General features: G+C 57.7%; 54 protein-coding genes (1 of these 54 cut by a window edge). 25 read left to right on the forward strand and 29 right to left on the reverse strand.

Features of this window, described 5'->3' with window-relative positions; genetic code table 11:
* Positions 1-75: 75 nt before the first annotated feature.
* From rho to hemE, 3 genes are all read right to left on the reverse strand, one after another.
* Positions 76-1,341, reverse strand: coding sequence for a transcription termination factor Rho (gene rho, locus RQI55_RS15355; protein WP_155398682.1), 1,266 nt, complete (start codon positions 1,339-1,341; stop codon positions 76-78).
* A 185-nt stretch (positions 1,342-1,526) separates the two neighbouring features.
* A complete protein-coding gene (gene hemJ, locus RQI55_RS15360) occupies positions 1,527-2,072 on the reverse strand; it encodes a protoporphyrinogen oxidase HemJ (protein WP_243258153.1) in 546 nt (181 codons plus the stop codon).
* Complete coding sequence (gene hemE, locus RQI55_RS15365) at positions 2,072-3,103, reverse strand: uroporphyrinogen decarboxylase (protein ID WP_243258154.1); 1,032 nt, start codon at positions 3,101-3,103, stop codon at positions 2,072-2,074. The genes hemJ and hemE overlap by 1 nt, the downstream gene beginning before the upstream one ends.
* A gap of 406 nt (positions 3,104-3,509) precedes the next feature.
* Between hemE and RQI55_RS15370 the strand changes: the two genes are divergently transcribed.
* From RQI55_RS15370 to dnaQ, 5 genes are read left to right on the forward strand one after another with little or no spacing between them, the layout of a single operon-like run.
* Positions 3,510-4,331: a pyruvate, water dikinase regulatory protein gene (locus RQI55_RS15370; RefSeq protein ID WP_042615708.1), complete on the forward strand. Its 822-nt coding sequence runs from the start codon at positions 3,510-3,512 to the stop codon at positions 4,329-4,331.
* A gap of 34 nt (positions 4,332-4,365) precedes the next feature.
* On the forward strand, positions 4,366-4,965 hold the full coding sequence (locus RQI55_RS15375) for a Maf-like protein (RefSeq protein ID WP_311273138.1): 600 nt from the start codon (positions 4,366-4,368) through the stop codon (positions 4,963-4,965).
* On the forward strand, positions 4,958-5,818 hold the full coding sequence (locus RQI55_RS15380) for a shikimate dehydrogenase (RefSeq protein ID WP_311273139.1): 861 nt from the start codon (positions 4,958-4,960) through the stop codon (positions 5,816-5,818). Before RQI55_RS15375 ends, RQI55_RS15380 begins: the two co-directional genes overlap by 8 nt.
* Positions 5,818-6,426: a dephospho-CoA kinase gene (coaE, locus tag RQI55_RS15385; protein WP_243258156.1), complete on the forward strand. Its 609-nt coding sequence runs from the start codon at positions 5,818-5,820 to the stop codon at positions 6,424-6,426. Before RQI55_RS15380 ends, coaE begins: the two co-directional genes overlap by 1 nt.
* Positions 6,419-7,117, forward strand: a complete 699-nt coding sequence (gene dnaQ / locus RQI55_RS15390; protein WP_243258157.1) for a DNA polymerase III subunit epsilon — start codon at positions 6,419-6,421, stop codon at positions 7,115-7,117. Before coaE ends, dnaQ begins: the two co-directional genes overlap by 8 nt.
* Positions 7,118-7,168: 51 nt before the next feature.
* On the opposite strand, the gene secB is transcribed toward dnaQ, so the two are convergent.
* Positions 7,169-7,651 carry a protein-export chaperone SecB gene (gene secB / locus RQI55_RS15395; protein ID WP_042615668.1) on the reverse strand — a complete coding sequence of 161 codons (483 nt, stop codon included), beginning with the start codon at positions 7,649-7,651 and terminating at the stop codon, positions 7,169-7,171.
* A gap of 80 nt (positions 7,652-7,731) precedes the next feature.
* Positions 7,732-8,280, reverse strand: coding sequence for an FxsA family protein (locus RQI55_RS15400; RefSeq protein ID WP_243258158.1), 549 nt, complete (start codon positions 8,278-8,280; stop codon positions 7,732-7,734).
* A gap of 253 nt (positions 8,281-8,533) precedes the next feature.
* On the opposite strand from RQI55_RS15400, the gene RQI55_RS15405 reads away from it, so the two are divergent.
* From RQI55_RS15405 to gyrB, 5 genes are all read left to right on the forward strand, one after another.
* Positions 8,534-9,229 carry a Tim44/TimA family putative adaptor protein gene (locus RQI55_RS15405; protein WP_243258159.1) on the forward strand — a complete coding sequence of 232 codons (696 nt, stop codon included), beginning with the start codon at positions 8,534-8,536 and terminating at the stop codon, positions 9,227-9,229.
* Positions 9,226-10,347, forward strand: a complete 1,122-nt coding sequence (locus tag RQI55_RS15410) for a murein transglycosylase A (RefSeq protein ID WP_243258160.1) — start codon at positions 9,226-9,228, stop codon at positions 10,345-10,347. Before RQI55_RS15405 ends, RQI55_RS15410 begins: the two co-directional genes overlap by 4 nt.
* On the forward strand, positions 10,344-10,928 hold the full coding sequence (locus tag RQI55_RS15415) for a Smr/MutS family protein (protein ID WP_243258161.1): 585 nt from the start codon (positions 10,344-10,346) through the stop codon (positions 10,926-10,928). Before RQI55_RS15410 ends, RQI55_RS15415 begins: the two co-directional genes overlap by 4 nt.
* Complete coding sequence (locus RQI55_RS15420; RefSeq protein WP_243258162.1) at positions 10,925-11,290, forward strand: helix-turn-helix domain-containing protein; 366 nt, start codon at positions 10,925-10,927, stop codon at positions 11,288-11,290. Before RQI55_RS15415 ends, RQI55_RS15420 begins: the two co-directional genes overlap by 4 nt.
* Positions 11,291-11,450: 160 nt before the next feature.
* A complete protein-coding gene (gene gyrB, locus RQI55_RS15425; protein ID WP_042615674.1) occupies positions 11,451-13,886 on the forward strand; it encodes a DNA topoisomerase (ATP-hydrolyzing) subunit B in 2,436 nt (811 codons plus the stop codon).
* A gap of 114 nt (positions 13,887-14,000) precedes the next feature.
* Here the strand turns inward: gyrB and RQI55_RS15430 are convergent, their stop codons facing one another.
* Positions 14,001-14,603, reverse strand: a complete 603-nt coding sequence (locus RQI55_RS15430) for a nitroreductase family protein (protein ID WP_311273140.1) — start codon at positions 14,601-14,603, stop codon at positions 14,001-14,003.
* A 196-nt stretch (positions 14,604-14,799) separates the two neighbouring features.
* Here RQI55_RS15430 and RQI55_RS15435 point away from each other — a divergent pair, with 196 nt between their 5' ends.
* The 8 genes from RQI55_RS15435 (at position 14,800) to RQI55_RS15470 (ending at position 22,958) form a co-directional block, all read left to right on the forward strand.
* The gene (locus tag RQI55_RS15435; protein ID WP_243258164.1) at positions 14,800-15,642 is read left to right on the forward strand and encodes a fumarylacetoacetate hydrolase family protein; all 843 of its coding nucleotides are present in this window, start codon (positions 14,800-14,802) and stop codon (positions 15,640-15,642) included.
* 130 nt (positions 15,643-15,772) lie between these two features.
* Complete coding sequence (locus RQI55_RS15440; protein ID WP_311273141.1) at positions 15,773-17,008, forward strand: polyhydroxyalkanoate depolymerase; 1,236 nt, start codon at positions 15,773-15,775, stop codon at positions 17,006-17,008.
* A 45-nt stretch (positions 17,009-17,053) separates the two neighbouring features.
* Positions 17,054-17,821 (forward strand): M48 family metallopeptidase, encoded by a 768-nt coding sequence (locus tag RQI55_RS15445; protein WP_243258166.1) that lies wholly within the window; start codon positions 17,054-17,056, stop codon positions 17,819-17,821.
* Between the two features lie 103 nt (positions 17,822-17,924).
* Positions 17,925-18,581 carry a phosphoribosylanthranilate isomerase gene (locus RQI55_RS15450; RefSeq protein WP_243258167.1) on the forward strand — a complete coding sequence of 219 codons (657 nt, stop codon included), beginning with the start codon at positions 17,925-17,927 and terminating at the stop codon, positions 18,579-18,581.
* 2 nt (positions 18,582-18,583) lie between these two features.
* Positions 18,584-19,804: a tryptophan synthase subunit beta gene (gene trpB / locus RQI55_RS15455; RefSeq protein ID WP_243258168.1), complete on the forward strand. Its 1,221-nt coding sequence runs from the start codon at positions 18,584-18,586 to the stop codon at positions 19,802-19,804.
* A 2-nt stretch (positions 19,805-19,806) separates the two neighbouring features.
* Positions 19,807-20,646, forward strand: coding sequence for a tryptophan synthase subunit alpha (trpA, locus tag RQI55_RS15460; RefSeq protein ID WP_243258169.1), 840 nt, complete (start codon positions 19,807-19,809; stop codon positions 20,644-20,646).
* 34 nt (positions 20,647-20,680) lie between these two features.
* Complete coding sequence (gene accD, locus RQI55_RS15465; RefSeq protein ID WP_192065089.1) at positions 20,681-21,574, forward strand: acetyl-CoA carboxylase, carboxyltransferase subunit beta; 894 nt, start codon at positions 20,681-20,683, stop codon at positions 21,572-21,574.
* A gap of 40 nt (positions 21,575-21,614) precedes the next feature.
* Positions 21,615-22,958 (forward strand): folylpolyglutamate synthase/dihydrofolate synthase family protein, encoded by a 1,344-nt coding sequence (locus RQI55_RS15470; protein WP_243258200.1) that lies wholly within the window; start codon positions 21,615-21,617, stop codon positions 22,956-22,958.
* A 204-nt stretch (positions 22,959-23,162) separates the two neighbouring features.
* On the opposite strand, the gene trxA is transcribed toward RQI55_RS15470, so the two are convergent.
* The 12 genes from trxA to chvI all read right to left on the reverse strand — a co-directional run bounded on the left by trxA (position 23,163) and on the right by chvI (position 40,698).
* The gene (gene trxA / locus RQI55_RS15475) at positions 23,163-23,483 is read right to left on the reverse strand and encodes a thioredoxin (RefSeq protein ID WP_243258170.1); all 321 of its coding nucleotides are present in this window, start codon (positions 23,481-23,483) and stop codon (positions 23,163-23,165) included.
* Positions 23,484-23,573: 90 nt separating this feature from the next.
* On the reverse strand, positions 23,574-27,131 hold the full coding sequence (gene addA, locus RQI55_RS15480; protein WP_243258171.1) for a double-strand break repair helicase AddA: 3,558 nt from the start codon (positions 27,129-27,131) through the stop codon (positions 23,574-23,576).
* Complete coding sequence (addB, locus tag RQI55_RS15485; RefSeq protein WP_311273142.1) at positions 27,121-30,297, reverse strand: double-strand break repair protein AddB; 3,177 nt, start codon at positions 30,295-30,297, stop codon at positions 27,121-27,123. Before addB ends, addA begins: the two co-directional genes overlap by 11 nt.
* A 9-nt stretch (positions 30,298-30,306) precedes the next feature.
* The gene (locus RQI55_RS15490) at positions 30,307-31,032 is read right to left on the reverse strand and encodes a nucleotidyltransferase family protein (RefSeq protein ID WP_243258173.1); all 726 of its coding nucleotides are present in this window, start codon (positions 31,030-31,032) and stop codon (positions 30,307-30,309) included.
* A 9-nt stretch (positions 31,033-31,041) separates the two neighbouring features.
* The gene (gene tsaE / locus RQI55_RS15495; RefSeq protein ID WP_311273143.1) at positions 31,042-32,556 is read right to left on the reverse strand and encodes a tRNA (adenosine(37)-N6)-threonylcarbamoyltransferase complex ATPase subunit type 1 TsaE; all 1,515 of its coding nucleotides are present in this window, start codon (positions 32,554-32,556) and stop codon (positions 31,042-31,044) included.
* Positions 32,553-34,988, reverse strand: a complete 2,436-nt coding sequence (locus tag RQI55_RS15500; RefSeq protein ID WP_243258201.1) for a PAS domain-containing sensor histidine kinase — start codon at positions 34,986-34,988, stop codon at positions 32,553-32,555. Before RQI55_RS15500 ends, tsaE begins: the two co-directional genes overlap by 4 nt.
* A 343-nt stretch (positions 34,989-35,331) precedes the next feature.
* Positions 35,332-36,732 (reverse strand): adenosylhomocysteinase, encoded by a 1,401-nt coding sequence (ahcY, locus tag RQI55_RS15505; RefSeq protein WP_192065077.1) that lies wholly within the window; start codon positions 36,730-36,732, stop codon positions 35,332-35,334.
* 130 nt (positions 36,733-36,862) lie between these two features.
* Positions 36,863-37,138, reverse strand: coding sequence for an HPr family phosphocarrier protein (locus RQI55_RS15510; protein ID WP_042619213.1), 276 nt, complete (start codon positions 37,136-37,138; stop codon positions 36,863-36,865).
* Between the two features lie 15 nt (positions 37,139-37,153).
* Positions 37,154-37,555: a PTS sugar transporter subunit IIA gene (locus RQI55_RS15515; RefSeq protein ID WP_042619214.1), complete on the reverse strand. Its 402-nt coding sequence runs from the start codon at positions 37,553-37,555 to the stop codon at positions 37,154-37,156.
* Positions 37,556-37,680: 125 nt separating this feature from the next.
* Entirely contained in the window at positions 37,681-38,145 is a 465-nt protein-coding gene (locus tag RQI55_RS15520) for an HPr kinase/phosphorylase (protein WP_243258175.1), read from the reverse strand.
* Positions 38,135-39,910, reverse strand: a complete 1,776-nt coding sequence (locus tag RQI55_RS15525; RefSeq protein WP_192065480.1) for a sensor histidine kinase — start codon at positions 39,908-39,910, stop codon at positions 38,135-38,137. The genes RQI55_RS15520 and RQI55_RS15525 overlap by 11 nt, the downstream gene beginning before the upstream one ends.
* A gap of 62 nt (positions 39,911-39,972) precedes the next feature.
* Complete coding sequence (gene chvI, locus RQI55_RS15530; RefSeq protein WP_108722659.1) at positions 39,973-40,698, reverse strand: two-component system response regulator ChvI; 726 nt, start codon at positions 40,696-40,698, stop codon at positions 39,973-39,975.
* A gap of 341 nt (positions 40,699-41,039) precedes the next feature.
* On the opposite strand from chvI, the gene RQI55_RS15535 reads away from it, so the two are divergent.
* Positions 41,040-42,650, forward strand: a complete 1,611-nt coding sequence (locus RQI55_RS15535; protein WP_243258176.1) for a phosphoenolpyruvate carboxykinase — start codon at positions 41,040-41,042, stop codon at positions 42,648-42,650.
* Positions 42,651-42,892: 242 nt separating this feature from the next.
* Complete coding sequence (gene arfB / locus RQI55_RS15540) at positions 42,893-43,327, forward strand: alternative ribosome rescue aminoacyl-tRNA hydrolase ArfB (RefSeq protein WP_042619218.1); 435 nt, start codon at positions 42,893-42,895, stop codon at positions 43,325-43,327.
* Between the two features lie 24 nt (positions 43,328-43,351).
* Here the strand turns inward: arfB and coaA are convergent, their stop codons facing one another.
* From coaA to hisB, 7 genes are all read right to left on the reverse strand, one after another.
* Positions 43,352-44,335: a type I pantothenate kinase gene (gene coaA / locus RQI55_RS15545; RefSeq protein WP_192065479.1), complete on the reverse strand. Its 984-nt coding sequence runs from the start codon at positions 44,333-44,335 to the stop codon at positions 43,352-43,354.
* A gap of 14 nt (positions 44,336-44,349) precedes the next feature.
* A complete protein-coding gene (locus RQI55_RS15550) occupies positions 44,350-44,673 on the reverse strand; it encodes a phosphoribosyl-ATP diphosphatase (protein WP_042619220.1) in 324 nt (107 codons plus the stop codon).
* A gap of 16 nt (positions 44,674-44,689) precedes the next feature.
* Positions 44,690-45,466, reverse strand: coding sequence for an imidazole glycerol phosphate synthase subunit HisF (gene hisF, locus RQI55_RS15555; RefSeq protein WP_042619221.1), 777 nt, complete (start codon positions 45,464-45,466; stop codon positions 44,690-44,692).
* A complete protein-coding gene (hisA, locus tag RQI55_RS15560; protein ID WP_192065065.1) occupies positions 45,463-46,197 on the reverse strand; it encodes a 1-(5-phosphoribosyl)-5-[(5-phosphoribosylamino)methylideneamino]imidazole-4-carboxamide isomerase in 735 nt (244 codons plus the stop codon). Before hisA ends, hisF begins: the two co-directional genes overlap by 4 nt.
* Before the next feature lies 1 nt (position 46,198).
* On the reverse strand, positions 46,199-46,849 hold the full coding sequence (hisH, locus tag RQI55_RS15565) for an imidazole glycerol phosphate synthase subunit HisH (protein WP_243258177.1): 651 nt from the start codon (positions 46,847-46,849) through the stop codon (positions 46,199-46,201).
* A gap of 1 nt (position 46,850) precedes the next feature.
* Positions 46,851-47,342 (reverse strand): DUF2628 domain-containing protein, encoded by a 492-nt coding sequence (locus tag RQI55_RS15570; protein WP_243258178.1) that lies wholly within the window; start codon positions 47,340-47,342, stop codon positions 46,851-46,853.
* Between the two features lie 76 nt (positions 47,343-47,418).
* Positions 47,419-48,015, reverse strand: coding sequence for an imidazoleglycerol-phosphate dehydratase HisB (gene hisB, locus RQI55_RS15575; RefSeq protein WP_042619224.1), 597 nt, complete (start codon positions 48,013-48,015; stop codon positions 47,419-47,421).
* Between the two features lie 199 nt (positions 48,016-48,214).
* Between hisB and hslV the strand changes: the two genes are divergently transcribed.
* The 4 genes from hslV to RQI55_RS15595 all read left to right on the forward strand — a co-directional run bounded on the left by hslV (position 48,215) and on the right by RQI55_RS15595 (position 53,533).
* Positions 48,215-48,742, forward strand: a complete 528-nt coding sequence (gene hslV / locus RQI55_RS15580) for an ATP-dependent protease subunit HslV (protein ID WP_042619225.1) — start codon at positions 48,215-48,217, stop codon at positions 48,740-48,742.
* A 78-nt stretch (positions 48,743-48,820) separates the two neighbouring features.
* The gene (gene hslU, locus RQI55_RS15585; RefSeq protein WP_192065055.1) at positions 48,821-50,128 is read left to right on the forward strand and encodes an ATP-dependent protease ATPase subunit HslU; all 1,308 of its coding nucleotides are present in this window, start codon (positions 48,821-48,823) and stop codon (positions 50,126-50,128) included.
* A gap of 147 nt (positions 50,129-50,275) precedes the next feature.
* Positions 50,276-51,241 carry a DUF1402 family protein gene (locus RQI55_RS15590; RefSeq protein ID WP_243258179.1) on the forward strand — a complete coding sequence of 322 codons (966 nt, stop codon included), beginning with the start codon at positions 50,276-50,278 and terminating at the stop codon, positions 51,239-51,241.
* A gap of 123 nt (positions 51,242-51,364) precedes the next feature.
* A complete protein-coding gene (locus tag RQI55_RS15595) occupies positions 51,365-53,533 on the forward strand; it encodes a malate synthase G (protein ID WP_243258180.1) in 2,169 nt (722 codons plus the stop codon).
* 72 nt (positions 53,534-53,605) lie between these two features.
* On the opposite strand, the gene RQI55_RS15600 is transcribed toward RQI55_RS15595, so the two are convergent.
* Positions 53,606-54,295 carry a L,D-transpeptidase gene (locus tag RQI55_RS15600; RefSeq protein ID WP_042619237.1) on the reverse strand — a complete coding sequence of 230 codons (690 nt, stop codon included), beginning with the start codon at positions 54,293-54,295 and terminating at the stop codon, positions 53,606-53,608.
* A gap of 185 nt (positions 54,296-54,480) precedes the next feature.
* Here RQI55_RS15600 and RQI55_RS15605 point away from each other — a divergent pair, with 185 nt between their 5' ends.
* Positions 54,481-54,966: an MmcB family DNA repair protein gene (locus tag RQI55_RS15605; RefSeq protein ID WP_042619227.1), complete on the forward strand. Its 486-nt coding sequence runs from the start codon at positions 54,481-54,483 to the stop codon at positions 54,964-54,966.
* A 3-nt stretch (positions 54,967-54,969) separates the two neighbouring features.
* On the opposite strand, the gene RQI55_RS15610 is transcribed toward RQI55_RS15605, so the two are convergent.
* The 3 genes from RQI55_RS15610 to hrpB all read right to left on the reverse strand — a co-directional run.
* The gene (locus RQI55_RS15610; RefSeq protein WP_243258181.1) at positions 54,970-55,560 is read right to left on the reverse strand and encodes an ActR/PrrA/RegA family redox response regulator transcription factor; all 591 of its coding nucleotides are present in this window, start codon (positions 55,558-55,560) and stop codon (positions 54,970-54,972) included.
* Between the two features lie 83 nt (positions 55,561-55,643).
* Positions 55,644-56,951: an ActS/PrrB/RegB family redox-sensitive histidine kinase gene (locus tag RQI55_RS15615; protein WP_243258182.1), complete on the reverse strand. Its 1,308-nt coding sequence runs from the start codon at positions 56,949-56,951 to the stop codon at positions 55,644-55,646.
* 75 nt (positions 56,952-57,026) lie between these two features.
* Positions 57,027-57,317, reverse strand: partial view of an ATP-dependent helicase HrpB gene (gene hrpB, locus RQI55_RS15620; RefSeq protein WP_409233741.1) — the end only. Its footprint extends 2,181 nt past the window's final position; only the last 291 of its 2,472 coding nucleotides appear in the window; the start codon falls outside the window, past its right edge; the stop codon is at positions 57,027-57,029.

Genomic DNA, 57,317 nt, shown 5'->3' on the forward strand with positions numbered 1-57,317 from the left:
ACCTCTCAAACAATTGGCCGCGTCCGTTTTCCAGACGCGGCCTTATCACTCATTGCTACAAGACAGGCCGATGAATCAGGTGTTCATCGATTCGAAGAAATCGCCATTTGTCTTTGTCTGCTTCAGCTTGTCGATCAGGAACTCGATGGCATCCGTTGTTCCCATTGGCGCGAGAATCCGGCGAAGAACAAAGATTTTCTGAAGATCCTGGCGCGGCACGAGGAGGTCTTCCTTACGCGTACCGGATTTGAGAATATCCATAGATGGGAAGATGCGCTTATCGGCCACCTTGCGATCCAGAACGATTTCCGAGTTACCAGTACCCTTGAACTCTTCAAAGATGACTTCATCCATACGGCTGCCAGTATCGATCAGGGCCGTCGCGATGATGGTCAGCGAGCCGCCTTCTTCGATGTTACGAGCCGCACCGAAGAAACGCTTAGGCCTCTGAAGGGCGTTCGCATCCACACCACCGGTCAAGACCTTGCCGGAAGAGGGAACAACGGTGTTGTAGGCGCGTCCGAGACGTGTGATCGAATCCAGCAGGATAACGACGTCACGGCCATGTTCGACAAGGCGCTTGGCCTTTTCAATGACCATCTCCGCGACCTGAACGTGGCGAACGGCTGGCTCATCGAAAGTGGAGGAAACAACTTCGCCCTTAACGGAGCGCTGCATGTCCGTCACTTCTTCCGGCCGCTCATCGATGAGAAGCACGATCAGATAGCATTCTGGATGGTTCGCGGTGATCGAGTGCGCGATATTCTGCAACAGAACTGTCTTACCAGTGCGCGGTGGCGCGACGATCAATCCACGCTGGCCCTTGCCGAGCGGCGTGACGAGATCCATCACGCGGGCGGACAGATCCTTGGATGTCGGAATTTCCAGTTCCAGTTTGAACCGCTCATTCGGGTAAAGCGGCGTCAAATTGTCGAAGTGGACCTTATGACGGATCTTCTCCGGGTCATCGAAATTGATCGTGTTGACTTTCAGAAGGGCGAAATAACGCTCACCTTCCTTGGGCCCACGGATCGGGCCTTCCACCGTATCGCCTGTTTTCAGCGAGAAACGGCGGATCTGCGATGGCGAAATATAGATATCGTCGGGGCCGGGGAGGTAGTTGGCATTCGCGGAACGCAAGAAGCCGAAACCGTCCTGAAGAACTTCAACGACACCTTCACCAATGATCTCGACGTCCTGGCTCGCCAGAACCTTGAGGATAGCAAACATGAGCTCCTGCTTGCGCATCGTGCTCGCGTTTTCGACTTCCAGGGATTCGGCAAAAGTCAGCAAATCAGTCGGAGATTTGCTCTTAAGTTCCTGAAGCTTCATTTCAGCCATGAAGAGAAAGACCGTTTTAAATATGTGTGTGGGGGAAGGCTTGATCGCGAATCAGGTACTGAGGGTGTCCCGCAGACGGCTGAATAATTCACATGCCATTGAGATGAGTGTGCGGAAAATAGCGGCTCAACCCGAAACCCGCAAGAGGAAAGCACCAATTCCGAGAAAATTATCGTGATGAGCCGTTATGCGAAGGGTTTCACAACCACAAGTATGACGATTGCGATCATCAGAAGGGTTGGAACTTCATTCATCAACCGCCAGTGACGGGCATTGCAGGTGTTTTCGTCCCGTGCAAAGCGGCGAACACTGCGGCTGAAATACACATGCGTCACAGTCATGGCAACGACGAGTGCGATTTTGGCATGAAGCCACCCACCCGAAAAGCCATAGACCGACCAGGCGAGATAGAGCCCGAGCACCCAGGAAATCATCATGGCAGGGTTCATGATGACCTTCATCAGTCTCTGTTCCATGATCTTGAAGGTCTCGGACTTATCAGAGCCCGGCGCAGCATCCGTGTGGTAGATGAACAGCCGGGGCAAATAGAACAGACCTGCCATCCATGAGATGACCGCGATGATGTGAAGGGCCTTGATCCACAGATAGGCATCAGCCGGATCGACATGCAGCACCACAGCCACCATGCCAACGAAGACAGCCAGTGCTGCTCCTGCCCGCAACCGGGTCTTTCGGCCTGCTGTGGCTGATGTCTGGGCGTTGTCGCTCATCATCTGGCTCCATAGGAGCGAACACGCGATACAAGTCTGGCGACATTCTCAGGATCCGCTTGCGGCGTGATGCCATGACCGAGATTGAAGATCAGCGGGCCGTTGCCCAGGACCTGAAGGATGGCGTCGATGCCCTCATCGAGGGACTTGCCGCCGGAAACCATCCGCATCGGATCAAGGTTGCCCTGAACCGCGCCATCCTTTTGAAGCTCCTGGGCGAAGGAGAGGGGAACACTCCAGTCGAGACCAATGGCATTCGCTCCCGTCTTCTGGCGATAATCCTTCAAGAGAATACCGGCACCCTTGGCGAATGCGATGATCTTGGCACCGGGACGGCGGGCACGAACGGAGGCGATGATGCGCGCAACAGGCTTCACCGCGTAGTCCTCGAATTCCTTCTCGCCCAGCACGCCCGCCCAGGAATCGAAAATCTGAACGGCATCGGCACCGGCATCAATCTGTGAAACGAGATAATCGGCAGACATCTCAGCCAGAAACGCCAGCAGCTTTTCCATCGCTTCGGGGTGTTGATAACCGAAAAGGCGGGCCGGCGCCTGATCGGGTGTTCCGTGGCCAGCAATCATGTAGGTCGCCACAGTCCAGGGCGCACCGCAGAAACCAAGAAGGGTGGTCTTTTCGGGGAGCTCATGTCTCAGGCGCTTCACCGTCTCAAAGACCGGGGCCAGATGCGCCAGAACGCCATCACCCTTCAGTGCGGAAATCTCTTCCGGATTGATCGGGTCCATGGCCGGACCCCTGCCTTCCGTGAAGGTGACATTGCGGTTCAGGGCATCCGGGATCACGAGAATATCTGAAAACAGAATTGCAGCATCGAGATCGAAGCGACGGATGGGCTGGAGCGTCACTTCTGTCGCAAGCTCTGGATTATAACAGAGATCGAGAAAACTCCCTGCTGTCTTCCTCGTCTCGCGGTACTCCGGCAGATATCGTCCTGCCTGTCTCATAAGCCAGATCGGAGGTGGGGAGAGTGTCTCACCGTTGAGAACCCGGATTACGCTTCGCTCAGCCATGCACACATCTTCTCTAAAAATAAAATCTAATAGATCTAAATGATTTTCTATTTCTTAGAGTCTGTGAGTAGCAAGGATTAAAATTCATCCAGTCTAAATGCCGCATCTGTGGGAAAGGCTGATCCAATCGGATAGCGGACTGGGCAAATGGGAAAACTGTGCGGATCAATGGAAATTTATTAGCAGATTCAATGATTTGGGAGAGAGCGCGTGATAGCCAGCCCTGTGGATAAGCTCTGGATGAAATTTAATCGCCTTTATCTCTCCCCATAATCCACAATCACCGATTTGCTGGCTACACCGGAAAGCCAATTGTGGATAAAACGGAAGTTATACGCTCGGTGACCCGGCGATGGCTTCCAGCCCTCATGTTGTGCACCTCTATCAACAGGGAGAGAAAAACAACGTGGAGAACCCAAAAAGTTTCTTCCATCTGCACCTGATTTCTGACTCAACCGGCGAGACTCTGATGTCCGCGGGCAGGGCGGTTTCTGCGCAGTTTCACTCTGCCATGCCGCTTGAGCATGTTTATCCGATGATCCGAAACCAGAAACAGCTGCAAAAGGTCATCGACAGCATCGATAAGGAACCGGGCATCGTGCTCTACACCATTGTCGATGAGCAGCTGGCCGAGTTCCTCGACCTTCAATGCCATGCAATCGGTGTGCCCTGCGTCAATGTTCTGGAGCCGGTCATCGGCATTTTCCAGACCTATCTGGGTGCGGTCTCGCGGCGAAGGGTCGGTGCGCAGCATGCCCTCAACGCGGATTATTTTGCCCGCATCGAAGCGCTGAACTATGCCATGGACCATGATGATGGGCAGATGCCGGAACATTATGATGAAGCGGATGTCGTTATCATCGGCATCAGCCGAACGTCAAAAACGCCAACCAGCATCTATCTAGCCAATCGCGGCATCAAGACCGCCAATATACCTGTGGTGCCGGACGTGCCTTTGCCCGACAGTCTTTATAAGGCAACAAAGCCGCTGATTGTCGGTCTCGTCGCAACGTCTGACCGTATATCCCAGGTGCGTGAAAACCGTGAGTTGGGCACGACGGGTGGCTTTGATCGCGGACAATATATTGACCGCGCCACCATCATGGAGGAGCTGAAATACGCCCGCGCGCTCTGCGCCCGCAACAACTGGCCATTGATTGACGTAACCAGGCGCTCGATTGAAGAGACGGCGGCAGCCATTCTTGCCCTGCGCCCACGGACACGGTAATCCCCTTCGCACCCTTGTTTGGAGACCCCGGTTGATGAAACCAGAGCTGATACTCGCTTCCTCCAGCGCATCACGACAAATGTTGATGCGCAATGCTGGACTGACATTTTCCGCCGAGCCTGCCGATATTGATGAGCGCGCCATTGATGCTGCTCTTGAAAAGGATGGAGCGACGCCGGACAGGATTGCCGTAGAGCTTGCCAAGGCGAAGGCGCTTGCGGTCAGCGCGGTAAAGCCGGACGCCATGGTGGTGGGTTGCGATCAGACGATGTCGTTTGGGACCAGGATTTATCACAAGCCTAAAGACATGGCGCAAGCGCATGCCAATCTCATGTCATTGTCAGGAAAGACCCATCGTTTGAACTGCGGCGCGGCCATCGCCCGCAATGGCGAGATCCTTTGGGAGATCGTGACATTTGCCGATATGACGATGCGCGAACTTCACCCATCATTTGTTCACCGCCACCTGGAGCGGGTGGGGGAAAAAGTGCTGTCCAGTGTCGGCGCCTATCAGCTCGAAGGCGAGGGCATTCAGTTGTTCAGCGCCATTGAGGGGGATTATTTCACGATCCTCGGCTTGCCGCTGCTGCCATTATTAACGAAACTTCACACATTGGGCCTGATCGATGGTTGATTCACGTGAAACATTAACCATCAAGGCCTTCGTCACCGGCTACCCGATCAAGCACTCGCGCTCGCCGCTCATTCATGGACATTGGTTGAAGCGGTTCGGTATTGCGGGAACCTATGAGGCGGTTGAAATTACACCAGACAATTTCGCGACCTTCATGTCCGATTTGAAGAATGGGACCAATGGTGGATTTGTCGGCGGTAATGTGACGATTCCCCACAAGGAATCCGCCTACCGATTGGCTGATCGTCCAGATGAGATTGCGCAGGAGATGGGCGCAGCCAACACGGTGTGGCTGGAAGACGGGCTTGTTCATGCCACCAATACGGATGGTTATGGTTTTGTGTCCAATCTCGATGCTTGCCATGCGGGCTGGGACAAGGGCGGCAAAGCGGTCGTTCTTGGCGCCGGCGGGGCAAGCCGTGCGGTCATTCAGGCGCTGCGCAACCGCGGCTATCAAGACATCCATGTGGTCAACCGGACCGTGGATCGTGCCAGGGAATTGAAAGATCGGTTTGGAAAGACTGTCCACGCCCATGCCTTCGATGCATTGCAGGAGGTGATGTCGGGGTGCGGTCTCTTCGTCAACACGACCTCTCTCGGCATGGATGGTCATGGTGCGCCAGAGATTGATTTCTCGACATTGTCTGCTGGTGCCGTCGTGACTGATATTGTCTATGTGCCCCTCCAGACACCCATTCTCGCGATGGCTGAGCGTCAGGGTTTTGCGACGGTGGACGGATTGGGCATGCTGCTTCATCAGGCAAAACCCGGCTTTCAGAAATGGTTCGGGCCAATGCCTGAGGTGGATGAAGAATTGCGAGAAATGATTATCGCCGATATTGCGAGTCATTGATGATTACCATCGGGCTCACAGGATCGATTGGCACTGGCAAATCAACGACTGCCAAGCTGTTTGCGCAAGAGGGTGTCGCGGTCTGTGATTCCGATGCGGTTGTGCACCAACTCTATGAGGGTGAGGCCGTGGCGCTGGTGGAAAAGGCCTTTCCCGGCACCACGCAGGATGGAAAGGTTGACCGGCAGAAACTCGGAGATATCCTTCGACAGAATCCGGCTAATTTTCAGATCCTCGAGAAGATTGTTCATCCTCTGGTCCGGCAGAAGCAGGATGAATTTCTGGAGCAGGCACGCCATGGCAACGCCGAATTTGCGCTTCTTGATATACCGCTGCTCTTTGAGACAGGTGCGGAAAACCGGGTCGATACTGTCGTCGTTGTGACTTGTTCACCGAAGCGACAGCGCGAGCGTGTTCTAGCCCGACCCGGCATGACGGAAGAGAAATTTGAATTGATCCTTGCACGGCAGATGCCGGATGAGGAAAAGAGATCACGTGCTGATTTTGTGATCGATACCAACACCAGCGTCGACGACGCCCGCGACCAAGTCCGTGCAGTGCTTGAGATGTTGCGCTCGGCGCGAGAGGAAAGAGAAGACAATGCGTGAGATCATTTTCGATACGGAAACCACCGGTCTGGAATCCAAGGCCGACCGTATCATCGAAATCGGCGGCATTGAGCTTTTCAATCACTTCCCGACGGGCAAAACGCTGCATCTCTATATCAACCCGGAAGATCGCAAAGTGCACCCCGATGCGCTGGCGGTTCACGGAATTACCGATGAGTTTCTGCGCGACAAGCCGAAATTTGCAGATGTCGTCCAGGAAATCCGCGACTTCTTCGAAGGTGCGCGCTGGGTAGCGCACAATGCGACCTTCGATATGGGTTTCATCAATGCGGAGTTTGCAAGGCTGGGCATAGAGCCGGTGTCGCCGGAACTTGTGACAGACACCCTGTCCATGGCGCGGCGCAAGCATCCGATGGGCCCAAACTCGCTCGATGCGCTCTGCCGCCGGTATGGTATCGACAATGCGCACCGCACCAGACACGGAGCTTTGCTCGACTCCGAACTTCTGGCAGAAGTCTATATCGAGATGATTGGCGGTCGCCAGACTGCGCTTGGCTTCGGCGGTGGGACCAAAGCCCGTACCAATGATGTTGTCGATGATGGCCCCATCGATATTCCCGTCCGGCCACGGGCCTTGCCATCGAGACTGGACCCGGAAACAGCTGCCGCCCATGGCAAGCTGGTTCTCGCCATGGGTGATAAGGCCATCTGGAATAAATACAGGCATTAAAAAACCCGGGCGTTGACCCGGGTTTCTGTCGTCTCTCGTCAATGACGGAGATTAGTTTGGTACGGCCTGAACCTTGGCGCGGGCCTGTTCTTCGGCAACGCGCTGCGCAAACATCTGCGAGAAATCGATCGGGTCGATCATCAGCGGCGGGAAGCCACCGTTGCGGGTTACGTCGGCAATGATCTGGCGTGCGAACGGGAACAAAAGGCGCGGGCACTCGATAAAGAGAACCGGCAGCATGTGTTCTTGCGGGAAACCGGTGATGCGGAAAACGCCGCCATAGGTCAGCTCAGCAACGAAGAGCACCTTGTCGCCATCCTTGGCTTCGGCATTCAGCGTCAACACAACGTCGAAATCCGACCCGGAAATGGGGTTGGCATTGACGTTGACATTGATGTTGATGGCAGGTGCGCCATCACGAGCCTGAAGCGAACGCGGTGCACCGGGATTTTCGAACGACAAATCCTTGGTGTACTGGGTCAAAATGTTGAGGGAAGGGTTTGCACCGTCCTGCGCACCGTTTTCAGTGGTCATATCATGTCCTCGAGCATGGAATTCTTGCAAGCCCGTCTATCATCTCGACAAATGCCTTACAACCCTCCGACTTTAGGGGATCAGGGTTTTGGCAGGTCCCGGTTGTCCCGGTCAGGCGACCAGGGAGACTGGTTCGGGCCATCACGGTGGAAGTCATCCTCATCCAGATCGACCACCTTGGAAGCACCATCCGGCTGCGGACCGGGGCGAAAGCCGGGATGGCCGGAAGGGCCACTGGATGTGCGCGCGCCTGCACCTCTGAATGCGCCCGCCACGACAATACGCGATCCCAGCGCCTTCCACATGAGTGCGCGAACGGCTGGCACGAGCAGGAGAAGACCGATGATATCTGTGATGAAGCCGGGCAGGAAAAGCAAAATACCGGCGATGACCCGCAGGCCGCCGCTGATCATGGCCTGTGCCGGCTGCTCACCCGTCTTGCCCGCATTCTGCAGATCGCGAACCATGCCAAGCCCGCCGGCGCGCAGGATCATCAAACCGAGAAACGAGGTGAATAGCACAAGGCCTAGCGTCAACCACAGACCGAGCGCCTTTCCAACCACGATGAAACCGGCAATTTCCAGAATGGGCATCGCGAGAACGATGACGGGCAGAAATGAGAAACGCATATTGAAGCCTTGCAAACGGTGAGAGCGCGACGCGTTCTCTTGACCTTTATCAGAACGCATTCACTGACGGAGTTCAGGGATCGGCCGCAAACATCAATGCTCTTTCAGGCAGATCCAACGTGTAAAAACAAACCATATCGCCCATTCGACCACCTCTGGAAACCGGCGATTGCATCTGTCCGTTTGAATGATGGGCAGATGCAGACTATATGATGTGTAGAAAATTAGATTTAAATGGCGGTTTCGGTAAAAGATGGGCTCAAGCGACTTTATTACATTGTTTTTCCTCGTGGCTGCGGTGCTGATTTTCCTTCAGTTGCGCAGTGTCCTTGGTCGTCGAACTGGCAACGAAAAGCCACCTGTCGACCCTTACAGCCCGCGTGACATGGCAAAATCGCCTGCAGACGATAACAAGGTCGTGACCTTGCCGAAACGTGGCGAAGGCGAAGAGGAAAATCGCTTCGCGGAAATCGATGCCATCGCCCCAGTTGGATCTGCGCTTAATGATTCGCTGCGTGAGTTGAACAAGACTGATCCGACATTCCGTCCGAAGGAGTTCCTCAACGGCGCGCGGATGGCTTACGAGATGATCGTGACGGCCTTTGCCGATGGTGACAGAAAGTCGCTCAAAAACCTCCTCTCCAAGGAAGTTTATGAAGGTTTCGTCGCTGCCATCGCCGAGCGCGAAAAGCGCGGCGAGGTGGTGAAATCGACCTTTGTTGGCACTGAAAAGATCGACATCACCCACGCCGGCATCCGCGATTCCGAAGAGCAGATCACGCTTCGCATCATCAGCCAGCTGATCTCGGCAACCTACGACAAGGACGGTGCGCTGATCGACGGTGACCCTGAAGCCGTATCGGAGGTCGATGACATCTGGACGTTTGCGCGCGACATTCGCTCACGCGATCCGAACTGGAAGCTGATTGCGACCGAATCTGAACAATGAGCAGCGCTGGCCGGGATTTTACCCTCGAAGAGGTGTCGTTTGCTGAACTGCCAGCTTGGCAGGCAGACGACCCTTCGCCGTTATTCCCGGCCATGCAATCCATTCTGGCCCATCTGCGCCAGGCAAAACCCTACCGCACCGGCTCACTGGGTTTGAGCGCTGAGGAGCTTGTGGGGTTGCTGGAAGCCGCTGATGCAGGCGGCTTTAAAGACGCCTGCGCCGCCCGGCTATTTTTCGAGACCCATTGCGTTCCCTTCAAAATATCACCGTCATCGGCAAAGAGCGGTTTCGTCACTGCTTTCTATGAGCCGGAGCTGATGGTTTCGGCCACGCCTGATGAGACATTCAAATATCCAATCTATCGCCGCCCGTCCGATCTGATCGATCTGGATGACACCAACCGGCCAGCGGATATGGATCCCTATTACGCTTTCGGTTTGCAGCGGGATGGCGTGATCTCTCCCTATCCAGACAGGGGCGAAATCGACCGCGGCTATCTGGATGGTCGAGGGCTGGAAATCGCCTGGGCAAAATCGCGGGTCGATCTGTTTTTCGTGCATGTGCAGGGCGCGGCAAGGCTTCGCTATAGCGATGGCACAATCAGGCGCATTACCTATTCCGCGAAGGCTGGCCATCCATTCTCCGCCATTGGCCGTCTGCTGCTGGACAGGGGTGAACTTGATCCTCAGACCATTTCGATGCAGACCATCCGGCAGTGGCTGGCGCACAATCCTGACAAGGTGGACGAGGTTCTCTGGCACAATCGCTCTTACATCTTCTTCCGTGAGGCCGATGTGGAAGGGCTGGAGCTTGGGCCTATTGCGGCTGCCAAAGTTCCGCTTGTCGCGGGCAGGGCGCTTGCGGTGGATCGCCTGATCCACACATTCGGTTTTCCGTTCTTCATCAGTTCACCAAGCCTGACGCATCTGGATGAGGGAAAGCCCTTTGGCCGCCTCATGCTGGCGCTGGATACCGGCTCGGCCATTGTGGGACCGGCGCGTGGCGATATTTTCACCGGCTCTGGCGATGAGGCTGGAGAGCTGGCCGGCACGGTGCGCAACCCGGCAGATTTTTACATTCTCATTCCCTGTGGGGCGGCTGAGAGGTATCGGTCATGAAGGGTGGCCGCAAACTGGGCAGGGATGAGCGCATCCTGTGGGGCAAGGTTGCCAAGACGACGCGGCTGATTTCCGGGCGCGTGGAAGACCTGATGGAATTTGAAGCGCTGGAAGCGCAGATCGATCCAGAGCCGCAACCGCAGCCAAAAACTGCGAAGAAACCCATTCCGCCTTTCCCCAAGATGATTATCGAGCCGATACCGCAATCAGTTGTCGCGGACCCGGATCGCAAGCGCATTCACAGCCCTCTCGAAAGACCGGTCAAACGCAAGCTGACCCGTGGTCGCCTGCCGCTCGAAGCGCGGATCGATCTGCACGGCATGTTTCAGAGCGAGGCCCATGCGGTGCTGCTTGATTTTCTCGTGCGCGCCCATGAACGTGGGCTACGGCATGTTCTTGTGATTACCGGCAAGGGGCGCTCCATGGGCAGTGAGGGCGCATTGAAGCGTGCCGTGCCGATGTGGTTTTCCAAACCGGAATACCGTCATCTCATCTCGTCCTATGAAGACGCCTCCATGAATCACGGTGGCGATGGCGCTCTTTACGTGCGGCTAGCACGTCGGCGCGGAGATACATCATGACGCCGTTTGCAGAGGCGGTTCGGGTTCTGCGCGAGAAAAAGGGCGTGACGCAGAAGCAGATGGCGCTGGCGATTGGCGTGTCGCCCGCCTATCTCTCGGCACTGGAACATGGAAAACGCGGCAAGCCGAGCTTTGATCTCCTCCAGCGCATTGCCGGATACTTCAACATCATCTGGGACGAAGCGGATGAGCTTTTCTCGCTGGCGGGTACGTCGGATCCGCGTGTTGTCATCGATACCGCAGGTTTGCCACCGCAATACACGATGCTGGCGAACGGATTGGCGCGGAATATTCGCAAGCTGCCGCCAAGTGTGATAGATGAATTGTCAGAGGTGCTACAAAAAAGCCGTCCTTGCGAGTGAAACCCGCGCTATCCCCTGCTTTGTGCAGGGTTTTGGTGCTTGTGGACTTTGGATATCGAGACGGAATTTCTATAGTCACACGTCAGATTTAAAGTGATTCGCTGCCGCGCTGTCTCGATATGAGGTGGCGCTGCGACAGATACATTCGGAAAGAGTGCTTATGACTGAACCTATGTCGAGCGAAAACGCCGCCAGTGCAGCCTATGGAGCCGATTCGATCAAAGTCCTCAAGGGGCTTGATGCGGTTCGCAAACGTCCCGGCATGTATATCGGCGATACCGACGATGGTTCCGGTCTGCACCACATGGTCTACGAAGTCGTGGATAACGCCATCGATGAAGCGCTGGCCGGTCACGCCGATCTGGTTACCGTCACGCTGAATGCAGATGGTTCGGTATCGGTAACCGACAATGGTCGCGGTATTCCGACCGATATCCACACCGGTGAAGGCGTCTCCGCCGCTGAAGTCATCATGACGCAGCTCCACGCGGGCGGTAAGTTCGACCAGAACTCCTACAAGGTTTCCGGCGGTCTGCACGGCGTGGGCGTCTCGGTCGTTAACGCGCTGTCGGTCTGGCTGAAGCTGCGCATTCGCCGCAACGGAAAAATCCACGAGATTTCGTTTACCCATGGTGTGGCCGATGGCCCATTGAAGATCGTTGGCGATTATGAAGGTCGCTCCGGCACGGAAGTGACCTTCCTCGCCAGCAGCGAAACCTTCACCATGACGGAATATACCTACGCAACGCTGGAACACCGGCTGCGCGAACTGGCCTTCCTGAACTCCGGCGTGCGCATTCTTTTGACGGACAAGCGCCACTCCGACATCAAGCAGGAAGAAATGCTTTATGATGGCGGTCTTGCCGCCTTCGTGAAGTATCTCGACAGGGCCAAGAAGCCGCTGGTGGACAAGCCGGTTTACATCATCGGCGAGAAGGACGGCATCACCGTTGAAGTCGCGATGTGGTGGAACGACACCTATCACGAAAACATGCTGTGCTTCACCAACAACATTCCCCAGCGCGATGGCGGCACGCATATGGCCGGTTTCCGTGGTGCGTTGACGCGCCAGGTCACCTCCTATGCCGATAGCTCCGGCATCACCAAGCGTGAGAAGGTTTCCCTTCAGGGCGAAGACTGCCGCGAAGGCCTGACGGCTGTTCTCTCGGTCAAGGTTCCTGACCCCAAGTTCTCGTCGCAGACAAAGGACAAGCTGGTTTCCTCGGAAGTTCGCCCCGTTGTCGAAAACCTCGTCAATGAAGCGCTGAGCACCTGGTTTGAGGAACATCCGACCGAAGCCAAGATCCTCGTCGGCAAGGTCGTGGAAGCGGCTATCGCCCGCGAAGCTGCCCGCAAGGCGCGTGAACTGACCCGCCGCAAGGGCGCGCTCGATATCGCGTCTCTGCCCGGCAAGCTGGCAGATTGCTCCGAGCGTGATCCGGCCAAATCCGAAGTCTTCCTCGTCGAGGGTGACTCGGCTGGCGGTTCTGCAAAGCAGGGTCGTTCGCGTGAAACGCAGGCGATTTTGCCATTGCGCGGTAAAATTCTGAACGTTGAACGCGCCCGCTTCGACAAGATGCTGTCGAGCCAGGAAATCGGTACGCTGATTACGGCGCTCGGCACCTCGATCGGCAAGGACGAGTTCAACGCCGACAAGCTGCGCTACCACAAGATCATCATCATGACCGATGCTGACGTGGACGGCGCGCATATTCGCACGTTGCTTCTGACCTTCTTCTTCCGTCAGATGCCTGAGTTGATCGAGCGCGGTCATCTCTATATCGCGCAGCCACCGCTCTATAAGGTCACGCGCGGCAAGTCCGTGCAGTATCTGAAGGACGAGAAGGCGCTCGAAGAATACCTGATTACCATGGGTATCGAGGAAGCATCGCTGACGATGGGTTCCGGCGAAGTTCGTGTTGGTCAGGATCTGCGCGAAGTCATTCTCGATGCTGTGCGCATGCGCACGCTGATTGACAACCTCCATTCGCGCTACAGCCGCTCGATTGTCGAGCAGGCAGCGATTGCTGGTGCGATGAACCCGGAACTGTCGGCAGATCCAAGCAAGGCCGAAGCAACGGTTGCCGAGGTCGCGCGTCGTCTGGATATGATTGCCGAAGAAACCGAGCGCGGCTGGACCGGCGAAGTTCTTGATGATGGCGGTCTTCGTTTCTGGCGCATGGTTCGCGGCGTCAAGGAAGTGTCGACGCTGGATATGGGCCTGATGGGTTCGGCAGATGCGCGCCATATTGACCAGCTCGCAACCCGTATGGGTGACATCTACAAGACGCCACCTGTGCTGCAGCGCAAGGATGGCACGCAGATCATCGCTGGCCCACGCCCGCTTCTGGATGCCATCTTTGCCGCGGGCCGCAAGGGCCTGTCGATGCAGCGCTATAAGGGCCTTGGCGAAATGAATGCCGAGCAGCTTTGGGAAACCACGCTGGACGCCAATGTGCGCTCATTGCTTCAGGTCAAAATTCCTGACGCGACCGATGCCGACAGCCTGTTCGCCCGCCTGATGGGTGATGAGGTGGAACCGCGCCGCGACTTCATCCAGGAAAATGCGCTGAACGTCGCCAATCTCGATATCTGATGTTTTTCAGTGAATCGTCTTATGTGACGATTCACGTGAAACACAATCTTAACAAATGGCCCGGGGGAGATGCTCCACCGGGCCATTTTTATTTCAGTCGTGAAGCGTGGACCTTCAGTCAGCCTTGCCGGTGAAGCGTCCTTCGAACTCAACCTCCGACAGAGGCAGCCGGTCACTCGGCACTTCGCGTTTTGCCAGTTCCTCGGGCAGGGTACTCTTGTCGGCGATGGAGCCGATGGCGACCGCAGCTTCCACGGCATAGCCTTCCGGCACTTCTAGCGTTTCAATGATCTTGTCTTTGAAAATGCCAGCCATGGCATGAGCGTGGTAGCCGAGATACTGTGCCTGCATGGCCATAGACAACCAGGCAGCACCCGCATCAAAAGAGTTCGTTGTCGCAGGCTTCTTTTCGCCCTCGCGTGAAACATTATAGGTGCGGGACAGCACGATCAGCAGGACCGCGGCATTTTTAGCCCAGCTTTGATTGCCTTCCATCAGCAGGCTCACAAAGGTGTCCCACTGCGGGCTGCCCTTATGGGCATAGATGAAGCGGGTGGGTTGCTGGTTGGAGGAAGATGGAGCCCAGTGGGCGGCGTCGAGAATTGTCAGCAGATGTTCTCTCGGCATTCCAGCGTCACCGAAGGCGCGCGGCGACCAGCGATCCAGGAATATGGGATCAATCGGAAACTCGGATTGGCGCGAATTGCTATAGGTCATATCATCTCCTCGACACGGTTCGACATCATGGTGCCATCGGCGCCGTTTTAGAGCGCCCTAATAGTGTCATACACCCGTGTTTCGAAAAATGCTTCCTTCAATGCGAGGCAGATCGATTTGCCACCGCATGAGGGGTGACACGGATAAATAGTTCGTTCATATATGCAGGCACTTGTCTGACAACGGGAGATTGACCATGAAATTATTGCGCGTCGGCCAGCCGGGCCAGGAAAAGCCAGCCATTCTGGATCAGGATGGAAAAGCTCGTGATCTTTCGGCGCATGTGAAAGATATCGCCGGAGAGGCCATTTCCCCTGAGGGTCTGAAGGCGATTGCTGCTCTCGATCTTTCCACACTCCCGCTTCTTGCAGATGATCGCATTGGCGCCTGCGTTTCCGGCACGGGCAAGTTCATCTGCATCGGCCTGAACTTTTCCGACCATGCGGCGGAAACCGGTGCGCAAGTGCCATCCGAGCCTGTCATTTTCATGAAGGCGACATCCGCCATCGTTGGCCCTAATGATGATGTCATCATTCCGCGCGGCTCTGAAAAGACAGACTGGGAAGTCGAGCTGGGTGTCGTCATCGGCAAGACCGCCAAATACGTGTCTGAAGCCGATGCGATGGATTATGTTGCCGGCTATTGCGTCTCGCATGACGTATCCGAGCGCGCATTCCAGACCGAGCGTCAGGGCCAGTGGACGAAGGGCAAATCCTGCGACACATTCGGCCCCGTAGGCCCATGGCTTGTGACCAAGGACGAAGTCGCCGATCCGCAAAACCTTGGCATGTGGCTGAAGGTCAATGGCGAGACGATGCAGAACGGCTCCAGCAAGACCATGGTTTATGGCGTTGCCCATGTGGTGTCCTACCTGAGCCAGTTCATGTCCCTGCATCCCGGAGACATCATCTCCACCGGCACACCTCCGGGCGTCGGCCTCGGCATGAAGCCGCCACGCTTCCTGAAGGCGGGCGATGTGGTTGAGCTTGGCATTGAAGGTTTGGGAACGCAAAAGCAGACATTCGTCGCTGACGTCTGAGAAGAACTTTCGATCAATACATATCAGAAGCGCTGGCGGGCAACCGCTGGCGCTTTTCACGTTTTGTGCATGTGCGAAATGATGCTATATTGACGAAAAGACGACGATAAACGACGGGAGGCGTTCATCCATGTTCTATCAGTTCTACGAAATGAACCACGCTGCCATGATGCCGCTGCGGGCAAGCGCTGAACTGATGCGTCAGGCCTGCAACAATCCCCTGAACCCGCTGTCCAACACGGCATTCGGCCGAAGCCTCGATGCGGGCTTTGAGGTTTTCGAGCGGCTGACCCGGCGCTATGGCAAACCGCAATTCGGGATTTCCGAAACTCTGATCGGTGGGAAATCCGTCTCCGTTGCGGAAGAGATTGTCTGGGCAAAGCCCTTCTGCAATCTGCTGCATTTCAAGCGCGATATGGCCTCAGGCGAAATAACCGGCCCAAAAGTGCTGCTCGTCGCCCCCATGTCGGGCCATTACGCAACCTTGCTGCGCGGAACGGTCGAGGCGCTGCTGCCATCTGCCGATCTCTACATCACCGACTGGATCGATGCGCGCACGGTTTCTCTGACGGAAGGGCGTTTCGATCTTGATGACTATATCGATTACCTGATCGAAATCATTCATCACCTTGGTGAGGGCGTGCATGTCGTCGCCGTCTGTCAGCCATCCGTGCCGGTGCTGGCCGCCGTCTCGCTGATGGAAGCGGATAATGACCCATGCGCCCCGGCTTCCATGACCTTGATGGGCGGGCCAATCGATACGCGCATCAACCCGACCGCTGTCAACGAAATGGCCATGGGCAAGCCGATTGAGTGGTTCCGGGATAATGTCGTCATGCCCGTGCCGTGGCCGCAGCCCGGTTTTGGCCGTTCCGTCTATCCGGGCTTTCTGCAACTGACCGGTTTCATGTCCATGAACCTCGACAAGCACATGACGGCACACAAGGATTTCTACATGAACCTTGTGAAGAACGATGGCGATTCCGCGGAAAAGCACCGGGAGTTCTACGACGAGTATCTGGCGGTGATGGACCTCGCAGCCGAATTCTACCTCCAGACCGTCGAAACCGTGTTCATCGATCACGCGCTTCCCAAGGGCAACATGCTCCACCGGGGCAGGGCGGTTGACCCTACACACGTGAAACGCACGGCGCTGTTCACGGTCGAGGGCGAGAATGACGATATTTCCGGGGCAGGGCAGACGAAGGCGGCGCATGATCTGTGTCTGAATATTCCAGCTGATAAGCGCGAGCATTACACGCAGCCGGATGTCGGGCATTACGGTGTCTTCAACGGCTCTCGCTTCTGTCGGGATATCGTGCCGCGCATGCTGGATTTCATGCGCAAGCATGACAAGGCGCTGTGACACCAAGCACATAGCTTTTTGTGGAGCGAATCGCTATGAAAGGCGATGTTTCCGCTTCTCCGCAAGACCCTGAGATCCGTTTCGCCGTCCAAGCCTGCGCCATCGCAGCGCATGGTGGATGTGGGCGGTCGCAACCTGCCCATCACTATCAAGGAAAATCAGCGCGCCACCCGCATCACGCTTCGCATCGAGCCCGGCGGCAAAGCGCTGAAAATGACCATCCCCTACGGTCTTCACCACCGCGAAGTGGATGACTTTTTGGATCGCCACAATGGCTGGCTGAAAAGCAGGCTTTCGAAGTTCTCCACTGAGGGGAGTGTCGTTGATGGCGGCAGCATCTCCATTCGCGGTGTTGCCCATCGCATTGAACATACCGGCACGTTACGCGGCGTGACGCACATTGCAAAAGATTCAGATGGCGAGGCTGTCCTGCGGGTGAGTGGGTTGCCGGAACATCTCGGCCGACGCATTGCGACCTTTCTGAAGAAGGAAGCGCGGGCAGATCTGGAGCGGCTGGTCGCGTATCACACGGCAAAAGTCGGCAGGTCCGCCAATTCCATTTCCATGAAGGATACGCGCAGCCGTTGGGGATCATGCTCGCATGAGGGAAATTTGAGCTTTTCCTGGCGCATTGTCATGGCGCCAGAAAGTGTCATCGATTATCTGGCCGCCCATGAGGTCGCGCATCTCAAAGAGATGAACCATGGACCGAAATTCTGGGCGCTCTGCGAAAAGCTTTGCCCGACCATGGAAGCCTCGAAATCCTGGTTGAAGCGCAACGGCTCGCAGTTGCACGCCATCGATTTCGAATAAATCCTGTTCAAACCGTTTTGGATTCACGTGAAACATTTACGCTTCTGAGAGGAAGATTAGATTTGGCTCGACTCACAGCCTATTTCATGGCACCTCCCAAGGCATGACACCGGAAATCAAGATTTGCGGATTGAAGTCCGCCGATGCCATCGAGCGCGCCGTTCGTCGCGGTGCGAGCCATCTCGGCTTTATTTTCTTTGAAAAAAGCCCGCGCAACATCGAGCCTGATATTGCTGGCAAGCTGGCCGATGCCGTGCGCGGAAGCGTCAAGATCGTAGCCGTGACTGTTGATGCCGACAATGACGAGCTGGATGAGATCATCCATCTGTTGAAGCCGGATATGCTGCAGCTGCATGGGCATGAAAGCCCGGAGCGTGTGCTGAACGTCAAGGCTCTCTACGGTTTGCCCATCATCAAGGCTTTTTCCATCCGCGATGCCGATGATCTTGCCAAGATTGATCCCTATATAGGAATAGCCGACAAGTTCCTGTTCGATGCCAAACCGCCTGCGGGTTCCGATCTTCCCGGCGGCAACGGCGTTTCCTTCGACTGGACCTTGCTGCACTCTCTTGACGAAGGCGTGGATTACATGCTTTCCGGGGGATTGAACAAAGACAACATAGCCCATGCTCTGGCGGAAACCGGGGCTAAGGGAATAGATGCATCTTCCGGTGTCGAGAGCGCGCCGGGTGTCAAGGATCTGGCCATGATCGACGCATTTTTCGATGCGATCCGTTCGGCAAGACCGCAGGGAGTTTGAGAGTGAACGAGACGCCGAAACCCAACTCTTTCCGCGCCGGTCCCGATGAGGACGGCCGTTTTGGTATTTACGGAGGCCGCTTTGTGGCCGAAACGTTGATGCCGTTGATCCTTGACCTTCAGGCCGAGTGGAACAAGGCAAAGACAGACTCCGAGTTTCAGGCGGAACTTGAGCATCTGAACACCCATTATACCGGTCGCCCAAGCCCGCTCTATTTTGCCGAGCGCCTGACACAGGAGCTTGGCGGCGCGAAGATTTATTTCAAGCGCGATGAGCTGAACCACACCGGTTCGCACAAGATCAACAATTGCCTGGGGCAGATCCTGCTCGCCAAGCGCATGGGCAAGACCCGCATCATCGCGGAAACCGGCGCTGGCCAGCACGGCGTTGCCTCGGCAACTGTCGCTGCCCGTTTCGGCATTCCCTGCGTTGTTTACATGGGCGCAACCGACGTGGAGCGCCAGGCGCCGAACGTTTTCCGCATGAAGCTTCTCGGCGCAGAAGTCGTGCCGGTCACGGCTGGTCACGGCACGCTGAAAGACGCTATGAACGAAGCGCTGCGGGATTGGGTCACCAATGTCGACGACACCTATTACATGATCGGTACCGCTGCCGGTCCGCATCCATACCCGGAAATGGTCCGCGACTTCCAGTCGGTCATCGGTCGTGAAACGCGCGAGCAGATGATGAAGGCCGAGGGACGTTTGCCGGATATGCTGATTGCAGCGGTTGGCGGTGGCTCCAATGCCATCGGTCTGTTCCACCCGTTCCTCGATGATTCCAGCGTCAGGATCGTTGGCGTCGAAGCGGGCGGCAAGGGTCTTGAAGGCGAAGAGCATTGCGCATCGCTCACAGCCGGTTCGCCGGGCGTGCTGCATGGCAACCGCACCTATCTGCTGCAGGACGGTGACGGCCAGATCAAGGAGGGTCACTCGATCTCCGCTGGTCTGGATTATCCCGGCATTGGTCCAGAGCATTCATGGTTGAAAGATACGGGCCGCGTTGAATATGTGCCGATCAAGGACACCGAGGCGCTGGAAGCATTCCAGTTGCTGACACGGACCGAGGGCATTATTCCCGCACTTGAACCGGCCCATGCGCTGGCGGAAGTCATCAAGCGTGCGCCAAAGATGGACAAGGATCAGATCATCGTCATGAACCTGTGCGGTCGTGGCGACAAGGACATCTTTACCGTGGCGAAACTTCTGGAAATGGGTGCGTAATCATGACTGCTCGTATGGACAAGCGCTTTGCTGATCTGCGCGCTGAAAACCGCCCGGCCCTCATCACCTATTTCATGGGTGGCGATCCGGATTTCGATACCTCGCTCGGCATCATGAAATCGCTGCCGGAAGCCGGTGCCGATGTCATCGAACTCGGCATGCCCTTTTCCGATCCCATGGCCGATGGTCCAGCCATTCAGCTTGCCGCCCAGCGCGCGCTGAAGGGCGGGCAGACATTGAGGACCACGCTTGAACTCGCCCGCGCGTTTCGCAAGCAGGATGACAACACCCCGATCGTGCTGATGGGCTATTATAACCCCATCTATATCTATGGCGTTGAAACGTTTCTGGATGATGCATTGGCAGCGGGTATCGATGGCTTGATCGTCGTCGACCTTCCACCTGAAATGGATGATGAGCTTTGCGTTCCAGCCTTGGCGCGCGGTATCAACTTCATTCGTCTTGCAACGCCAACGACGGATGAGAAGCGTCTCCCGACCGTTCTCAAGAACACGTCAGGCTTTGTCTATTACGTTTCGATGAATGGCATTACCGGTTCGGCCCTGCCGGATCCATCCACGATCTCTGGCGCTGTCCAGCGGATCAAAGCGCATACCGACCTTCCCATCTGTGTCGGCTTCGGCGTCAAGACGGCGGATCATGCCCGCGCAATCGGCGCTGTTGCCGATGGCGTTGTGGTGGGTTCGGCCATCGTCAACCAGATCGCCGGAAGCCTGACCAAGGACGGTAAGGCCACCAACGACACTGTTCCATCAGTGACAACACTGGTAAAGGGACTTTCAACGGGCGTGCGTGCATCGCGCCTTGCCGCTGCCGAGTAAAGTCAGGTCAGCGAGATAGTCAGGAGTATTAGACGTGAACTGGATCACCAACTACGTACGGCCTCGGATCAACTCCATGCTTGGCCGCCGCGAGACGCCGGAAAACCTCTGGATCAAGTGCCCCGAAACGGGCGAGATGGTTTTTCACAAGGATCTTGAGGAAAACAAGTGGGTCATTCCCGCTTCTGGTTTCCACATGAAGATGCCTGCGAAGGCGCGCCTTGAAGACCTGTTCGATGGCGGCGTTTACGAAGCCCTGGTCCAGCCAAAGGTGGCGCAGGACCCGCTGAAGTTCCGCGATTCAAAGAAATATTCGGACCGTCTGCGCGACAGCCGCGTGAAGACAGAGCAGGAAGACACGATCCTGGCTGGCGTCGGCAAGCTCAAGGGCTTGAAGATCGTCGCTATCGTTCACGAATTCCAGTTCATGGGTGGCTCGCTCGGCATTGCTGCCGGTGAAGCCATCGTCAAGGCATTCGAGCGCGCCATTTCAGAGCGTTGCCCTGTCGTGATGTTCCCAGCCTCGGGTGGCGCACGCATGCAGGAAGGCATCTTGTCGCTGATGCAGCTGCCGCGCACAACGGTTGTCGTCAATATGCTCAAAGAAGCGGGCATGCCTTACATCGTCGTGCTGACGAACCCGACAACGGGCGGTGTGACGGCCTCTTACGCCATGTTGGGCGATGTGCACATCGCAGAGCCGGGTGCGGAAATCTGCTTTGCGGGCAAGCGCGTGATCGAACAGACGATCCGCGAAAAGCTGCCTGAAGGCTTCCAGACTTCGGAATATCTGCTGGAGCACGGCATGGTCGACATGGTCGTGGATCGGCGTGAAATTCCAAAGACGCTGGCAAGCCTGCTGAAGATCATGACCAAGGCCCCAGCCGATCCGTCTTCGGAAGACCTGCCAATGGCAGTATCCGCCTGACGTCTATCGCCACTGGGCAGCGGAGACGCCAATGACGGATATGACGACACCCGCCCAGAGCGCAGCGGAACGGATCATCGAAAAGCTTTTGGGGCTTCACCCCAAAGGCTTTGATCTTTCGCTGGATAGAATAACCGCTCTTCTCGAAAAGCTCGGCAATCCGCACAAGCGTCTGCCGCCAGTTTTGCACGTGGCTGGCACCAATGGCAAAGGCTCTGTCACGGCCTTCAGCCGGGCGCTGCTAGAAGCTGCGGGCCTTGCCGTTCACGTCCACACATCTCCCCATCTCGTCAACTGGTACGAACGGTATCGTTTGGGCCTGCGCGGCCAAAAGGGCCGTTATGTCGAAGATGCCGTTCTGGCCGATGCGCTGGAACGTGTGGCTGCTGCCAATGACGGGCAGATGATCACCGTTTTCGAGATTCTGACGGCTGTCACATTCGTTCTCTTTGCGGAACACCCCGCCGATGCCGTGATCCTGGAGGTCGGCCTTGGTGGGCGTTTTGACGCGACCAACGTCATCACCGACCCCGCCGTATCGATCATTATGCCGATCTCGTTGGATCATCAGGCGTACCTAGGCGATAGCGTTGAACTGATTGCCGCTGAAAAGGCCGGTATCATGAAAGCCGGATCGCCTGTCGTGATTGGTCATCAGCAATACGATGCGGCACTGGATGTTCTGGTCCAGACCGCTGAACGCCTGAGATGCCCGACGGCTGTCTATGCGCAGGATTTTTCAGCGCATGAGGAGTTTGGGCGTCTGGTCTATCAGGATGAAACCAGCCTCATCGATGCGCCGCTGCCGCGCCTTCCCGGTCGCCACCAGTTGGCCAATGCCGCCGCCGCCATCCGCGCCGTCAAGGCTGCCGGTTTTGAGGTGACGGACAAAATGGTTGAGACGGCGATGACATCGGTGGAATGGCCGGGCCGCCTGCAACGCATCACATCAGGCCGGATTGTCGATCTGGCACCGCCGGGTTCTGAAATCTGGATCGATGGTGGCCATAATCCCGGCGCGGGTGAGGTGATTGCCGAAGCCATGGCGGGGTTCGAGGAAGCCAATGCTCGCCCGCTGTTTCTGATTGCCGGCATGATCAACACCAAGGATCAGGTGGGATATTTTAAGGCCTTTGCCGATATCGCACAATATGTTTTCACCGTTCCGATCAATGGCACGGATGCAGCCATCGATCCGGTGGTTCTCGCCCACGCCGTCTTTGACGCCGGCCTTGTCGCCGCCCCCACATCTTCCATTGAAGAAGCCTTGGAAGAGTTGAAAAAGCGGATCATGCCGGACAAACCCGCGCCGCGCATTCTGATTGGTGGCTCGCTCTATCTGGCTGGCAATGCGCTGGCGTTGAACGGAACTGTGCCGCAGTAAAATTCGCTGCATCGGCTTCGAGGGTTGAGCCATTCTATCCCCACCGTCATATCAGGGCTTGTCCCGAGGATCTAACCACGTTCGATATAGGGGTTCGTCAGATCCTCGGGTCAAGCCCGAGGATGACGGCGATGTGTTTAAGAATGCCCCAAAAGAAAAAGCCCGGCGATGACCGGGCTTTTCTCATTCTATCCAAACACCCAATCAGGCAGCGCTGGAAATCCAGGCCGAAAGAGCTGTCTTTGGTGCTGCACCAACCTTGATGTCTGCCACTTCGCCGCCCTTGAACATGGCAAGGGTAGGGATAGAGCGAACGCCGAACTGCGCTGCAAGCTCCGGGTTTTCATCAATGTTGAGCTTCACGACCTTGACCTTGCCGGCCAGCTCGTTGGAAATTTCTTCGAGGCTTGGGGCGATCATTTTGCAAGGGCCGCACCATTCCGCCCAGAAATCGACGACGACGGGTTCAGCGGAATCGAGCACTTCTGCCTGGAAATTGGATGTATCGACTTTCACGGTAGCCATGGGTGGCTCTCCTTTCAATGACAAGATTGTCAGTGGTGTTGGTTGATGAGCATGTGATGCTGCTGGCGGGTTATTTCAATGTCCCATATCTCACTTTGTCTCGATTGCAGCAAGCGCATCAGCCAGCGACTGGTCGCTCAGCGTCACAAATGAAGCGTTTTCCGTATAGACCAGCGCGCAGGTGAAGGTCTTGCCGGGATAAAGCGGCGCCAGAATGCTTTTATAGATCGCAAGCTGTGCTTTATGCGCCAGCGGTATCTCGGCATCACGGACGGGTGGAACGCGGTTGGTCTTGTAGTCGACCAGAATGACGCGGTCGCCGTCTACGGCCAGTCGGTCGATGCGGCCTGAGACGGCATAGTCCCTGTTGCTCAACCGCAAGGTACCCATGATGGAGATTTCCGCACGGCTATTGGCGGAAAAGGCGGATTGAAGGGCTGGTTCGCGCAACACGGATAGCGTGGAATGGATCAGTTTTTCCCGCTCCTTTTCAGGCCAGAACCGCGCGGCGCGCTCCGCATAACGGCGGGCGGCATCCGGCTGCTCCTCGCTCGGATATTCCGGCAGCGTCTGCAACATGCGGTGCACCAGCCTGCCGCGTTGCAGCGCCAGACCCGAGGATACTTCCTGGCTGGAAAACAGCGGGGAGGTGACCAGCAAATCCTCCGAGCCATCATCGATGATGGTTCCGGCACCGGACGGGCTGAGCGGACGTGGCAAAGCGGGCGGTGGCGGCAGCGGCTGCATCAGAGATGCAGGCAAAGCATCCAGAACCGGGGCAGGCGGCGGCTCTGTCGTGGCAACGGCCTTGGCATCGCGGCTGGTTGACTGCCACAAAAGGCCATCCCACTCTTCCCCGCCTGCGGAGAATGCCTGCCGCTTGCACCTGATGTCATCCGCGCCCAGAGAGCGGGCAATCATGGCATGCCAGCAATCGGGATTTTCTCGCGGGCCGCGATAGCCGCAGACGATCAGATGGTCGGCAGCGCGTGTCATGGCCACATAGAGGAGGCGGCGATATTCCTGCTCAGCGGAAAGTTTGAGGCGGTCCTCATCCTGTGAGACAAGCGCATTGTCAAAGCCCTTGCCGGGCAACCAGATCGGCAGCTTGGCCGCGCCATTTTCGATGAAGCGCAGTTTTGGCAGGTGGCTGTGAATGAAGGCCTTGGAGCCGCCATCCACCAGAAACACAACCGGTGCCTCCAGACCCTTGGAGGCGTGGACCGTCATGATGCGGACTTCGCCGCGCTCCTTGTCCTGCTCGCGCTTTATTTCAGGCGCGTCGGTTTCCATCACGGAAATGAAGGATTGCAGGCCGGGCAGGCCGGTTTTTTCATGGTCCAGCGCAAAGGAGAGGAATTCGTCCAGCACGTCGCTGGCTTCATTGCCAAGCCGCCCTAGAAACTTCGCACGTCCCTCATGCAGCGTCAGCACGGCGGCGAAGAAATCGTGGATGGTCTGCGTCTTCGACAGTTCGATGAAATGCGTGAGCTTGGCAACCGATGCCGCGAACGCCCGACCCTCATCCTCTTTCGAGAGCGCCTGCAGATGGTGCCAGACGCTAGTATTTTCAGGGCGCTTTGCAGCGATATCGAAAATGTCGTCTTCTGAGTGGTTGAACAGTGGGCTTTTCAGAAGCGCCGAGAGCGATAAATCATCTTGCGGTAGAAGCACGAAGCGCCCAAGCGCCAGCAGGTCCTGAATGGCGATATGGTCTGTGAGGCGCAGGCGGTCGGCACCGGCAACGGGAATGTTTTTCCGCTGTTTCAGCTCGCGGGTCAGCGCGTTGACGAAGGCGTGGCGTTTTCGCACAAGAACGAGAATGTCTCCCGCCTCGATGGTGCGCTCCACGCCTTTCTCGACCACCGTTTCCTTGCCGATCATCTCAGCGATGCGGGCGGCGATGCGGCGCGCGACGATGGCAGGCGGCGCACTTTCGCGCAGCGCATCGAAGGGTGCCGTCCAGTCCTCTTCATTCTCAACCGGCTCGGCGGCAACCATGTCCCACAGTTCCACCGTGCCCGCCTGTCCGTGGCGATTGGACCGGTGTTCGACGGGTTCTTTCTCGGCGCTCAGACCTTCGGCATGTTCGGGAAGCGAAAACACCTGATCGACGGCGGCCAGAACATCTACCGTGGAGCGGAAGGACAGCGGCAGGCGCACGGAATGAAATGTCTGCTCAACAGCGGTCACGCGCTTTTGTGTTTCCCGGCTTTCCTGCGAAAACCGCTCCGGCCTTGCGCCTTGGAAGGAATAGATCGACTGCTTCTCGTCACCCACGGCAAAGACGGTGCGTCGTCCCTCGCGCGCGGTTTCTCCATGGAAGAAATCGGCGGCCAGCGACTGGATGATGGTCCATTGCACCGGGCTGGTATCCTGCGCCTCATCCACCAGAATGTGGTCGATGCCCTGATCCAGCTTGTAATGCACCCATGCACCCGCCGTATCGCGGTTGAGAAGGGTCGCGGCGCGTTCGATCAGATCCTCGAAATCCAGCTGGCTGCGCTGTTTTTTCAGGTCTTCAAAGTCACCGATGAGCCGCTGCGCCAATGTGAGCGCATGTCTGGTGGCTTCCAGCATGCGCAGGGTGCGGTAGCGATCCCGGCAAGCCACGACATGAGCGCGAGCCAGAATGAGGTCATCCAGCAGGGACGGTGCCGATTTCTGCATGGCCTTGTTGATGACATAGGCATCGGATTTCGGCGCACCTTGCGAAGTGAGCAGAGCGGCCTCAATGAATTCGACACGTTTGAAAACATCCGTGGTGCGGGCAGCTTCGCGCAGCGCATAGGCAACGTCGATGACCCGTGAACCACCAATTTCGTCAGCCAGCGTCAGATAGGTATCCATCGACAGGCCGGAAAGGCCGGGCAGGGGCCAATAGGCTGCCGCCGCCGTTTCTTCCGTTTCGTTCGCGTCAATGCCCGCATGGGCGCGAAGGGTGGCATCGATGCCGCCGGATTGGCGCGCCCTGTCTAGAAAGGCGCTGATGGCATTCCGGTTGGAAACGATGGCGCTGAGAAGGGACTCGAGGCCCGTCTCATCGGCAATATCGAGAACATAGGCCAGCGCCTGCGCCAAAGGCTGATCCGCCTCCATGGAGACGGCGGTCAAAAGCGTGCGGCGCGCTTCGGCCAGAAGTGTGGCTGCTGCCCGGTCATCCAGAACCGAGAAGTGCCCGGCGACATTGGCTTCCAGCGGAAACTGGTGAAGAAGCGCCTCGCAAAAGGCGTGAATGGTCTGAATTTTCAGGCCACCCGGCGTTTCCAGCGCCTTGGCGAAGAGACGTCGCGCTTCCTTCAGCTTGATGAGATCGGGCACCCGGCCTTCAATGGCCGTGATGCGATCGCTGAGATCCGCATTGGAGAGTGTCGCCCAGTCGGCCAGTCGGTCGAACACGCGGCTCGACATTTCAGACGCCGCAGCCTTGGTATAGGTCAGGCACAGAATGGCGGATGGGCGGCAACCGGCCAGAAGCAGGCGGATCACGCGCTGCGTCAAGACATGGGTCTTTCCGGACCCGGCATTGGCCGAAACCCATGCGGAACTGGCGGGATCGGAGGCGCGGGTCTGCTGCGCACTTGTCCAGTCAATCCAGCTTTTCGGATCGTCCTGTCCGGGGCCGTGGTCTATAATGTCATTCAGCATCGCCATCTCCCGGTTCTGCCGTGGACCATTCGGATACGCGGGCAAGGTGGTCATATTCGCCACCATAGGCTTGCTGTTCCTCGGGAATCAGCCGCGAAACGAAGCCGTTCTGGCCTTGCCGCAGCGAAATCACGAATTTGGCAAGCTGATCGATGGAATCGGTGCCCAGTTCAACCGCTGATTTCGGCACGGTCTTGGCGCTTGCCTTGGCATGTTCATTGTTGATCGTATCGGTACCGAATCGTTGGCCGGGCCGCAGGCGCACATAGATGAGATCTTCCGGTGTCGGAGATCCCGCATCCTTGAAGGCACCGCGCATGAGGGCGGCTGCCTCCAGTGCCAATTGCGGATCAAGCAGCGAGCGGGCCTGTTTGACCGAGGGCGACAGGCCGGTTTTATAGTCGATAATATCGGCCATGCCTGTCGTCTTGATGTCGATGCGGTCGGCAACGCCGGTCAGGCGAATGCCCGCTTCCGGTATCTCCTGTCCGGCCCGCACCTCGATATGGCTGCGCTTGACCAGCGCCCGGCGCTCTTTTTCCCATTTCAGGAACTCGCGGGCTACCGCCTCAAAACGAGGCCGCCAGACGACATCGATATGCGGCGGCAGGTTTTCAGCGTCAAAACAGGCGTGCAGCACCCGAAACATCGCCTCTTCGGCCACAGGCGTGCCTGCCACATGGCCCTCGCGGGAATAGGTTTCCATGATGCGATGGTAGAGCGTGCCGCGATCAGCAGCACCCGGATCGCGGTTGAACTCATCCAGCGGATCCAGTTTGAGAATGCGCCGCGCATAGATGGAATAGGGGTCGCGCCGCAGCCTGCCCACTTCGCTGAAGGAATAGGATTTCGGCTGCAACTCCGCAGGCGGCGTCGGGGCCGGGCGCTTGGCGGGCTGCTGGTTTTCGCCATCATCCAGCATGTTGGCCCAGTGGCGATAGGCCGTACCACGCGCTTTCAATGTCTCCGTAAAGCCTTCGCCCCCCAGTGCCAGAAGCCTTTGCAGCCAGCGGGAAGCCACGGCAGGGGTCGATCCCTGACGAAGCGAGCGGGTATAGAAAATCTGGCGTGTGCCATTCGCCATCTCGAAATCATGGGCAAGCTGACCGATGCGCCGTTCCGGTGGCTCAAGCCCGATGGCGGTTTTCATGTTGCGGGACAGGAACGGGTTGTTGGCCGTCTGGCCCGGCCAGATGCCTTCGTTCAACCCGCCAATGATGACGGTATCGACACTTTGCAGGCGGGCTTCCAGCGCACCGAAAATAAACACGCGCGGATGGCGCATGGCCCGGGGCTTGATCGATTCGCCCGCAATCAGCGCCGTCATGATGTCGATCCATTGCGGCCCATCGGCTTCCAGCACGCTGCCGCAATCCATCAACTCAGACAGAAGGCCGGAGAGTTTTTCGCCCGCCTCATGCGACCAGAGACTGGCCAGATCACCCTTCTCATCGATACACATGGCTTCGATCACCCGGCCCGTGCGCTCCGCCCAATCGGCAAGCGTCAGCCGCGCCGTCAATCGCCCGGTGACGGCATCCTTGCGAATGAAGGCCGCATCCAGCGGTTCGATGGCCGCGCTGATGCGGCGTGCAAGATCGGCAGCGGCAAGGTCGGTGCCTTCGCCAAGAGATTTGCGCCACTGTGGCGAATGGCGGTCGTCTGCATGCAGAGCCAGCTGGCGGTGCAGCAGGGCCTCCAGCGTATCGAGTGTGGTTTCGGTCCGCCCACCCCGAAGCGCCAGCAACTCCAGCCCGGCAACGGCATGACCGACCTCTGTTTGCCCGAGACCGAAGCGCGAGAGCGGATGTTTGAGCAGGGACATGACCGCAACGGGATCGCCGGGGCGCAGGATGGCCTCAAGTGCCAGCATCAACAGGCTCGCCTGCGGCGTGGCCGATAGCGGCGTACCGGCGGAATCATCGGCCTCGATGCCGAAGCGGGCAAGCTCGGTTGCCACCCGGCGCGCAAGGCCACGGTCAGGCGTGATCAGCGCCGCCTGCGACTGGCCGCCGGTGGCCCCGGCTTCCAGCGCCAGGCGCAGGGCAATGGCGATGGCCGTTGCCTCTTCGCGTTCATTCGCGGCTTCGATGATGGCAGCGGATGCAAAGGCCTGTTCAAAAAAAACTTCGCTCTTGTCTTCGCGCCACTCGTTCCATTCGCTGGTGGCCTTTGCTGGCGCAAGTGCTGTGGAAAAGATCGCCGCACGGTCTTTCAGGTCGCTGTCCAGAACGCCGATCTGCTCCGCATCGTTTCGGGAAACGCCGAGCTTTTGCAGCAGAATATAGAGACCATATTGCGAGTGGGTGCGGCTGGAGGGGTCGTCGGGGCTCTCATTGATTGACTGCCATTGCTCTTCCGGCATATCCATATCGAGGCCCGGAAGGACGATTGTGCCTTGCGGCAGGGATGCGACCGCTGCGATCAGGTCTGCCGCTGCCGGAATGGAGCCGGTGGAACCCGCAACGATAATGGGGTCATCGGAGCCAATCCGAGCAATGCGTTCGGCCTCGGCCCGCAGAATCGCGTTGCGATGCCGCCCGGACGAGGATTTGTTGAGTTCATCCAGCCGGGCAGGCCAGAAAACACTGGCGATCTTCAAGAAATCGGCGGTCAGCTGCCACCACTGCGCATGGTCGGCGGTGTCGAGCTTGGAAAGCGCATCCCACTCCCGGTCTTCCGTGTCCATGGCGTCGATAACCTCGGCCAGCGAGCGCGCAAGCCAGATGGCATCGGCAGGACTTGCAGGTGCGACGAGCGGCGAGTCCGAATGCACGGCGCGGATGGCATCCGGCAGACTGTTGCGCCAGGCCAGAATGAGGCGGGCAAGCTCGACCAGCCGGGCCGTGCTGGAAATGGGCGGTGCGAGATCGATGGTCGCTGGCGTTTCAACGTCGAAGAAACCGCTATCGTCATCGGTTTCGCCCAAGGGCCTGATGATGGGCAGAATAGCCGATTGTCCGCCGAGCAAATCCACGAATTCCGAGCGCAGGACGCGGGCGGAACGGCGGGTCGGGACATAGATGGTGACCTTGGCCAGTGATAGCGGGTCGGCGGGATCGTAACGGAAGCCGGGCGCCAGCCTGCCATCGCAAAGACTTTCGGCCAGCGTCTTCAGAAAGGGCGTGCCGGGGGCGATGGTTAGAATACGCTTGGCATGCGCCACTGGCTCATCTCACTTGTCGGTTGCTGCGATGGTTCGTTCCGCATCCTCTATAGCATCCGGCGTGCCGACGGTAATCCATTGTCCATCAAGTGACAGGCCAAAAAGCCGGTTTTGAGCGATGGCGCGGTCGAAATAGATGTTGAGGTTGAAGGCGTCTTCAGGGGCGTCGTCCAGAAGCGCCTTATTCATGGCAATCGCACCCGCATAAACCACGGGACGCGGCTCGCCTTCCCTATAGCGCGTCAACGCGCCGTCAGGTGCGAGGCTGAAATCCTTCTTGCCATTATGTCCGGTCGTGCGGTCCATATCCACGCACAGCAACGCCATATCCATGGTTTCAGCATCGAAGAACTGCGCAAGCTTTTGCAGGTTGGTGGGCTTACCAGGCGTTTCGCCAACCCAGAACAGGTCCGCATTCATGACCAGAACCGGCCCGGCTTCCAGCAGCTTCAAGCCCTTGGCAAGACCGCCGCCGGAATTCATGAGTTGCTCGCGCTCGTCCGAAATCAGAATCCGCACGTCTTTTCGGGCGTTGAGATGGGCAACCATCTGGTCGGCATGGTGGTGGATGTTAACGGCAATGGTTTCGACACCGGCAGCCACCAGCATGTCGAGGATGTAATCGATCATCGGCCGCCCGGCGATCCGCACCAGAGGCTTCGGGATCGTATCCGTGATCGGTCGCATTCGGGTGCCAAGACCCGCCGCCAGCACCATCGCCTGTCTGATCGTCATGGAAAAACTTCACTCTTCGTGGATGGGAACACCCGCATCTATCAGCCAGTCGCGCAAAGGCGCAAGGTCGGGATGGTTGAGTGCCGAGCGCAAATAGGAGAAGGTGCGCGGCATGTGGTTCATGTAATGCGGTTTGCCATCGCGCTTCATCAGCCGCACCCAGATACCCACCAGCTTGCAATTGCGCTGCGCCGCCATGATGGCGAAGGCTTTCAGAAACGCCGCCTCATCGAAACTGGCGTCATCGCGCCTGAGTTCGAGATAATGCGCCATCAACCGCGCTTGCAGCTCAGGTGAGATGGTAACCCGCGCATCCTGAATAATGGACGCCAGGTCATAGGCCGTGGGGCCGATCATCGCATCCTGAAAATCAATTATGCCGACACGCTGAATGCCGGATTTCTCAGCCTGCCAGATGATGTTGGGCGAGTGAAAATCGCGCAGCAAGAGGCCGGTTTCGGCATCATCAAGCTTTGCGATTAGCTGATCCCAGACGGCAAAGAAGCTCTGCCTGTCGCTCTCATCGGTTTCCTTGCCGCTGACATGCGGCAGATACCAGTCCAGAAGCAGCGAGGTTTCGATTTTCATCGCATCCGCGTCAAACGTTGGCACGCGGTAGGTCATATCATCGCCGAGCACGATGTCTTTGGGGGCAGGGGCTTTGTGAAGCGCGGCAAGGCAGGCGACGCTTCCAAGATAGCGTTCCTCAATGGGCGCACCATCCTCATCCAGCACACCGTCGCGCCCCATGTCTTCCAGAAGCAGCAATCCGTCTTGCAGATCCTGCGCGAGGATGTGAGGGGCGGAAAAGCCGTTTTCGAGAAGGTAATGATCTATGGCGACAAAGGGTGCCACATCCCGCGCAAGATGCACGATCTCGGCGTAGGTCTTGCCATCCTGGATGACGGGGCCTCGCGGTGGCGGCTGCCAGTCCATCAGCAGGGATTGGCCAGCGGTATCGTTCACCTGCTCATAGGTGCGGTAGGCCGCGTCGCCGCTGAAATATTGGCGAGATGCGTTTGTCTTGCCGTTTGCCTCAAGAAAATCGCGGATGGCCAGCACCCGCTCCAGCCTCGCCCGCTGCCGGGGCGGTGCATCGATGGTCGCCACACGGCCTTCGCCCTGATGGGTGAGGCGTAGCGTAATGGTGCTGTCGGCAGGCATTTCGCTTGCGGCCAGTTCCGGCCACTCGATGAGGCACACGCCGTCTGACAGCATCTCGTCGATGCCCAGCTCATCCATTTCAGACACATCCGACAGTCGGTAGAGATCCAGATGGTGGACGGGAAAACGCAAGCCATAGGATTGCACGATGGTGAAGGTCGGGCTCGGAACCTCGTGATAAGGGTCGCCCGCAATCGCGCGGATCAAGGCGCGCGCAAGGGTGGATTTTCCGGCACCAAGATCGCCAATCAGAGCAATGCAATCGCCCGGTTTGACGGTGAGTGCCAGCTCCTCGCCGAGCCGGATGGTTTCGGCTTCATCGGCGAGGGGTATGGAAAGAGGCAAGACCGTCCCGTTCATTCGGCGGCGATGGAATGCGGATGCGAACCGGATGGAATGCGGCAGCTGACGACGGTACCTTCACCCGGACGGCTATCGATGGTGACATTGCCGTTGTGCAGGCTGACGAAGCTTTCGACAATCGAAAGTCCAAGACCTGCGCCCGTGCGACGGCCACCATTGCCGCGCGTCGAAAAGCGGTCGAACACGGATTTCAGCATGTCCTGGGGAATACCCGGTCCCTGATCGGCCACCGAGAACACGAAATCGCCTTCGCTGCGCTGGCAGGTCAGCGTAATAGCCGAGCCCTCGGGTGCGAAATTGGCCGCATTGGTCAACAGCTTGATGAGAATCTGCTTCAGACGCTGATGATCGGCCACGATGGCACCGAGATGCGCAGGCGCGACAATCTCAAGAGACACGCCGCTTTCCTGCAGACGGTCGGTGATCAGCACCGAAACATCATCCAGAAGCTCTGACAGGTCGTTTTCGGTGTAATTCAGATGCATGATACCGGCATCGACTGTCGCCAGATCCAGGATGTCGTTGACGATGGTCAGCAGCACCGAGGAAGACGTGGAGATGTGGTCGAGATATTCGGCCTGCCGCTCGCTCAGTTCGCCAATACCTGGCGTTTTCAGAAGATCGGTAAAGCCGATGATGTTGGTCAGCGGCGAACGCAATTCATAGGACACGTGCTGGACGAAGTCGTTTTTCAGCTCGTCTGCCTTGCGCAGCGCCTCGTTCTTTTCCTTCAAGGCCCGTTCCGCGCGCACGCTATCGGTCATGTTGACGAAGGTCAGCATGGTCTGCGAATCCGGCAAAGGAATGATGGCGTAATCCAGCACCAGGCCGGACAGAAGCTCAAGCGTGCCCTGTTTGGACAGGCGCTCATCATCGAAGCTGGTGATGAACTGGCTGAATGCGCGCCATCCATCCGGCTTGTCGTAGGATTGGGCGCAGACCTCTTCAATCGAGCGAATATGCTTGCCGGCTTCCGCTTCATCAGCGGTAATCGCCCACAATGCGCGGAAAGCGGGGTTGGACAGGCGCATGCGCCCATCGGCACCGAACACAGCCACACCTTCGGCAAGGTGGTCGATAGTCTCGCCCTGAACCTTGACCAGCGTGTTGTAACGCATCTGCAGATCGACCTGTTCGGTCAGGTTCTCGAACACCCATGTCGCACCGCCCTGCGGATGCGCGGTCGCGATCACGCGCAGCGTCTGTCCATTGGGCAGGTGCCAGAGGTCAGTCTTGGTATCCAGCGAACGGTAAACGGAAAGTGCCGTTTCCTTCCAGCTCTTCCAGCTCAGCTGCTCGGGCAGCTTGCCATCGGAGCGCAGGCGGTCAAACAGTTCGGAATTGTCAGGCTTGGATTCCAGAAGTACCAGATCCAGACCCCACAGGCTGACAAAGGCCTGATTGTAAAATTGCAGGCGCTGCTGGCCGTCGAAGATCGCGACCGGCGTTCCCAGATGATCCAGCGTCTCGGCGTGGCTTTTCAGCGTGCGCTTCAACTCTTCACGAACGGTCTCGGCCTCGGTCGTATCAACCGCCATGCCCACGGATCCACCTGTCGTCTTCAGGTCAACCACGTCAAAGAAGGTTCGGTTGCCGGAAACGACGGTCGAAATGCGGTCGTGGAAGGGTGATTCGGGTGTGGAGCTGGCGCGGATTTTCTGGCGGGTCACGGTGTTCAGCAACTCGCGCTGCTCGGTCACGGCCTGTTCCGGCGTGCGGGCATCAACACTCAGCGCATAGCTGTGGTTGACCCATGTCAGCGCGCCCTCGGAATTGCGGCGCCAGACCGGCTGGTCGATGCTGTCGAACAGGTCCTGGAATGTCGAAATCGACGACACCAGACGCTCACGCTCGATTTTCAGCTCGGCCAGTTCGGCGCGCAGATTGCTCAATGCGACGAACTGAGCGAAGGCCTTGCCGCCGGAAACGCGACCCTGAACTTCGATGACCTCGCCGCGGTGCGTCTCGATGGTCAGATCAAAGCTCTGGGCATGGCTGCGCAGTTTCTCAAGCGCGTTTTCAAGCGGACCCGCAGAGGCGGGGCGAAGCCAACGGCCAAAGGCCAGAAAGTCCTGATCCGCGAAGGGAACGCCTGTATCGGCAGGCAGCTGGCCGATGAATTCGGGGCGCTCACCGGCATTTTCCCAGATCACGATGCGTCTGGACTTGTCGGAAATCAGGGCCTCATATTTGGAAATCTTGGCATTGGCCTCAGCCAGAGCCGTGCGGTACTCGCTGGTTTCCGCCTCGATGTTTCCCCGCTGCCGGACCAACCAGACAATGGAAAACAGGGTGGCCGAGACCACGCCGATAAACAGCGAATAGGTGATCGTTTCCGACGAGGAGAACAGGCGTTCGCCTCGCTCCAGAACCTCGTTCTGCTGGGCCTGTGCTGCCAGCGCAAAACCGCTCAGCGCCGTGCCAGACATCAGCGCCACGACCTTGCCGCGGACGCGCGTTGCCGCTCCGCTCAGAGAAGCCAGCCAGCGTCTGGGCGCAGGTGCGTCGCCATTGTCTGGCTCAACATCATTGTGTTCCCGCTTTCGCGAGACTGAAATTTTTACCGTCATCCCCGGTCTGTCTCCGTCCTATGTGCCGCATTCTCGACAAGACATCCCATTTCCGCGCGCTATGCCCGCGCACGAATCAAGAGATAAGACATTACCGTCTTCGGAAACCTCCGTGAAGGGTGGCGCCAAAAAGATATGGCGGGCTTTGTCAAGCCCGCCATATCCATATCTAGTGCGTTAATTGTGGATATTAACTATAAAATCAATATCTGTAGTGTTCAGCCTTGAACGGGCCGGTCTTGGACACGCCGATATAATCTGCCTGAACGTCAGAAAGTTCTGTCAGCTTCACGCCCAGCTTGGCGAGATGCAGGCGCGCAACCTTCTCGTCGAGGTGCTTTGGCAGCACGTAGACGTCGTTCTTGTACTCGCCCTGCTTGGTGAAGAGCTCGATCTGGCCAAGAACCTGGTTGGTGAACGAGGCGGACATGACGAAGGATGGGTGACCGGTTGCGTTACCGAGGTTGAGCAGACGACCTTCCGAGAGAAGGATCATGCGGTTGCCCTTGGCGAACTCGATCATGTCGACCTGTGGCTTGATATTGGTCCACTTTAGGTTCTTGAGCGCAACAACCTGAATTTCGTTGTCGAAGTGACCGATATTGCCGACGATGGCCATATCTTTCATTTCGCGCATATGCTCGATGCGGATAACGTCCTTGTTGCCTGTCGTGGTGATGAAGATATCAGCCGAGGAAACAACGTCTTCGAGCAGAACGACTTCAAAACCGTCCATGGCTGCCTGAAGTGCGCAGATCGGGTCAACTTCGGTGACCTTGACGCGTGCGCCAGCGCCCTGAAGCGAAGCAGCAGAACCCTTGCCCACATCGCCATAACCGCAGACGACGGCAACCTTGCCGGCCATCATCACGTCTGTTGCGCGGCGGATACCGTCAACCAGCGATTCCTTGCAGCCGTACTTGTTGTCGAACTTCGACTTGGTTACGCTGTCATTGACGTTGATGGCAGGGAAGGGGAGAAGGCCCTTCTTGGCAAGTTCATAAAGGCGGTGAACGCCTGTGGTGGTTTCTTCGGTTACGCCCTTGATGGCATCGCGCTGCTTGGTGAACCAGCCCGGAGAAGCAGCAAGGCGCTTCTTGATCTGGGCGATGAGGATTTCTTCTTCCTCGGATTCTGGCTTGGAGAGAACGTCTTCGCCAGCTTCTGCGCGTGCGCCGAGCAGGATGTACATGGTGGCATCGCCGCCATCATCCAGGATCATGTTGGAAACGCCGCCATCGGCCCACTGGAAGATCTTGTCCGTGTATTCCCAGTACTGCGTCAGGCTTTCACCCTTGACGGCGAAAACCGGAATACCGCTGGCAGCGATAGCTGCTGCAGCGTGGTCCTGTGTGGAGAAAATGTTGCAGGATGCCCAGCGAATGTCTGCGCCTAGTTCCTTCAGTGTCTCGATGAGAACCGCTGTCTGGATGGTCATGTGCAGCGAGCCGGAAATCCGCGCGCCCTTCAGCGGCTTGGATGTACCAAACTCTTCGCGGCAGGACATCAGGCCCGGCATTTCGGTTTCGGCAATGTCCAGTTCCTTGCGACCGTAATCGGCAAGGGTAATGTCGGCGACGATATAATCTTGGTCGGCACTCATATGTGTCTCCTGCTTCAAAGATGGCAGGGGCCAGCCGCTGCCTGAAAATCCAGATTGCGGTTTAACAGGCTGAGACGTTTCTGGCAATAACGATATAAAGAAGTCTTTATGTCTTTATATGACGTGGTTATCAAACTTCTTCGCCGAAGCGATCCGCGACAAGATTTTCGAGTGCAGTGAGCGCTTCCTGTGCCTGGTTACCACTGGCTTCAACCAGCACGGTGCAGCCGGGGCTTGCAGCCAGCATCATCAAACCCATGATGGATGTGCCGCCAACGGTCATGCCGTCCTTGGATACCTTGATGTCAGCATCGAAGCTATCGACCATCTGCACGAACTTTGCGGAGGCGCGGGCGTGAAGGCCACGTTTGTTGACGATCAGCAATTCCCGCGAGAGAGACGACATCCGGTAATCTTCTTCTTATTTGCCGCTGAGGACGCGGCTGGCAACGTTGATGTATTTTCTGCCAGCATCGGAGGCCTCCTGCAAGGCCTTCTCCATGTTATCTTCGACGCGAATACTCGCCAGTTTGATGAGCATGGGAAGATTGACGCCGGCGATAACCTCGACATTGCCGCTGTTCATCACGGAGATCGCAAGATTGGATGGCGTTCCGCCAAACATATCGGTGAGGATGATGACGCCATTGCCGTCATTGGCACGCGTTACGGCGTCGATAATATCCTGACGGCGCTGGTCCATGTCATCTTCGGGACCGATACACACTGTCTCGATCAATTTCTGAGGGCCGACCACATGCTCTACAGCGTGGCGAAACTCCTCAGCCAGCTTGCCATGAGTGACAAGCACCAGTCCGATCATGAAACGCTCCCTTGCACACGTATTCTGATTGCGCACTATCGCAATGCCGCAATCATGTCTATCGGTGGGGCCACATCTTGATGAGGAAAAGACGAAGCGCAAGCCCCAAATTGCTGGTTTTGTGTTCACATTCCCTTGGTAACGAAAAGATTCTGAGCAAGTGCAGCAAATTTTCCATAGGGCATGATGCTCTCGCGCGGTATCCGCAGAAGCGGCAGAGACAGGCTCGCCCCGAGATCAAGCCGTTCATCCTCGGGCGGGAGCCGGGGGCTGACCGGCGATGGAACCGAGGTGATTGCGTAATGCATCGAGGCTGATGCCACGCTTTTGACCGATATGATGCCGCTGCCGCGCAGCTCCAGAAGTCCTGCGATTGCCTCCGGCCGCTCGGCCATAACCCCCCCGTCATGGCCTGTGATGAAGACCTGATCATCGCCAACGAGAGAGGCATCCAGTCCGCAGCGCTCGGCTTCAGTCATGAAGCTGAAGGCCATTTCGCTTTTTCCGCTGCCGGATGGTCCGACAAACAGCAGGCCGGTCTGGCCGATGACGATGGCCGTTGCGTGGAGATTGAAACGCTCAGCGCTCATGATGGGCGGCGGGAAGCGACAGGCTGAAACGCGCGCCTGATATGACGCCGTATTTGTCGAGAATATTGTCCGCTTTCAGCGTGCCGCCATGGGCCTCGGCAATCTGGCGGCTGATGGAAAGCCCAAGACCGGAATTCTGGCCAAAGCCTTCGCTGGCAGGGCGGTCGGTGTAGAAACGTTCGAAGATGCGGTCGATATCTTCCGCCTGAATGCCGGGACCATTGTCCTCAACGCGCACGATGCAGCGGTCTTTCTGGCGTACGAGATGCACGACGATCCGCCCGCCATCCTGCGACACGAAGGAACGTGCATTCTCAATGAGGTTCGTGATGATCTGACCGATGCGCAGATCATGGCCGTTAACGACATAGCTGACCTTGGCACCCGGCTTGCGATCCACCACGAAATCGATGGTGACGCTTTTCTTCTTCGCACTGATCTGGCGCGAAATCTCGACCAGGTTGCCCAGCACGACTTCCAGATCGACAGGCGAGGCATCAACGCGGGCAAGCTCCGCATCCAGCCGCGAGGCATCGGAAATATCGCTGATCAACCGGTCCAGGCGGCGCACATCATGGAAGATGATCTCGGTCAGGCGCTGCTTGGATTCTTCCGTCTTGGCGCGGGGCAGGGTCTCAACCGCGCTACGCAGCGAGGTCAGCGGGTTCTTCAGCTCATGGCTCACATCGGCTGCGAAACTTTCAATCGCGTCGATGCGGTCATAAAGCGCATTGGTCATTTCACGCAGCGCGATGGAAAGGTTGCCGATTTCGTCCTGACGCGCCGAGAAATCAGGGATTTCCTCACGCGCCTTGGCGCCGCGTCGCACGCGAATGGCCGCAGCCGAGAGACGGCGCAGCGGAGTGGCGATGGTGGAAGACAAGAGCAGCGACAGGACGATGTTGACCAGCGTCGCAATGCCGAACACGCGCATGATGGCAAGCCGTTCGGCATGCACGATCTTGTCGATATCTCCGGCCTGTGTCGATAGCAGCAGAACGCCGAGCACCGCACGGAAACGCTGCACCGGGACAGCCACGGAAACGATCAACTCACCTTTTTCCGTCACACGCACGACAGCACCGCGAACGCCGGTCAGGGCATTCATCACTTCCGGGTAGATCGAGCCGTCGCCACCCGGCGTTTCCTTGTAAAGCGGCAGGCTGCTGGGTTGCAGCATGCGATTGAAGACGCTGGCCACCCAATCGCCCCAGGTCTGCGTTTCAGGCGTGATCTGCGGCAGATCATAGCGCAGCACCTGACCACGCGAATAAAGGTGGCGCGAATCCAGCAAAATATTCGCATCCGCATCGAACAGGCGCGCGCGCGTTCTGGTGGGCGAGATCAGGCGGCGCAACACCGGCGCGACGCGCTCGGGATTGATCGGAAAGGATAGGTCTTCATCATTGGGCACCGGCGTGATGCTCTGGCCCGCCTGCAATTCCAAAAGCTTTTCGGGATTGATGGTGATGGAATTGGTATCGACCGAGGCGGATGCCGAAATCGCGCCTGCGATGATTTCACCCTGCGTCAGCAGGCTTTCCACGCGCGCATCGATCAGCCCCTCGCGGAACTGGTTGAGGTAGAGGATGCCCCCCACAAGCACGACGGTGGCAGCCACGTTGAAAAACAGGATGCGCCGCGTGAGGCTGGAAAATACTGCATTGCCGAAAATGCGCCGGACAATCGTCAGCGGATGAATACGATGCCGCCGACCGCTCTCACGGTCTTCGGCATCGGCTTGATCCGATACGTTGTCCTGCATCTTGTTCAGCAACGTCGTCCCTCAGCGCCGTGTGTTGCGGCGTCATATCGTCTTTGCCTGTCTCAGGCTGCTTCGCGGAAGCGATATCCTACGCCGTAGAGCGTTTCAATCATGTCGAAGTCGTTATCGACGAGTTTGAACTTCTTGCGCAGGCGCTTGATATGGCTGTCGATGGTGCGGTCATCCACATAGACCTGCTCGTCATAGGCCGCATCCATCAGCGCATCGCGGCTTTTGACAACGCCGGGGCGCTGGGCCAGCGAGTGCAGGATGAGGAATTCGGTGACCGTCAGCGTCACAGGCTCGCCCTTCCATGTGCAGGTGTGGCGTTCCTGGTCCATGGCCAGCTGGCCGCGCTCCAATGTGCGGGCCTGCTGGTCTGCTGTCGGCTTCAGCGGGCTGGCACCGGGAACGGCTGCATCGCGGCTGCTGGCACGGCGAAGGATCGCCTTGACGCGCTCGACCAGAAGGCGCTGGGAGAAGGGCTTGGTGATGAAATCATCCGCGCCCATTTTCAGGCCGAACAACTCGTCGATTTCCTCATCCTTGGAGGTGAGGAAGATGACCGGCAGGTCAGACTTCTGACGCAGGCGTCGAAGAAGCTCCATGCCATCCATGCGCGGCATCTTGATGTCGAAGATCGCGAGCTGCGGTGGGCGGGCAATCAATCCATCCAGAGCGGACGCGCCATCGGTGTAGGTTTCGACCTTGTACCCTTCTGCTTCGAGTGCAATCGAAACGGATGTCAGAATATTCCGGTCATCGTCCACAAGCGCAATTGTCTGCATAAAATTGGTCTCCATCGTCATAATATTTTTAACTCCCGACATCCCATCCCAGCCAAGGTTGTGCGCCGCGAGCATTTCTCATGAGTATAAAGGTGGAACAAATTGTGGCAAAGAAAATCGGCCGTTCCTTTACCGAATTGTGAGCAGTAATTTTCGTCAATCGGAAATTTGACGGTTCGGCCTTCGAGCTAAACCGATTTAAACTGAAATAAAATCTTTTAAATCGATTAATATATTGAATTTATTCAATTATTTAAATTCACGCCTTGTCTTTTTAAATTGAGCGGATTAATTTCCAAGCACGTTTTAACGCTCTCGTCTTTTGAAGAAGGAATGCGCCCGTGAAGGAACTTGGAGTATATAATCCTGAGAATGGCGTGTCGGCGCTTGGCCTGTCCGCTGCCGCAACCGTGCATTACAACCTCATCGAGAGCGAATTGTATGAGCATGCCATCCGCAATGGCGAAGCGGATATAACAGCTGACGGCGCGTTGCGCGCGGTTACCGGCCAGCACACGGGCCGTTCGCCCAAGGACAAATTCGTCGTTCGCGATGCCTCCACGGAAGACAATATCTGGTGGGATAACAACAAGCCTCTCTCGCCTGAGCATTTCGAAATCCTCCATAAGGACATGCTGGCCCATGCCGCTGGCAAGACCCTTTATGTGCAGGACCTGATCGGTGGCGCAGACGAAGACAACGCACTTGCGACCCGCGTCGTGACCGAGTTCGCCTGGCACGGCCTGTTCATTCGCAACCTGTTGATCCGCCCGGCGCGTGAGACGCTGTCGTCTTTCAAGCAGAAGCTGACGATCATCAACCTGCCAAGCTTCAAGGCTGATCCTGAGCGCCATGGTGTGCGCACCGAAACCGTTATCGCCTGCGACCTGACGAAGGGCATCGTTCTGATCGGCGGCACCTCTTACGCCGGTGAAAACAAGAAGTCCGTTTTCACGGTTCTCAACTACCTTCTGCCTGCCAAGGGCGTCATGCCCATGCACTGCTCGGCCAATGTTGGTCCTGATGGGGATGCGGCTGTGTTCTTCGGTCTGTCCGGCACCGGCAAGACCACGCTCTCTGCCGATCCGTCGCGCACACTCATTGGCGATGACGAGCACGGCTGGGGCGAAGACGGCATCTTCAACTTCGAAGGTGGTTGCTATGCCAAGGCCATCAAGCTTTCGGCAGAAGCCGAGCCTGAAATCTATGCCGCAACGCGCCGCTTCGGCACCGTGCTGGAAAACGTGGTTCTCGATGAGAACCGCGTTCCGGATTTCAACGATACCTCGCTGACGGAAAACACCCGCAGTGCCTATCCGCTGCACTTCATTCCGAATGCGTCGGAAACGGGTCTTGCCGGTCACCCCAAGACCATCATCATGCTGACGGCAGATGCCTTCGGCGTGCTGCCGCCTATTGCCCGGTTGACGCCGGAACAGGCCATGTACCACTTCCTCTCCGGCTACACCGCAAAGGTTGCCGGCACGGAAAAGGGCGTGACCGAGCCGGAAGCCACCTTCTCCACCTGCTTTGGCGCCCCCTTCATGCCGCGCCACCCGGCAGAATACGGCAACCTGCTGCGCGATCTGATCGGCAAGCACGGCGTGGATTGCTGGCTGGTCAACACCGGCTGGACCGGTGGTGCCTATGGCGTTGGCAAGCGTATGCCCATCAAGGCAACCCGCGCACTTCTCAGCGCAGCCCTGACCGGCGAGCTGAAAAACGCGCAGTTCCGCACCGACGCGAACTTCGGCTTCGCGGTACCGACGGCCCTTGAAGGCATCGATAGCGGCATTCTCGACCCGCGCTCCACATGGGCAGACGGTGCCGCTTACGACGGACAGGCCAAGAAGCTGGTATCCATGTTCGTCACGAACTTCACCAAGTTCGAAGACCATGTCGATGGCAAGGTTCGTGACGCAGCCCCCGGCCTTCGCGCCGCTGCCGAGTAATCATCTACAAATGGATTCACGTGAAACCCGGCCTCGCGCCGGGTTTTTTCGTGGTGGGGACGCGTTTCCACACTCGCCAAACGTCATCCTAGGGCTTGTCCCTAGGATCTAACCACGTTTGACGTTGGGGTTCGTTAGATCCTAGGGACAAGCCCTAGGATGACGTCAAATGCGGGGTCGGCGGCTTGTGAATAGTTTTCATTCGCGTCGATCTGTGGCATCACCGCCGCCGGAGAACGAATATGGCCAGCGCCGCATTATTTATCAGCAACAGAATAACGATTGCCGGATGGGAACTGACGGAGCAATTCGTGCTGGCTGGCGGGCCGGGCGGGCAGAACGTCAACAAGGTCTCGACCGCCGTTCAGCTGTTCTATGATGTCGCCAATTCCCCGTCGCTCTCGGATCGCGTCAAGACCAACCTACTTCATCTGGGCGGCAGGCGGGTCTCCAAGGATGGCGTCCTGATGATCGAGGCCAACCGTTTTCGCACGCAGGAGCGCAACCGCGAAGATGCCCGCGAACGGTTGAAGGAACTGGTTCTGAAAGCCGCAGAGCCACCGCCGCCGGTACGGCGGGCCACAAAGCCCACCAAGGGTTCGGTGGAACGCCGCCTGAAGGCCAAGTCCGGGCGATCGGACGTCAAGAAGATGCGCGGCAGACCCGACAATGATTAGCGGACAGAGCACCTCCAGCTAGGGCTAGAGCTTGCGCAGCGCCACCGTGTCGATCAGGTGATTCTTTCCTTTGCGCAGAATCAGATCGGCGCGCGGGCGCGTCGGAACGATATTGCGGCGTAGGTTTTTCAGGTTGATGTTTTCCCAGAGACCTTCAGCGATTGCCAGCGCGGCTTCCTCTGAAATCGAGGCATAGCGGTTGAAGTAGGATGATGGATCGCGAAACGCCGTCTGGCGCAGGTTCATGAAGCGGTTCACATACCACTGGTGGATCAGGTCTTCGTCAGCATCGATATAGATCGAGAAGTCGAAGAAATCCGAAACGATCGGCACGATCCGCCCGCCCTCAGGCAAGTCCCGCGATTGCAGGACGTTGATTCCCTCGAAAATGAGAATATCGGGCCGGTCGATGGTGGTGAACTCGTTGGGCAGGACATCATAGATCAGGTGAGAATAGCTTGGTGCCTGCACATCCGGCTGCCCGGCCTTGATGGCCGACAGGAACCGCAGGAGCGAGCCGATATCGTAGCTTTCAGGGAAACCCTTGCGCTCCATCAGCTTTTCCCGCCGCAATACCTCGTTGGGGTAGAGAAAACCGTCCGTCGTGATCAGATCGACTTTCGGGCTGGAAGGCCAGCGCGCCAGAAGTTCTTTCAGAATACGCGCCGTCGTCGATTTACCGACCGCGACCGATCCGGCAATGCCGATGACGAAAGGCGTCTTGTTGACACCTTCCATGTTGAGAAACCGATTGCGCTGGTCAAACAGCACCTGCGATGCCTCGACATGGGTGGAGAGAAGGCGCGATAGCGACAGGTAGATGCGCTTGACCTCATCCATATCGATAGGGTCGTTCAGCGAGCGCAGCCGCTTCAGCTCGTCGGCTGAAAGCGTCATCGGCGTGTCGGCGCGAAATTTCGACCACTCTTCCGAGCTGAAGAAATTATAGGGTGAATATTCGTCGGGGCGGAAATGATCGAGCGTGTTTGGCATGCCTTGTCCTCCCATGCGTGCCACGGTCGTCATGTGTTTGGTCTCGATTCCTTTTCCTGCAAGCCGGATTGGCCGGTGCGGCGCTCCAGCTCATCAAGCACATCGGACAACGGAATATCGGCAATCTTTAGCACCACCAACAGATGGTAGAGCAGATCGGCGGCCTCATCCGTCAGGTTTTTGCGATCATTGGAAATGGCGGCGATGACGGCTTCCACCGCCTCTTCGCCCAGCTTCTTGGCGGCGCGGGGCTGGCCCGCCGCCACAAGCTTGGCCGTCCAGGATTGCTCGGGCGAGGCGCTGGCGCGTTCAGCGACGATGCGCTCCAGATCGGAAAGGGAAAATTCGGTCATCTCTCGCTACCTTGGCTTAATCGAGACGCATGGCGATGCCGTGCTCGGCCATATAGGCCTTGGCTTCACCGATGGAATAGGTGCCGAAATGGAAGATGGATGCGGCAAGAACAGCCGTTGCGTGGCCATCTCTCACACCCGCAACGAGGTCGTCTAGCGTGCCGACACCGCCGGATGCGACAACGGGCACGCGGACCTGATCGGCAATGGTGCGGGTCAGCGCAATGTCATAACCGCTTTTGGTGCCATCGCGGTCCATGGAGGTGATGAGCAATTCGCCCGCACCGCGCTCCACCATCTTGATAGCGAATTCCACGGCGTCGATACCGGTTGGCTGGCGGCCGCCATGGGTGAAGATTTCCCAGCGGTCCGTTTCGCCAATGCTCGACACCTTCTTGGCATCGATGGACACGACGATGCACTGATTGCCGAACTTATCGGCGGCCTGCGCCACGAAGTCAGGGTCTTTCACGGCAGCGGAATTGATCGAGACCTTGTCGGCTCCACACAGCAAAAGCTTGCGAATATCCGACACGGCGCGAACGCCACCGCCCACCGTCACCGGCATGAAGCAATGGTCCGCCGTGCGGGACACGACGTCGAAAATCGTATCGCGATTGTCGGACGAGGCGGTAATATCGAGAAAGCAAAGCTCGTCGGCACCGGCGGCATCATAGGCTTTCGCCGCTTCCACCGGATCACCGGCATCGATGAGGTCAACGAAGTTGACGCCTTTGACGACGCGACCATCTTTGACGTCGAGGCAGGGAATAATGCGGGCTTTCAGCGTCATGCGCGTGCCTCCTTGATCAACGCCAGCGCGTTTGCCGGATCGATGCGGCCATCATAGAGCGCACGACCGGAGATAGCACCTTCCAGCTTGGCGGCGTCCGGCTCCAGCATGCGCTTGATGTCTTCGATGGAGGCAAGGCCGCCGGACGCGATCACGGGAATGGAAACGGCATTGGCGAGTTCCAGCGTGGACGCCCAGTTGATACCGGCCAGAATGCCGTCCCGGTCAATATCGGTGTAAATGATGGCGGCAACGCCCGCACCCTCGAAACGCTGGGCAAGTTCGATCACGCCCAGTTCCGAAGCCTCCGCCCAGCCTTCCACGGCCACCTTGCCACCTTTGGCATCAATGCCGACGGCGATCTGTCCGGGAAAACGCTTGCAGGCCTCGATGACAAGAACCGGATCGCGCACGGCAACGGTGCCAAGAATGACGCGGGCAAGACCGCGGGAAAGCCATGCCTCTATATGGTCAAGCGTTCTGATGCCGCCACCCAGTTGCACCGGGTTCTTGGTGGCTTTCAGAATGGCATCGACGGCATCGCCATTGACGCTCTGCCCGGCAAATGCGCCGTTCAGATCCACCACATGCAGCCACTCGAAACCCTGGTCTTCAAAGGCCTTGGCCTGTGCGCCGGGGTCTTCGTTGTAAACGGTTGCCTGGTCCATGTCGCCAAGCTTGAGGCGAACGCACTGGCCGTCTTTGAGGTCGATTGCAGGAAATAGGATCATGTCAGGGCTTCCAGCGCAGGAAATTCGAAATGAGGGCGAGGCCGAGCGTCTGGCTCTTTTCCGGGTGGAATTGTGCCCCGACCTTGTTGTCACGACCGACGAAGGCCGTCATCGCGCCACCATAATTGGTGGTGGCAATGACATCGTCTGCATGCTTGGCGGCAAGGTGGTAGGAGTGCACGAAATAGGCGTGCAACCCGTCCGGGCCGGTCTTGATGCCATCAAACAGCGGGTGAGGGCGGTGCAGGTCCAGCGTGTTCCAGCCGATTTGCGGAATCTTGAGGGCAGGGTCTGCGGGTGTCATCTCCACCACATCGCCGTCGATCCAGCTCAATCCGTGGCTCGTTGTCTTTTCAAGACCGCGAGAGGACATGAGCTGCATGCCAACGCAGATGCCGATAAAGGGGCGACCCTTGGTCTCGACAGCCTCAACCAGCGCCTCGTGCATTCCGGTCACGGCATCCAGACCCGCGCGACAATCGGCGTAGGCACCGACGCCGGGCAGCACGATGCGGTCTGCCGATGCGACAGCCTCGGGGCTGTCGGTCAGGTCAATGGTCGCATCGATACCGGCTTCACGGGCCGCACGTTCGAAGGCTTTTGTTGCCGAGCGCAGATTGCCGGAGCCATAATCAATAATTGCCACACGCATGTCAGCGCCTTCCATTCAAATCGAACTGAAACGAGCCTGCCGGATCGTTCATGAATCCATTGCCGTTGCTGCGGTCCCGTTTCCACTCCGGCTGCGGAATGGCGGAGACCTGAACTGCGTCATCTTCCGGCAGGTTAGAAAAATAGGTTTCTTCGGCGGTCGAGAGATCGTGGGCAGGAATGACGGCCTTCAGCGTCCAGCCCTTCAGGACCAGATGTCGTGCCACGATATTGCGGCCTTCCAGGCCGGCTATCAAACCCACTGTCAGTGCAAACAGCGCGCCGATGATGCCAAAGCCTTCAAGGCCTGATATCTGGCTGGCCGCCACCTGAAGCACGATGATGGAGATGGACAGCCACCAGAGACGGTGGATGGCAAACCATGCCCAGGGAAACAGCAGTGCAAGCCATGAAAAGCGGTCGGCGATGAACCGCGTGGAACGGTGATCGCGGTCTGCGCCGCCGGGTGCTTCCAGAACGAAATAAGATGTCATCGGCTTTCCTGACAACGTTCACAGCAACGGCTAAAAGCATCCATGCCTTTGAGCCGCACTGGCTGTTTCATACGGTTCAGGCCAGCATGCCCTTTGTCGAGGGAACGCGGTCTGCCTGGCGTGGGTCGATCTCGGTTGCCACACGCAGCACACGCGCAACCGCCTTGAAGCATGTCTCGGCAATATGGTGGTTGTTGGCGCCGTAATGGTTGAGAATGTGCAAGGTGATGCCGGCATTCTGTGCCAGCGCCTGGAAGAATTCGCGCACCAGTTCCGTGTCGAACGTGCCGATCTTCGGCGCGGAAAACGCAACATTCCAGACCAGAAACGGACGACCTGAAATATCGACGGCGGCCTTGGTCATGGTTTCGTCCATGGCCAGATCAAGCGAGGCATAGCGGGCAATGCCGCGACGGTCGCCGAGTGCCTTGGAGATAGCCTGACCAATGGCGATGCCGGTGTCTTCGACAGTATGGTGGTCATCGATGTGCAGGTCGCCTGTCACGTCGATCTCCATGTCGATCAGGGAGTGGCGGCTGAGCTGGTCGAGCATATGATCGAAAAAGCCCACGCCGGTGGAAATTTTCGATGTGCCTGTCCCGTCAATATTCACGCGCACGGAAACACTTGTTTCGTTCGTCTTGCGGGAAATCTCGGCTCTACGCTCTGCCATTGGGCTTCTCCGTATCAATATCGGCGTTCCTTATCAGCACAGGCAGTAAATATCCAGCCATTACATTGTCTTGCCGCATCGCAAACAGGTCAGCTGCGGTCACGTCATTTGCAATCGCAAAAACGGGACTTACATAGGTTTTGAAACGGATCGACGACGGATCCCGTGTAACGCCCGCTCAAGGGCAAACAGGTGTTTGATGACAACAATTATTACGGTGAGAAAAGCCGGCAAGGTTGTGATGGCCGGTGATGGTCAGGTCAGCCTCGGCCAGACGGTGATGAAGGGCAATGCCCGCAAGGTGCGCCGCATCGGCAAGGACGGTGATGTGATTGCAGGCTTTGCTGGTGCCACGGCCGATGCGTTTACGCTGCTCGATCGGCTGGAAAAGAAGCTGGAGCAATATCAGGGGCAGTTGATGCGTGCAGCGGTCGAGCTTGCCAAGGACTGGCGCACGGATAAATATTTGCGCAATCTGGAAGCCATGATGCTGGTGGCCGACAAGTCGATCACGCTGGCCATTACCGGCAATGGCGATGTGCTGGAGCCGGAACATGGCACAATCGCCATCGGGTCTGGCGGAAACTACGCCTATGCCGCTGCCCGCGCCTTGATGGATTCAGACAAGTCAGCGGAAGAGGTTGCGCGTCAGTCGCTCGATATCGCAGCCGATATCTGCGTCTACACCAACCATAATCTCGTGATTGAAACGCTCGACGCAGAGTAAGCTGCGCCTTCCAGAACTCATGGGTCTCACGGGCCGGGCCGCAACGGCTGGCCGCAATGGGACGCCGAAAGGAACAAGATGACGACTTTTTCTCCCCGCGAGATTGTCTCTGAACTCGACCGCCACATTATCGGCCAGAATGATGCCAAGCGCGCGGTCGCCATTGCACTGCGCAACCGCTGGCGCCGCCAGCAGCTGGCTGACGACCTGCGCGATGAGGTGATGCCGAAGAACATTCTGATGATCGGGCCGACCGGCGTCGGCAAGACCGAGATTTCCCGTCGCCTGGCAAAGCTTGCCGGTGCACCCTTCATCAAGGTCGAAGCCACAAAATTCACCGAGGTCGGCTATGTCGGTCGCGATGTCGAACAAATCATCCGTGACCTCGTGGAAATCGGCATCGGCTTGATCCGTGAAAAGAAGCGGGTCGAAGTGCAGGCGAAAGCCCATGCGAGCGCCGAAGAACGCGTGCTGGATGCGCTTGTCGGTTCCACCGCATCGCCAGCCACCCGCGACAGTTTCCGCAAGAAGCTGCGAGATGGCGAGCTGGACAAGAAGGAAATCGATATCGAGATTGCCGATACAAGCTCCGGCATGCCCGGCTTCGATATTCCCGGCATGCCCGGCGCCAATATCGGCGTGCTCAATCTTTCCGATATGTTCGGCAAGGCCATGGGTGGACGTACCAAGAAGGTGCGCACATCGGTGGAAAAATCCTATGCCGATCTCATTCAGGACGAATCCGACAAATTGCTGGATAATGACCTCATCCAGCGCGAAGCGGTGAAGTCGGTGGAAAATGACGGCATCGTCTTCCTCGATGAAATCGACAAGATTGCTGCCCGCGATGGCGGCATGGGTGCCGGTGTGTCACGCGAAGGCGTGCAGCGCGATCTGCTGCCGCTGGTGGAAGGCACGACGGTCTCCACGAAATACGGGCCTGTGAAGACAGACCATATTCTCTTCATCGCATCCGGCGCGTTCCATGTGTCGAAACCATCGGACCTTCTGCCGGAACTTCAGGGCCGCCTGCCCATCCGCGTGGAACTGAAGCCGCTGACCAAGGAAGATTTCCGCCGTATCCTCACGGAAACGGAAGCGAGCCTCATCCGCCAATATATCGCGCTGATGGCGACGGAAGAGCTGAGCCTCGAATTTACCGATGACGCCATCGACGCATTGGCGGACGTTGCGGTTCACCTCAATGCCTCGGTGGAAAATATCGGTGCGAGGCGTTTGCAGACGGTGATGGAGCGGGTGCTGGATGAAATTTCGTTCAACGCACCTGACAGAGGCGGCTCTGCGGTTAAAATCGATCAGGCCTATGTGAAGGAACATGTGGGCGATATCGCTGCGGATACCGACCTTTCGCGCTATATCCTTTAAACCATAAGAGTGCGGCAGACCCTGCCGCACTCTTATTTTACTGGACTTCTCTCGACATCAGGCCACGGATTTCGCTAATGAAAGCGTTAACGGCTCTGGAATGAAATGGTCCGGTCATCGCACCGGTCGAGAAAAAGGCGTCTGCTCGTGCGTAAAACTCTTCTGGCATTGGCTGCTGTCGTGGCTTTCGGTTCGCTCTCGCAATCCTATGCGCAGGCGGCAACAACGGTCCCGCCCGGCAATCGCAATGCCGAACAGCCCGGCGTTCCCGGCGCCTCGGCGCGGCGCACCAAGGGCTCCAACTCAACCTTTGATCGCAAATACCAGAAGGTGGTGGAGCTTTTGTCCACCGACAAGCAGCTCATTTCCAAGATCAAATCCACAGCCAGCCGTTATGGCATCGACCCCATTCACATGGTCGGCGCCATCGTTGGCGAGCACACCTATAATGTCGATGCCTATGACCGGCTGCAATCCTATTACGTCAAGGCTGCGGCCTATGCGGGCAACAGCTTCCGCTTTGGTTACAAGGATGAGAGCATCGCGCAGTTTCTGGCGCATTCGCAATTTGCAAAGTGCGATACCAAGCGTGATTCCGTCAGCCTCTGGACCTGCCGGGAAGATGTCTGGGATGACAGTTTTCGCGGCAAGAAGGTGGATGGCGTCAGCTATCCCGACAATCGCTTCAGCGCAGTTTTCTTCCAGCCTTTCTATGCGGGCCAGACATTCGGTCTTGGCCAGATCAACCCGCTGACGGCGCTGATGTTGTCGGACATGGTCGCACGCATATCAGGCTATGAAAAACTGGATGAAAACGACGCGGCAGCGGTCTACACCGCTATCATGGACCCGGATCGCTCGCTGGCCTATATGGCCGCCGCCATCCGCAAGTCCATCGATGACTATAAATCGATTGCCGATCTGGATATCTCGAAGAACCCCGGCGTCACGTCAACACTCTATAATCTCGGCGGCAGTCAGCAGCGCGCAGCGTCATTGGCCCGAAAGAACCGGGAGCGCGCTTCAAGCGGACAGGGGCCCCTGATGCCCGAGGAAAATTACTACGGCTGGCTGGTCAATGAGAAACTGCCGGAACTTGAAGGTCTTCTCTAGTTTCAGGGGAGATCAGAACCATTTGCCGAAAGAAAAAATCATTCGGCACGCGGCTGCGATTGACGAGACGGGCGTTCAGCGTCCACTCTCAGCCTAAAGACAACGGACATGGGAGATATAACGGTGAGCCGCATTGAACAGCATGGTCTTTCGTTTGACGAGACACTCTATCGTTTCCTGACAGACGAGGTGCTTCCGGAAACCGGTCTGGAGCGACAAGCATTCTTTGCGGGCTTTGCGCAGATCGTTGATGATCTCTCGCCGAAAAACCGTGAGCTGCTGCAAAAGCGCGATGGTTTTCAGGAAAAGCTGGATGCGTGGTACCGCGAAAATGGCGCGCCGGTTGATCTTGCCGCCTATGAGACCTTTCTGCGCGATATCGGCTATCTGCTGCCGGAAGGCGCTGCCTTCCAGGTGAACACGCGAAATGTCGATCCTGAGATCGCAGGTCTTGCCGGTCCGCAGCTCGTCGTGCCGGTTATGAATGCACGCTATGCACTGAATGCAGCCAACGCCCGTTGGGGTTCGCTCTATGATGCGCTTTACGGCACGGATGCGATTTCCGATGACGACGGTGCCGAGAAGGGCAGGGGATACAACCCCAAGCGTGGCGCAAAGGTCATCGCCTGGGCACGGAATTTTCTGGATCGCTCCGCCCCGCTGGCAAGCGGCAGCTGGAGCGACATTACCGGTTTCAGGATTGCTGACGGCGTTCTGGAAATCGGCCTTGGAGCGGAATGGGTCGGTCTTGGCGATCCCGCACAATTTGCAGGCTACAATGGCGAAGCATCCGCGCTGTCATCCATCCTTCTGACCAAGAACGGTCTCCACGTCGAAATCGTCATCGACCCCTCGACCGATATCGGCAAGAGCGATGCCGCAGGCATTTCCGATGTCATCCTCGAATCGGCGCTGACGACGATCATGGATTGCGAGGATTCGGTTGCCGCTGTGGATGCGGAAGACAAGGTCGTGGCCTATCGCAACTGGCTTGGCCTGATGCGCGGCGATCTGACCGAGGAAGTGGCCAAGGGCGACAAGACATTCACCCGCCGCCTCAACCCGGACCGCCACTATACCGCACCAAACGGTTCGGCGCTGACCGTGCCGGGTCGCTCGCTGATGCTGGTGCGCAATGTCGGCCACCTCATGACCAACCCCGCCGTGCTGGATCGTGATGGAAAGGAAATCCCCGAAGGCATTATGGATGCCATCGTGACCGGCCTCATCGCGCTTTACGATGTCGGCCCCGGTGGTCGCCACCAGAATTCCCGTGCAGGCTCGATGTATGTGGTGAAGCCGAAGATGCACGGCCCGGAAGAGGTCGCCTTTGCGTCCGAGATTTTCGGTCGCGTCGAAACCCTGATCGGCATGGCACCCAACACCATCAAGATGGGCATCATGGATGAGGAGCGCCGCACCACGGTTAATCTCAAGGAGTGCATTCGCGCCGCCAAGGATCGCGTGGTCTTTATCAATACAGGCTTCCTGGACCGCACCGGCGATGAAATCCACACCTCGATGGAAGCAGGCCCGATGATTCGCAAGGGCGACATGAAGCAGGCGGCATGGATCGCGGCTTACGAAAACTGGAATGTCGATATTGGCCTCGCCTGCGGTCTTTCCGGCCACGCCCAGATCGGCAAGGGCATGTGGGCCATGCCTGATCTGATGGCCGCCATGCTGGAGCAGAAGATCGCCCATCCCAAAGCCGGTGCCAACACCGCCTGGGTTCCGTCGCCAACTGCCGCCACGCTTCACGCCACCCATTACCACAGTGTGGATGTAGCTGAAGTTCAGGAAACCTTGAAGGATCGCGACCGCGCCAAGCTTGCGGATATCCTCTCCGTTCCGGTCGCGGTTCGTCCCAACTGGAGTGCGCAGGAAATCCAGCTGGAGCTGGATAACAATGCTCAAGGCATTCTGGGCTATGTCGTGCGCTGGGTCGATCAGGGCGTCGGTTGCTCGAAGGTGCCAGACATCAACAATATCGGCTTGATGGAAGATCGCGCCACCTTGCGCATCTCCGCCCAGCACATGGCCAACTGGCTGCGGCACGGCGTGGTCTCGCAGGAGCAGATTGTCGAGACCATGAAGCGCATGGCGAAGGTGGTTGATGGGCAGAATGCCGGAGATGCCGTCTATCGTCCGATGGCCGATAATTACGAAGGCTCGATCGCCTTCCAGGCAGCCCTTGAACTGGTCCTTAAAGGTCGGGAACAGCCTAACGGTTACACCGAGCCGGTCCTGCACCGCCGCCGTCTGGAGCTGAAGGCCAACCAGACAGCATAATAACTGAAGCAATAAAAAAGCCGCCGGAAATGATGTTTCCGGCGGCTTTTTCGTGTTCGATTGCGGGTGATCTTACTGGATCACGACAACCTTGGAGCTGCGGCCCGGACGGACACGGCTGTAAAGGTCGATCACGTCCTGGTTGATCATGCGGATGCAGCCGGAGGAAGCCGCAGTGCCGATGGATGCCCATTCCGGCGAACCGTGGATGCGGAACAGCGTATCCTGGCCCTTTTCGTTGAAGAGATACATGGCGCGTGCGCCGAGCGGGTTGGTCAGGCCTGGGCCCATGCCACCTTCGACATAGCGGGCGACTTCAGGCTTGCGCTCTGCCATTTCCTTTGGCGGGTGCCACATTGGCCATTCCTGCTTCCACGCAACATAGGCTTCGCCAGCCCATGCAAAGCCCTGCTTGCCAACGCCGATACCGTAACGCACAGCCTTGCCGCCTGGCAGGATGTAATAGAGGAAACGCTCGCGGGTGTTGACGATCACGGTGCCCGCTTTTTCCTGCGTCGAATATTCCACGATCTGACGGTGGAAACGCTTGTCCACGCGGTTGATAGGAATGGCTGGCAGGGCATAACCGGCATCGGTCGTTGCGCCATAGACTTCGTCGCCGAAAATCTGTGTCGTTTCAACATAGGCCGGTGCGGGGGCGCTTGCAGTTGCGGTCTGCGTCGACGTCGATGTCGAGGCGCAACCGCCCAGAGCAAAAGCCGACGACAGGCCGAGGGCAGTCAAAAAATTGCGGAGGCGCATTGTGATCTCGCGGGAAAATATCGCCATCATCAGGCGATGGAGGAAGCTCTATTGAATAAAGGGGTTATTTTCGATTAATCTTGTGTTGGCAAGCCGTGGCCTCGCAGCAGAAGAATATGACGCTCGAAATTCTGGCCGGATGGCCTTTTTGCAACATCAGAGGGGCTTCTGGCCCGGATTAATCCATGACTATTCTTTCCATCATCAATACCAACCCGTTAATCGACGGACGGCAATCGCCCAATGCGATGCTGGTTCGGCGCGGCGTGCAGGTGTTGCTGAACGAGATGAGGCACTCGGTTCTGCCGGAATTGTCGCTTTCCAGCGGGCGTCGGGCAGATCTCATCAGCCTGTCGGTAAAGGGGGAGATATGGATCATCGAGATCAAATCCTCCATCGAGGACTTTAAGGTGGATCGCAAATGGCCTGATTATCGCCAGCATTGCGACCGGCTCTTCTTCGCCACCCATAGCGGTGTGCCGCTGGATATCTTTCCGGAAGACTGCGGCCTGTTCGTTTCCGATGGCTACGGCGCGCACATGGTTCGCGAAGCGCCGGAACACAAGATGCCGCCTGCCGCCCGCAAATCGCTGATGCTCGACTTTGCCCGCACCGCTGCCCGCCGCCTGATGATGGCTGAGTGGTCTACGGGAAAAGATTACGCCGACTAAACCTTACTTCGGTGCGCGCTTGGCCAATATGCGCTGCAAGGTGCGCCGGTGCATGTTGAGCCGCCGCGCTGTCTCCGAAACATTGCGTTCGCACATTTCATAGACGCGCTGAATATGTTCCCAACGCACCCGGTCGGCAGACATCGGGTTTTCCGGCAGGTCCACCTTGTCGCCTTCGCGCTGGGTCAGCGCGTTGAACACATCATCTGCGTCCGCAGGTTTGGCCAGATAATCCAGCGCGCCGAGCTTTACCGCCGTCACGGCTGTGGCGATGTTGCCGTAACCGGTCAGAACCACGATCTGTGTGTCGTCCCGGTGCTGGCGAATGGCCTCGATCACCTCAAGACCGTTTCCATCGCCCAACCGCAAATCCACGACAGCATATTTCGGTGGCGCAAGCCTTGATTTGGCGATGCCCTCACTGACGGATTCGGCTGTCTCGACGGTAAAGCCCCGCGTTTCCATGGCGCGTGCCAGGCGGCGCAGGAACGGACCGTCATCATCCACGATCAGAAGGGATGCGTCTGGCCCTATCGGGTTTGCCGTGTCCACGGTTGCCTCAGCTGCCTGATTGTTCTGCTGCTCGTCACTCATGCCTGATCTCCCGGCCTGATCTCGCGGCCATTTCGTCTTATATAGGGCTGTGGCCGTCTTGCCGCCAGCCACACCTCACAAAGTTACTTAGCCCTGCTATCGTCCATAATGTCACGGGGCCAGACAACGGTCACCCGCGCACCTGCCGCTTCCGGTCCACGGTTTGCAAAGGTCAGTGTGGCGCCTGAACGCTCCAGCAGCGTCTTGGCGATGAAGAGGCCAAGGCCCAAGCCGCCCGCCCGTGTCACATCCTGCCGTCTCGTCACATAGGGCTCACCGATCCGCGCCAGAATGTCAGGCGCATAGCCCTGTCCATCATCCTCAACCGTCACCGTGACCTGCTGTGCATCGTGCTCGACGGTTACAGTCACCGCCTCCTTTGCGTAATCGACCGCATTTTCCAGCAGATTGCCAAGGCCATAGATGATCCCGGCATTGCGTGCGCCCACCGGCTCCCCGCTGCGCCCGCTTTTCTCAACCAGCCGAAGCTTGATGCCGAATTCTCTGTGCGGTGCCATCACCTCCTCGATCAATGAAGACAGCGGCAGCTTGCGCAGATGCTCCTCACCCTCAGCCGAAAGCGAGGTCAACCTGCGCAGAATATCGCGGCATCTTTGGCTCTGGCTGCGCAGCAAGGCCACGTCTTCGCGAAAGCGGTCATCCTTACCCAGTTCCCGTTCCATCTCCTTGGCCACGACGCTGATGGTGGCAAGCGGCGTGCCCAGCTCATGGGCCGCCGCTGCGGCAAGGCCATCAAGCTGCGAAAGATGCTTTTCCCGCTCCAGCACCAGTTCCGTTGCCGCCAGCGCATCGGCCAGCTGGTTTGCCTCATGCGACACGCGATAGGCATAAAAAGCGGCAAACAGCATCATGGCAACGATGGAGCACCAGATGCCGATATGGATGATGATCTGGATCGGCAATGTTTCATCCGGGTACCATGGAACCGGAAAGGGCGAGAAGGCGATGGCGGTGACGCAGACAATCGCGAATACCAGCAGCATCAGTGAATGCTTCATGGGCTGCGAGGCAAAGGCGATGATGACCTGCACGCAGATCAGCGGCGCAAAGGGGTTGGAAAGCCCGCCGGTAATATAGATGAGCGCCGTCAGTTGCAGCAGGTCGAACGCCAGAAGCATCGTCGCTTCCCACGGCTCAAGCCGGTAGGTCGAGGGAAAGCGTGCGGACAGGAAAATATTGGCCATTGCAAGTGCGCCGATCAACACGGCACAGGTCAGCAGAGGCAGCGGAAAATTCAAGCCGAATGCCACGATCAGGATCGTCGCGCTTTGTCCCACCACGGCCACCCAGCGCAGCCAGACAATCGTTTGCAGGCGAATGTGGCGGCTGGCCCGGCCAAGCCGCGTGTTTTCTTCTGCCTGGGCTGCCATCAACCCTTCTCCTCTCAGGCATGTCTCGCAAAGCGTTCAGCACGTTTGCGAGTGGGACATGCGAAAATGATATCTCTATGTGCCGCGCGGCTTCACGCGGTTGGTCGGTTGCGCCGAAGCGGGGTCTTCCGGCCACGGGTGGCGCGGGTAACGTCCCCGCATGTCCGCGCGCACATCCTTCCACGAGCCCGCCCAGAAACCGGGGAGATCCCGTGTGGTCTGTATCGGCCTGTGCGCGGGTGACGTCAATTCCAGAAGCAGTGGCAATTTGCCGCCCGCGACCGCCGGGTGCTGCTTCAGCCCGAAAAGCTCCTGCACGCGAATGGTCAGCGTCGGTTCTTCGCCATCATAGCTGATGGGGTGCTT

Source organism: Rhizobium sp. WCS2018Hpa-16 (assembly GCF_031843705.1).
In the GTDB taxonomy this organism is placed as follows: domain Bacteria; phylum Pseudomonadota; class Alphaproteobacteria; order Rhizobiales; family Rhizobiaceae; genus Agrobacterium; species Agrobacterium tumefaciens_C.

Excerpts from the sequence above, each read along its gene's own strand:
- rho (WP_155398682.1), bottom strand. The coding sequence starts at position 1,341 with ATGGCTGAAATGAAGCTTCAGGAACTTAAGAGCAAATCTCCGACTGAT.
- hemJ (WP_243258153.1), bottom strand. The coding sequence starts at position 2,072 with ATGAGCGACAACGCCCAGACATCAGCCACAGCAGGCCGAAAGACCCGG.
- hemE (WP_243258154.1), bottom strand. The coding sequence starts at position 3,103 with ATGGCTGAGCGAAGCGTAATCCGGGTTCTCAACGGTGAGACACTCTCC.
- RQI55_RS15375 (WP_311273138.1), top strand. The coding sequence starts at position 4,366 with ATGAAACCAGAGCTGATACTCGCTTCCTCCAGCGCATCACGACAAATG.
- RQI55_RS15380 (WP_311273139.1), top strand. The coding sequence starts at position 4,958 with ATGGTTGATTCACGTGAAACATTAACCATCAAGGCCTTCGTCACCGGC.
- coaE (WP_243258156.1), top strand. The coding sequence starts at position 5,818 with ATGATTACCATCGGGCTCACAGGATCGATTGGCACTGGCAAATCAACG.
- dnaQ (WP_243258157.1), top strand. The coding sequence starts at position 6,419 with ATGCGTGAGATCATTTTCGATACGGAAACCACCGGTCTGGAATCCAAG.
- secB (WP_042615668.1), bottom strand. The coding sequence starts at position 7,651 with ATGACCACTGAAAACGGTGCGCAGGACGGTGCAAACCCTTCCCTCAAC.
- RQI55_RS15400 (WP_243258158.1), bottom strand. The coding sequence starts at position 8,280 with ATGCGTTTCTCATTTCTGCCCGTCATCGTTCTCGCGATGCCCATTCTG.
- RQI55_RS15405 (WP_243258159.1), top strand. The coding sequence starts at position 8,534 with ATGGGCTCAAGCGACTTTATTACATTGTTTTTCCTCGTGGCTGCGGTG.
- RQI55_RS15410 (WP_243258160.1), top strand. The coding sequence starts at position 9,226 with ATGAGCAGCGCTGGCCGGGATTTTACCCTCGAAGAGGTGTCGTTTGCT.
- RQI55_RS15415 (WP_243258161.1), top strand. The coding sequence starts at position 10,344 with ATGAAGGGTGGCCGCAAACTGGGCAGGGATGAGCGCATCCTGTGGGGC.
- RQI55_RS15420 (WP_243258162.1), top strand. The coding sequence starts at position 10,925 with ATGACGCCGTTTGCAGAGGCGGTTCGGGTTCTGCGCGAGAAAAAGGGC.
- gyrB (WP_042615674.1), top strand. The coding sequence starts at position 11,451 with ATGACTGAACCTATGTCGAGCGAAAACGCCGCCAGTGCAGCCTATGGA.
- RQI55_RS15430 (WP_311273140.1), bottom strand. The coding sequence starts at position 14,603 with ATGACCTATAGCAATTCGCGCCAATCCGAGTTTCCGATTGATCCCATA.
- RQI55_RS15435 (WP_243258164.1), top strand. The coding sequence starts at position 14,800 with ATGAAATTATTGCGCGTCGGCCAGCCGGGCCAGGAAAAGCCAGCCATT.
- RQI55_RS15440 (WP_311273141.1), top strand. The coding sequence starts at position 15,773 with ATGTTCTATCAGTTCTACGAAATGAACCACGCTGCCATGATGCCGCTG.
- RQI55_RS15445 (WP_243258166.1), top strand. The coding sequence starts at position 17,054 with ATGTTTCCGCTTCTCCGCAAGACCCTGAGATCCGTTTCGCCGTCCAAG.
- RQI55_RS15450 (WP_243258167.1), top strand. The coding sequence starts at position 17,925 with ATGACACCGGAAATCAAGATTTGCGGATTGAAGTCCGCCGATGCCATC.
- trpA (WP_243258169.1), top strand. The coding sequence starts at position 19,807 with ATGACTGCTCGTATGGACAAGCGCTTTGCTGATCTGCGCGCTGAAAAC.
- RQI55_RS15470 (WP_243258200.1), top strand. The coding sequence starts at position 21,615 with ATGACGACACCCGCCCAGAGCGCAGCGGAACGGATCATCGAAAAGCTT.
- trxA (WP_243258170.1), bottom strand. The coding sequence starts at position 23,483 with ATGGCTACCGTGAAAGTCGATACATCCAATTTCCAGGCAGAAGTGCTC.
- addA (WP_243258171.1), bottom strand. The coding sequence starts at position 27,131 with ATGCTGAATGACATTATAGACCACGGCCCCGGACAGGACGATCCGAAA.
- RQI55_RS15490 (WP_243258173.1), bottom strand. The coding sequence starts at position 31,032 with ATGACGATCAGACAGGCGATGGTGCTGGCGGCGGGTCTTGGCACCCGA.
- tsaE (WP_311273143.1), bottom strand. The coding sequence starts at position 32,556 with ATGAACGGGACGGTCTTGCCTCTTTCCATACCCCTCGCCGATGAAGCC.
- RQI55_RS15500 (WP_243258201.1), bottom strand. The coding sequence starts at position 34,988 with ATGTCTGGCACGGCGCTGAGCGGTTTTGCGCTGGCAGCACAGGCCCAG.
- ahcY (WP_192065077.1), bottom strand. The coding sequence starts at position 36,732 with ATGAGTGCCGACCAAGATTATATCGTCGCCGACATTACCCTTGCCGAT.
- RQI55_RS15510 (WP_042619213.1), bottom strand. The coding sequence starts at position 37,138 with ATGTCGTCTCTCTCGCGGGAATTGCTGATCGTCAACAAACGTGGCCTT.
- RQI55_RS15515 (WP_042619214.1), bottom strand. The coding sequence starts at position 37,555 with ATGATCGGACTGGTGCTTGTCACTCATGGCAAGCTGGCTGAGGAGTTT.
- RQI55_RS15520 (WP_243258175.1), bottom strand. The coding sequence starts at position 38,145 with ATGAGCGCTGAGCGTTTCAATCTCCACGCAACGGCCATCGTCATCGGC.
- RQI55_RS15525 (WP_192065480.1), bottom strand. The coding sequence starts at position 39,910 with ATGCAGGACAACGTATCGGATCAAGCCGATGCCGAAGACCGTGAGAGC.
- chvI (WP_108722659.1), bottom strand. The coding sequence starts at position 40,698 with ATGCAGACAATTGCGCTTGTGGACGATGACCGGAATATTCTGACATCC.
- arfB (WP_042619218.1), top strand. The coding sequence starts at position 42,893 with ATGGCCAGCGCCGCATTATTTATCAGCAACAGAATAACGATTGCCGGA.
- coaA (WP_192065479.1), bottom strand. The coding sequence starts at position 44,335 with ATGGGAGGACAAGGCATGCCAAACACGCTCGATCATTTCCGCCCCGAC.
- RQI55_RS15550 (WP_042619220.1), bottom strand. The coding sequence starts at position 44,673 with ATGACCGAATTTTCCCTTTCCGATCTGGAGCGCATCGTCGCTGAACGC.
- hisF (WP_042619221.1), bottom strand. The coding sequence starts at position 45,466 with ATGACGCTGAAAGCCCGCATTATTCCCTGCCTCGACGTCAAAGATGGT.
- hisA (WP_192065065.1), bottom strand. The coding sequence starts at position 46,197 with ATGATCCTATTTCCTGCAATCGACCTCAAAGACGGCCAGTGCGTTCGC.
- hisH (WP_243258177.1), bottom strand. The coding sequence starts at position 46,849 with ATGCGTGTGGCAATTATTGATTATGGCTCCGGCAATCTGCGCTCGGCA.
- RQI55_RS15570 (WP_243258178.1), bottom strand. The coding sequence starts at position 47,342 with ATGACATCTTATTTCGTTCTGGAAGCACCCGGCGGCGCAGACCGCGAT.
- hisB (WP_042619224.1), bottom strand. The coding sequence starts at position 48,015 with ATGGCAGAGCGTAGAGCCGAGATTTCCCGCAAGACGAACGAAACAAGT.
- hslV (WP_042619225.1), top strand. The coding sequence starts at position 48,215 with ATGACAACAATTATTACGGTGAGAAAAGCCGGCAAGGTTGTGATGGCC.
- hslU (WP_192065055.1), top strand. The coding sequence starts at position 48,821 with ATGACGACTTTTTCTCCCCGCGAGATTGTCTCTGAACTCGACCGCCAC.
- RQI55_RS15600 (WP_042619237.1), bottom strand. The coding sequence starts at position 54,295 with ATGCGCCTCCGCAATTTTTTGACTGCCCTCGGCCTGTCGTCGGCTTTT.
- RQI55_RS15605 (WP_042619227.1), top strand. The coding sequence starts at position 54,481 with ATGACTATTCTTTCCATCATCAATACCAACCCGTTAATCGACGGACGG.
- RQI55_RS15610 (WP_243258181.1), bottom strand. The coding sequence starts at position 55,560 with ATGAGTGACGAGCAGCAGAACAATCAGGCAGCTGAGGCAACCGTGGAC.
- RQI55_RS15615 (WP_243258182.1), bottom strand. The coding sequence starts at position 56,951 with ATGGCAGCCCAGGCAGAAGAAAACACGCGGCTTGGCCGGGCCAGCCGC.